Annotated in this window: 34 protein-coding genes, 1 tRNA gene and 1 pseudogene (1 of these 36 cut by a window edge); 33 read left to right on the top strand and 3 right to left on the bottom strand. The window is 38.9% G+C overall.

Going from position 1 to position 57,671, the window contains the following annotated elements:
- Positions 1–1,696, bottom strand: partial view of a DUF2723 domain-containing protein gene (locus tag Q0983_RS09630; RefSeq protein ID WP_299551983.1) — the 5' portion only. It extends 1,628 nt beyond the left edge of the window; only the first 1,696 of its 3,324 coding nucleotides appear in the window; its start codon is at positions 1,694–1,696; the stop codon falls past the left edge of the window.
- Between the two features lie 239 nt (positions 1,697–1,935).
- Here Q0983_RS09630 and Q0983_RS09625 point away from each other — a divergent pair.
- A tRNA-Gln gene (locus Q0983_RS09625) sits at positions 1,936–2,008 on the top strand.
- Between the two features lie 197 nt (positions 2,009–2,205).
- Here Q0983_RS09625 and Q0983_RS09620 read toward each other — a convergent pair.
- Positions 2,206–3,030 carry a universal stress protein gene (locus Q0983_RS09620; RefSeq protein WP_299551980.1) on the bottom strand — a complete coding sequence of 275 codons (825 nt, stop codon included), beginning with the start codon at positions 3,028–3,030 and terminating at the stop codon, positions 2,206–2,208.
- Positions 3,031–3,168: 138 nt separating this feature from the next.
- Here Q0983_RS09620 and rimP point away from each other — a divergent pair, with 138 nt between their 5' ends.
- The 3 genes from rimP to infB all read left to right on the top strand — a co-directional run bounded on the left by rimP (position 3,169) and on the right by infB (position 7,677).
- Positions 3,169–3,630: a ribosome assembly cofactor RimP gene (gene rimP, locus Q0983_RS09615; RefSeq protein WP_299551978.1), complete on the top strand. Its 462-nt coding sequence runs from the start codon at positions 3,169–3,171 to the stop codon at positions 3,628–3,630.
- A gap of 13 nt (positions 3,631–3,643) precedes the next feature.
- The gene (gene nusA / locus Q0983_RS09610; RefSeq protein ID WP_299551975.1) at positions 3,644–4,876 is read left to right on the top strand and encodes a transcription termination factor NusA; all 1,233 of its coding nucleotides are present in this window, start codon (positions 3,644–3,646) and stop codon (positions 4,874–4,876) included.
- Between the two features lie 104 nt (positions 4,877–4,980).
- Positions 4,981–7,677 carry a translation initiation factor IF-2 gene (infB, locus tag Q0983_RS09605; protein WP_299551972.1) on the top strand — a complete coding sequence of 899 codons (2,697 nt, stop codon included), beginning with the start codon at positions 4,981–4,983 and terminating at the stop codon, positions 7,675–7,677.
- An 846-nt stretch (positions 7,678–8,523) separates the two neighbouring features.
- On the opposite strand, the gene Q0983_RS09600 is transcribed toward infB, so the two are convergent.
- On the bottom strand, positions 8,524–8,925 hold the full coding sequence (locus Q0983_RS09600; RefSeq protein WP_299551969.1) for an SPOR domain-containing protein: 402 nt from the start codon (positions 8,923–8,925) through the stop codon (positions 8,524–8,526).
- 211 nt (positions 8,926–9,136) lie between these two features.
- Between Q0983_RS09600 and Q0983_RS09595 the strand changes: the two genes are divergently transcribed.
- The 29 genes and pseudogenes from Q0983_RS09595 (at position 9,137) to Q0983_RS09455 (ending at position 57,600) form a co-directional block, all read left to right on the top strand.
- Positions 9,137–10,438, top strand: coding sequence for a c-type cytochrome (locus tag Q0983_RS09595; RefSeq protein WP_299552037.1), 1,302 nt, complete (start codon positions 9,137–9,139; stop codon positions 10,436–10,438).
- 72 nt (positions 10,439–10,510) lie between these two features.
- The gene (locus tag Q0983_RS09590) at positions 10,511–13,606 is read left to right on the top strand and encodes a TAT-variant-translocated molybdopterin oxidoreductase (RefSeq protein WP_299551966.1); all 3,096 of its coding nucleotides are present in this window, start codon (positions 10,511–10,513) and stop codon (positions 13,604–13,606) included.
- Positions 13,607–13,681: 75 nt separating this feature from the next.
- Positions 13,682–15,073 (top strand): annotated as a pseudogene (gene nrfD, locus Q0983_RS09585) (NrfD/PsrC family molybdoenzyme membrane anchor subunit); the annotation flags it as partial.
- A gap of 69 nt (positions 15,074–15,142) precedes the next feature.
- Positions 15,143–15,676: a DUF3341 domain-containing protein gene (locus Q0983_RS09580; protein ID WP_299551963.1), complete on the top strand. Its 534-nt coding sequence runs from the start codon at positions 15,143–15,145 to the stop codon at positions 15,674–15,676.
- Between the two features lie 9 nt (positions 15,677–15,685).
- Positions 15,686–16,237, top strand: a complete 552-nt coding sequence (locus tag Q0983_RS09575; protein WP_299551960.1) for a cytochrome c — start codon at positions 15,686–15,688, stop codon at positions 16,235–16,237.
- A gap of 20 nt (positions 16,238–16,257) precedes the next feature.
- Positions 16,258–17,634: a quinol:cytochrome C oxidoreductase gene (locus Q0983_RS09570; RefSeq protein ID WP_299551957.1), complete on the top strand. Its 1,377-nt coding sequence runs from the start codon at positions 16,258–16,260 to the stop codon at positions 17,632–17,634.
- Between the two features lie 30 nt (positions 17,635–17,664).
- A complete protein-coding gene (locus tag Q0983_RS09565) occupies positions 17,665–18,738 on the top strand; it encodes a cytochrome c oxidase subunit II (RefSeq protein WP_299551954.1) in 1,074 nt (357 codons plus the stop codon).
- 27 nt (positions 18,739–18,765) lie between these two features.
- Positions 18,766–20,556, top strand: coding sequence for a cbb3-type cytochrome c oxidase subunit I (locus Q0983_RS09560; RefSeq protein WP_299551951.1), 1,791 nt, complete (start codon positions 18,766–18,768; stop codon positions 20,554–20,556).
- Positions 20,557–20,792: 236 nt separating this feature from the next.
- Positions 20,793–25,487 carry a gliding motility-associated C-terminal domain-containing protein gene (locus tag Q0983_RS09555; protein ID WP_299551948.1) on the top strand — a complete coding sequence of 1,565 codons (4,695 nt, stop codon included), beginning with the start codon at positions 20,793–20,795 and terminating at the stop codon, positions 25,485–25,487.
- Positions 25,488–25,513: 26 nt separating this feature from the next.
- Positions 25,514–26,470 (top strand): type IX secretion system membrane protein PorP/SprF, encoded by a 957-nt coding sequence (locus Q0983_RS09550; protein WP_299551945.1) that lies wholly within the window; start codon positions 25,514–25,516, stop codon positions 26,468–26,470.
- A gap of 18 nt (positions 26,471–26,488) precedes the next feature.
- On the top strand, positions 26,489–28,375 hold the full coding sequence (locus tag Q0983_RS09545) for an OmpA family protein (RefSeq protein WP_299551942.1): 1,887 nt from the start codon (positions 26,489–26,491) through the stop codon (positions 28,373–28,375).
- A 141-nt stretch (positions 28,376–28,516) separates the two neighbouring features.
- Complete coding sequence (locus Q0983_RS09540; protein WP_299551940.1) at positions 28,517–29,401, top strand: ABC transporter ATP-binding protein; 885 nt, start codon at positions 28,517–28,519, stop codon at positions 29,399–29,401.
- Positions 29,402–29,416: 15 nt separating this feature from the next.
- The gene (locus tag Q0983_RS09535) at positions 29,417–32,995 is read left to right on the top strand and encodes a M1 family aminopeptidase (protein WP_299551937.1); all 3,579 of its coding nucleotides are present in this window, start codon (positions 29,417–29,419) and stop codon (positions 32,993–32,995) included.
- Positions 32,996–33,087: 92 nt separating this feature from the next.
- Positions 33,088–34,110 carry a Holliday junction branch migration DNA helicase RuvB gene (gene ruvB, locus Q0983_RS09530; protein WP_299551934.1) on the top strand — a complete coding sequence of 341 codons (1,023 nt, stop codon included), beginning with the start codon at positions 33,088–33,090 and terminating at the stop codon, positions 34,108–34,110.
- 52 nt (positions 34,111–34,162) lie between these two features.
- Positions 34,163–34,474, top strand: coding sequence for a GIY-YIG nuclease family protein (locus Q0983_RS09525; RefSeq protein ID WP_299551931.1), 312 nt, complete (start codon positions 34,163–34,165; stop codon positions 34,472–34,474).
- 67 nt (positions 34,475–34,541) lie between these two features.
- Positions 34,542–35,465, top strand: a complete 924-nt coding sequence (gene queG / locus Q0983_RS09520; protein WP_299551928.1) for a tRNA epoxyqueuosine(34) reductase QueG — start codon at positions 34,542–34,544, stop codon at positions 35,463–35,465.
- A gap of 193 nt (positions 35,466–35,658) precedes the next feature.
- On the top strand, positions 35,659–37,956 hold the full coding sequence (locus tag Q0983_RS09515; protein WP_299551925.1) for an NADP-dependent malic enzyme: 2,298 nt from the start codon (positions 35,659–35,661) through the stop codon (positions 37,954–37,956).
- Between the two features lie 49 nt (positions 37,957–38,005).
- The gene (gene ruvA, locus Q0983_RS09510) at positions 38,006–38,587 is read left to right on the top strand and encodes a Holliday junction branch migration protein RuvA (protein WP_299551922.1); all 582 of its coding nucleotides are present in this window, start codon (positions 38,006–38,008) and stop codon (positions 38,585–38,587) included.
- 66 nt (positions 38,588–38,653) lie between these two features.
- Positions 38,654–45,814, top strand: a complete 7,161-nt coding sequence (gene sprA / locus Q0983_RS09505; protein WP_299551919.1) for a cell surface protein SprA — start codon at positions 38,654–38,656, stop codon at positions 45,812–45,814.
- A 332-nt stretch (positions 45,815–46,146) separates the two neighbouring features.
- Positions 46,147–46,527 carry a glycine cleavage system protein GcvH gene (gene gcvH / locus Q0983_RS09500; RefSeq protein ID WP_299551917.1) on the top strand — a complete coding sequence of 127 codons (381 nt, stop codon included), beginning with the start codon at positions 46,147–46,149 and terminating at the stop codon, positions 46,525–46,527.
- On the top strand, positions 46,520–46,897 hold the full coding sequence (locus tag Q0983_RS09495; RefSeq protein ID WP_299551914.1) for a VanZ family protein: 378 nt from the start codon (positions 46,520–46,522) through the stop codon (positions 46,895–46,897). Before gcvH ends, Q0983_RS09495 begins: the two co-directional genes overlap by 8 nt.
- Before the next feature lie 59 nt (positions 46,898–46,956).
- Positions 46,957–47,676 (top strand): energy transducer TonB, encoded by a 720-nt coding sequence (locus Q0983_RS09490; RefSeq protein WP_299551911.1) that lies wholly within the window; start codon positions 46,957–46,959, stop codon positions 47,674–47,676.
- A gap of 208 nt (positions 47,677–47,884) precedes the next feature.
- Positions 47,885–48,667, top strand: coding sequence for an energy transducer TonB (locus Q0983_RS09485; protein WP_299551908.1), 783 nt, complete (start codon positions 47,885–47,887; stop codon positions 48,665–48,667).
- A gap of 272 nt (positions 48,668–48,939) precedes the next feature.
- On the top strand, positions 48,940–51,039 hold the full coding sequence (locus Q0983_RS09480) for a gliding motility protein RemB (protein WP_299551905.1): 2,100 nt from the start codon (positions 48,940–48,942) through the stop codon (positions 51,037–51,039).
- Between the two features lie 428 nt (positions 51,040–51,467).
- The gene (locus Q0983_RS09475; RefSeq protein ID WP_299551902.1) at positions 51,468–52,001 is read left to right on the top strand and encodes a hypothetical protein; all 534 of its coding nucleotides are present in this window, start codon (positions 51,468–51,470) and stop codon (positions 51,999–52,001) included.
- 24 nt (positions 52,002–52,025) lie between these two features.
- Entirely contained in the window at positions 52,026–52,556 is a 531-nt protein-coding gene (locus Q0983_RS09470) for a hypothetical protein (RefSeq protein ID WP_299551899.1), read from the top strand.
- 89 nt (positions 52,557–52,645) lie between these two features.
- A complete protein-coding gene (locus Q0983_RS09465) occupies positions 52,646–55,894 on the top strand; it encodes a hypothetical protein (RefSeq protein ID WP_299551896.1) in 3,249 nt (1,082 codons plus the stop codon).
- A 228-nt stretch (positions 55,895–56,122) separates the two neighbouring features.
- Positions 56,123–57,016 (top strand): heme o synthase, encoded by an 894-nt coding sequence (gene cyoE, locus Q0983_RS09460; RefSeq protein ID WP_366141004.1) that lies wholly within the window; start codon positions 56,123–56,125, stop codon positions 57,014–57,016.
- Positions 57,017–57,018: 2 nt separating this feature from the next.
- Entirely contained in the window at positions 57,019–57,600 is a 582-nt protein-coding gene (locus tag Q0983_RS09455) for a heme-copper oxidase subunit III (protein WP_299551893.1), read from the top strand.
- Positions 57,601–57,671: the final 71 nt, after the last annotated feature.

Raw genomic sequence — 57,671 nt, 5'->3', positions numbered from 1 at the left:
TGTCTTTATTGAATAAAAAGAAAAAACCAATAATTCCTAAAATAAGCGGTAATAAATAATAGGTGTTTCTGGCTTTGTTGTTTTTAACATCACTGGGTAAATTTTCCTGAGAATACCCCAAATGCCATTCGTCAAGGGGTTTGATACCGCTTAACCAGTTACCGTGATTATCATACTTGCCTTGGATGTCATCCTGCCTTCCGGCAAAATTCCACATAAAATAACGCCAGTACATATAGCCTAACTGGTATTCAAATAAATAAGCCAGGTTATCACCAAAGGAAGGTTTCTCTATATCAAAATAGGAGGAGCCGTATTGCCTTAAAAAGCTGTTGTAGCCTTCATAATCCACATTTCCCTCAAAAACTTCTTTTTTAAAATTACTGACTAAGGAACGTAATTCGTTTTGCATTTGATATTCCGGTTTCAGCTTAAAATCCAGAAACCCGCAGAACATCATATAATTTTCGGCATGTTCACCGCTCCACATACGCGGTAATATGGATGCGTGTTTCGAATTGTAATTTTGCCTGGCGTTCTTATAGTCGTTTACAATAACATATTCCCCTTTAGCTTCGTCTTTTTCATATTTGGGTTTGTCATCTTTATAAGGGTTGTTTTCGTCTAAAGCAGCGTATTGGTCCGTAAATAAAGGGCCATAGAACAGGTGGGTTTCAGGGTATTGTTCCAGGTTGTAATATGCCAGAAGTTCCCGCGCACTGGAAGGATTATTTTCATTAATGACCACATTGGCATTGGCTCGTATGGGGAGCATCAACCAGGTGGAAAACCCGATAATGATAAACGTTAAACATAGAATACCTGTGTTAAGGTGTGTGTATTTCTTTTGGCGTGTATATTTTAAAGCATAAAAAATAAGTGCCACTAACACCAATGCTGCAATAATAGAACCTGAATTAAAAGGCAATCCGATTGAGTTCACAAAAAAGATCTCGGAAACACTAAATATTTTAAGTATGTTAGGCGCTAACAGTTTAAATACAAATAGTAGGACGGCTACCGAAACCACATTGGCAATAATAAAATTCTTAACGGTAATGGTTTTGTAGTTTTTAAAGTAATAGATAAGTCCAATAGCTGGGATGGTTAAAAGTCCCATAAAGTGAACCCCAAACGATAAACCAATAACAAAAGCAATTAAAATAAGCCAACGGTTGCCGCGGGGTTTATCCATATCCTGCTCCCAGCGTAACCCCAACCAAAACAGGATAGACATTATTAAAGTAGCCATGGCATATACTTCGGTCTCAACAGCATTAAACCAAAAGGAGTCAGTAAACGTAAACGCTAAACTACCTACAAGACCGCTACCAAGGATGGCCATAGCTTTGGGTTGATCGCCTTCACCATTGCCAACCAGTTTTTTAAGCAAAAGAGTTATGGTCCAGAACATAAAAAGGATAGTGAACGCACTGGCAACTGCACTCATCATATTCATCATAAAACCAACTTGCGAAGGTTCTAAAGCAAACGTAGAGAAGAAGGCACCAAACATCTGGAAAAGGGGTGCTCCGGGCGGATGCCCGACCTGTAATTTAGCAGAAGTTAAAATATATTCTCCCGCATCCCAAAAACTCACTGTAGGTTCAACCGTTAAACTATAAGTGATTAGTGCTATTAAAAAAGAGAACCAGCCTAAAAGCGTATTCCATTTTTTAAAGTTTATAGTGGTCATAAAATTCTGTGTTTATTTGCTTTGGCGAATTTAACAATAAATATGACATGAGGCCTAAGTATTTGGTTTGTCTTAACATTATTCATTTTATTGAATTACATTGATTTGTAAAAAGTAAAAATATTAAGCTAGTGATAGGTCAAACTTTTTAAATAAACGTTAAGGTTTCAGAATTATTTTTTCTAAAAATGTTTGTACAGATAAAACTTTGTACTAAATTTGCACCCTCAATTATACAATGGCCTATGGTGTAACTGGCAACACGTCTGGTTTTGGTCCAGAAGAGTCTAGGTTCGAGCCCTAGTAGGCCAACAAGTAATTTTACAATCCCGATCTTAAAAAGAGGTCGGGATTTTTTTTGGGACAAGAATTTATAATAGGGCGAGAAGTTTATGCTGAGCTTGTTGAAGTATAGGCCAACAGTAATTTTAGAAGTCCTTGCAGTAAATGTGAGGACTTTTTTTATGCCATAAATGATATATGGAAGCTTTGCTCCTTTGCGAGCTTTGTTAAATCTTAAAAGTAATAACAGGCCGCTTAGCATGATTCACCAGGTCTTCGCTAATGCTGCTATTAAAGAAATGTGAAATGCCTTGTCTGCCATGAGTACTCATACCTATCAGATCGGCTTCAATAGATTGTGAGAAATTCATAATGCCTTTCTCAATGGTTTCGTCATTATAGATATGAATGGAGCAAAAGTTTGGCGTTACGGCATCCAGAAATCCTTGAATACGTTCTTTTGCTTCAACAGTAGTGACAAATTTATTCGCGGTAACTACCATAAGCAGGTGGACTTCAGTCTCAAAAAGTTCCGCAAATTTTAAGGCTTTTAAAAAAGGGACTTTAGACTCCTCTTTAAAGTCCGACGCAAAAACAAAATGGTCTACTTTAAAAGTTTTATGCTCTTTTTTAATAACCAGGACGGGCACTTCAGAGGTTCTAACTACCTTTTCGGTGTTGCTTCCAATTAAAAGCTCCTTAAACCCACTGATGCCATGAGATCCCATAATGACCAGGTCAATGTTATATTTGTCACAAGCTTTATAGATCCCTTTAAAAACGTCATGAAAATCTACCGTTTCATGAATAACCAGATCTTTTAAATAGTCTTTGTCCAATAAGGCTTCAAACTTTTTATGGGCCAATTTCATAAAGTAAACAGCCTCGGGTAAATCATTATAAGAGCTTAATGGATCGACTTTATGCAGTGGCATTTCTAACATGTGTAGCATATAAATTTCACAGTCATAAGTTCTTGCTAACTGGGCTGCTACTTTTAGGGCGTTTTCAGACTGTTCGGAGAAATCCGTGGGGACCAATATTTTTTTCATATCAAAGGTGGGTGATGGTGGTACCTAAATTTATGAATTAATACTTTAAAAATCAATAAAAATGTATATATTTGCAGCGTTGTAAGGCAAAACTAAGGCAATGAGGGGACGGAAAGTCCCCTCTTTTTATACTGAAAAATGTTTAAAACTACGGTTGAAAATTTACTGGAGGCTGCTTTAAAAGACAGGCCGGATTTGTTTCTTATAGATTTTTCCATCCAGGGAGATAATCAGATTAAAGTAGTTATTGATGGTGATAACGGGGTTTTGGTAGAGGATTGTATCTTTATCAGCAGGGCTATAGAGCACAATCTGGACAGGGAAGCACAAGACTTTTCTTTAGATGTCATGTCTGCCGGAGCTACCTCGCCGTTGGTTCATAAGCGCCAGTATAAAAAGAACTTAAATAGAACGCTTAAAGTAAAAACGGAAGCTGAGAAAATGGAAGGCACGCTTTCAAATGCTACAGATGACGGGATTACTTTACAGTGGAAAGTTAGAGAGCCCAAACCGGTTGGCAAGGGCAAAGTAACTGTAACAAAAGAAGCGGATATCGCTTATAAAGATATTGTAGAAGCAAAAGTTATGATTAAATTTTAATTCAGTAAGAGTTATGGAAAATGTCGCGTTAATTGAATCTTTTTCAGAATTCAAAGACGATAAGCTAATTGACAGAGTTACGTTAATGGCCATTTTAGAAGATGTGTTTAGAAGCGCCTTAAAAAAGAAATATGGCGATGATGATAATTTTGATATTATTGTAAATCCGGATAAAGGGGATTTAGAGATTTGGAGAAACAGAATTGTAGTGGCTGATGGTGAGGTTGAAGATGAAAACCAGGAAATTTCATTATCTGAAGCAAGAAAGATTGAGCCGGATTTTGAAGTAGGCGAAGACGTATCGGAAGAAGTAAGGTTAGTGGATTTAGGAAGACGAGCCATTTTAGCATTGCGCCAGAACCTTATTTCTAAAATTCATGAGCATGACAATACCATCATCTACAAGCAATTTAAAGATTTAGTAGGCGAGATTTATACGGCAGAGGTACACCATATTCGTCACCGCGCAGTTATTTTATTAGATGATGAAGGTAACGAAATTGTATTGCCAAAAGATAAACAGATCCCTTCGGATTTCTTTAGAAAAGGAGACAATGTAAGAGGTGTTATAGATACGGTAGAACTTAAAGGAGCTAAACCTACTATTTTGATGTCCAGAAGCTCTCCTGTATTTTTAGAGAAATTATTTGAACAGGAAATACCGGAAGTTTTTGATGGGTTGATTACCATTAAAAACGTGGTAAGGATCCCGGGAGAAAAAGCAAAAGTAGCTGTAGATTCTTATGATGACAGAATTGATCCGGTGGGAGCTTGTGTGGGTATGAAAGGGTCAAGAATTCACGGTATCGTTCGTGAATTAGGAAACGAAAATATTGATGTAATTAATTACACAAACAATTTACAATTATATATTACCAGGGCTTTAAGTCCGGCACGAGTGACATCCATTAAAATTGATGAAGAAAACAAACGTGCCGAGGTTATTTTAAAACCGGAAGAAGTAAGTAAAGCTATTGGTAGAGGAGGTCATAATATTCGTTTGGCAGGTCAATTAACCGGTTATGAAATTGATGTGTTTAGAGAAGGTGCTGAAGAAGATGTGGAATTAAGCGAATTCTCTGATGAAATAGAAGAGTGGATCATCCAGGAATTTAAAAAGGCCGGTTTAGATACCGCTAAAAGTGTGCTGGAGCAAGATGTAGACGATTTAGTGAAACGAACTGACCTTGAAGAAGAAACAATTAACGATGTTGTTAGGATTCTGAGAGAGGAGTTTGAAGAATAATGCCTGTTTGATGCTGATTTTAAACTAAAATGTACAAGCATATTAGCTTAAAATTATGGTTGAAGTGGTATATCACATATATTTGAGTATTTTAAAGGCAATTTATGGCTGAAACAATAAGATTAAATAAAGTATTACGCGAGCTTAATATCTCTTTAGATCGTGCCGTGGAATTTTTAGATTCCAAAGGTATTGAGATTGAGAAGCGCCCGACTACAAAAATTTCTGAAGAAGTTTATGCGATTCTTTCAGATGAGTTTGAAACGGATGCCAGTAAGAAAGTAGCGTCTAAAGAAGTTAGTGAAGCAAAGCAGAAAGAGAAAGATTTGTTGCGCGAGCAGCGCGAGCGTGAACTTGAAGCAAAACAACAGGAAACAGCCAAAAAGGAAGAAGTGGTTAAAGCCACCGGAACACTTTCCGGACCTAAAACAGTTGGCAAAATAGACCTTTCGCCTAAAAAGCAGGAAGTTAAAAAAGAGGAGCCGGCCAAAAAAGAGCCGGTAAAGGAAGAAAAACCGAAAGTAGAAAAACCTGCTCCTGCAGCTAAGGTTGAAAAAAAGCCGGTAGCTAAGAAAGAAGCGCCTGAAAAGAAAGCAGAGACGCCGGAAGAAGTGGTTATTCCGGAAGAGAAGGTTAAAACACAATACCAAAAACTTACAGGGCCTAAAATTGCCGGAGATAAAATTGACTTATCTAAGTTCAATAAGCCAAAGAAAAAGAAAGAAGAGAAAAAGCCCGAGGCCAAAGAGGGCGATGCAGCTAACAAAAAGAAACGTCGCAGGATCAGTAAAGTTGGCGGGCCACAGCCAGGAAACAATAACAGAGGAGGCAGAGGAAATGATCGTTTCAAAGGAAAGCAGGGTGGTGGAAGACGTAATATTGTTAAAGAGGAACCCAGCGAGGAAGATGTAAAGAAACAAGTAAGAGAAACTCTTGAGAAACTTCAGGGTAAATCTTCTAAAGGTAAAGGTGCTAAATATCGTAGAGAAAAAAGAGAGCAGCATAGAGACCAAACCGAGAAGAGTTTAGAACAGGCAGAAGCTGAAAGTAAAATACTAAAAGTAACAGAGTTTGTTACAGCCAGTGAAGTTGCTACCATGATGGATGTTGGCGTTACCGAAATCATCTCGGCTTGTATGTCCTTAGGAATGATGGTAACTATGAATCAGCGTTTAGATGCTGAAACCCTATCCATTGTTGCTGAAGAATTTGGTTACCAGGTAGAATTTGTTACTGCCGATATTGAAGAAGCTATTGAAGTTGTTGAAGATAAAGAAGAAGACTTAACACCCAGAGCGCCTATTGTAACTGTTATGGGTCACGTAGACCATGGTAAAACGTCGTTACTGGATTACATACGTAAAGAAAATGTAATTGCTGGTGAATCAGGAGGTATTACACAGCATATTGGTGCTTACGGTGTAGCGTTGGAAGACGGTCAGAAGATAGCTTTCTTAGATACACCGGGTCACGAAGCGTTTACCGCCATGCGTGCGCGTGGTGCCCAGGTAACAGATTTGGCTATTATTGTAATTGCGGCGGATGATGATATCATGCCTCAAACCAAAGAGGCTATTTCACATGCACAAGCGGCAGGGGTGCCTATCGTATTTGCAATTAATAAGATAGATAGACCCGAAGCAAATCCAGATAAGATTAAAGAAGGCTTAGCCAATATGAACTTATTGGTTGAAGATTGGGGCGGTAAAGTACAATCGCACGATATTTCTGCTAAAAACGGTACCGGAGTGAATGAGTTACTTGAAAAGGTATTATTAGAAGCAGAGTTACTGGAGTTAAAAGCTAATGCCAAGAAACCGGCTGTAGGAACTGTTGTGGAAGCATTCCTCGATAAAGGCCGTGGTTATGTGTCAACCATTTTAGTACAGGCGGGAACATTGAAAGTTGGTGATTACGTATTGGCAGGCCAGCACAGTGGTAAGGTGAAAGCCATGCATGATGAAAGAGGTAAAGATGTAAAAGAAGCCGGGCCTTCAACACCGGTATCAATTTTAGGTTTAGACGGTGCACCACAGGCAGGCGATAAGTTCAATGTGTTTGAAGATGAGCGTGAAGCAAAATCCATTGCGACAAAACGTGCGCAGTTACAACGTGAGCAATCCGTTAGGACACAACGTCATATTACACTTGATGAGATTGGAAGACGTATTGCATTAGGCGACTTTAAAGAGCTTAACATCATTCTTAAAGGGGATGTGGATGGTTCTGTTGAAGCCTTAACCGATTCGTTCCAAAAACTATCTACTGAAGAGATTCAGGTTAACATTTTACATAAAGGGGTTGGAGCCATTACCGAAAGTGATGTGTTATTAGCTTCGGCATCTGACGCTATTATTATTGGGTTTAATGTACGTCCAATGGGGAATGCACGTCAGATAGCAGATAAGGAAGAGATCGATATTAGAACATACTCAATTATTTATGACGCTATCAACGACTTAAAAGATGCCATGGAAGGGATGTTGTCGCCGGAGTTTAAAGAAGAAGTTACCGGTACAGCAGAGATCAGGCAAACGTTCAAGATCTCTAAAGTCGGAACCATTGCAGGTTGTATGGTTACTAACGGTAAGATATTCAGAAATTCCGGAGTAAGACTTATCAGGGAAGGTGTTGTAATATTTACAGGTGAATTGGCCACGTTGAAACGCTTTAAAGACGATGTTAAGGAGGTATCAAAAGGATACGATTGCGGTATGCAGGTGAAGAATTACAACGATATTAAAGAAGGTGATATTATTGAAGCCTTCCAGGAAGTAGCCGTTAAGAAAACGTTGAAGTAATTTACATTAAATTTTGTCACCTTGAACTTGCCTGTGCTGAACCTGTTTCAGTATTTCAAGGTCTCATAAAAGTATTAATTTTAATGTTCTGAGATACTGAAACGAGTTCAGTATGACAAAAAAAGTTATATAAAAAAAGCGAACCATTTGGTTCGCTTTTTTTATATCATCTTGAGTATTGGCTTCTAAATGAGATGTGGGAGATAATTAGATTTAAACAGGTTTTACATCAAATAGTTTTACACTTCCCTTAATCCCTCCTTTACTTCGACTAAGCTCAGCACAAGGTTAGGAGGGAAACTGTTGCTTAAAAAATATAGGGTATGAGTTTCCCCTCTAGAAAGCTACCGCGTACCACATCCTTAGTAGGCCGACGTAGAACTAAGTAGCTCACTTAACCTGCGTCATAGCTCCATGCCATGCGTTCCAATCATAAATTTCTCAATTTGCCAAAATAATTGAGATAAAACCCCTCTTTCTTCCGATTTTAAGAAAATCGAAATTCATTCTCCCCTTAAAATTTAAGGTGAGAGCTAAAGAAAGGGTGGTTTGAACCGCTAAGACAATAATACCGGAATAGCCGGCTCCTCCCTTATTTTTAAGGGAGGCGGATCCTGATGGAAATCGGGATTAGGAGGGTTAAATTAATCTAAATATACCCGTGGGCACAGCTAGTTCGAGTAAGAGGGGAGTAAGGGGTGTGTTTAAATTTATAAAATCAAAGGTAACTACCTTAGCTCTGTTGATGAGTTAACGGAAAATGGAAAGCTTTTTGGGAATAAGTGTAATCACCAGTTTTCATCACAGAATGCTCGCAAGACTGGCATCAGCGAAGTCTCTCTTTCTTCACCCATTCTTCTCCTTCTTCGGTTTAAAAATAAACGCACTTGGGAATTTTCGTTTAATTCTTTTTAAAGCTCTGTCGGCTTCCAGGCGCGTTCTGAAATTACCGGCCCAAATTTTAAAATTGGGCGATTCATATTCTATCCTGGAACGCCAATCGCTAAAAGTTTCGTGGAACTCTTTTTGAGCAGCATAAGCACCGGACCGGTTGCCGTTGTAAATTTGGATTTTATATCGGTCTGAACTGTTTTCGGTTTTATTAAGTTGTTTTTTTACGTTTAATAGCCTGGTAATGTCCTGGTCCTGATTGATGTCAACCTGCCCTTGTTGCCCAAAGCTATTTGCAGTAAACATCAATAAACAAAGGGTGGTTACGATTTTAAATTTTAAACTCAAATGTTCCATTTTTAATGATTTCTACAAATGTATACGATATTAACTAAACTATGGTTCTTTTTATTATTTAGAATCTCTCTAAATTAACAATTAACAACTCTCTAACATTTCTAAAATCGACTTTAAGTATTACTTTTGCGTGAGATTTTAGAAGTATGATATTTGTCATGTTTTAATGAAAAAATCATACCAAAGATTAGAAGTTAATTTAACCAATAATATGAAACAGGTGATTCACCGCAGATTAGGCGAAAACATTCTTCGTTTTGGCCTAGTTATTTTATTAGCGTTTACAACCTCGCTTTCCGCTCAAGACGGAGACCCAGCAAAAGGAAAATCATTATTTAATACCAATTGTGCCGCTTGTCATCACTTAGATAAGAAAATGACGGGGCCTGCGTTACGTCACGTTGAACAGCGTTTAGCTGATGATAAAGGACTTGACAGGGATTGGATCTATGCCTGGATTCGAAACAGTCCGGCGATGATTAAGTCTGGTGACGCTTATGCAAATGAGGTATTCAATGAATATGGTGGTGCAGCAATGACACCGTTCCCTCAGTTATCTGATGAAGATTTAAATAATATTTTGGCCTATACTGCTCAGGAAAAACCTGCTCCGGCAACTCCGGGGCCAGAGACTGCAGGTGGAGGTCAAGCAACTACTGCTTCAGGAGGTATTTCAAACGAACTTATCTTAGGTGCTTTAGCTATCCTATTCGTGTTGTTAGCTGCCGGTCTGTATTTGGTAAACAAAACATTACGCCGTTTTGCTGCTGCCCAGGATATAGATCTACCGGAAGTAACCGATAGAAAACCACTGTGGAAAGTGTTTGTAGAAAACCAATTCTTAATGTTGGTAACGGCTATCTTCTTCTTATTGGCCAGTGCTTATTTTGCGTTTGGTTATTTCATGCAGATTGGTATAGATCAGGGATATCAACCGGTACAGCCTATTCATTTCTCACATAAGATACATGCCGGAGATAATAGTATAGATTGTAAATACTGTCACTCTTCTGCTAGAGTTAGTAAAACCTCCGGTATTCCGTCATTAAACGTTTGTATGAACTGTCATAAGACAATTTCTGAAGTCGCTCCTGAGACTCAAGCTGAAGGTGTTGCAATTGGGCAAGATTACAACGCTGAGATTCAAGAGCTTTATGTTGCCGTTGGATGGAGCGATGCAGACCAAAGATATACAGGGGAGTCTAAACCGGTAAAATGGGTTAGAATTCACAACTTACCGGACTTCGTTTACTTTAACCACGCTCAGCACGTATCTGTTGGTGGTCAGGAGTGTCAAACCTGTCACGGACCTGTAGAGGAAATGGAAGTATTATATCAACATGCGCCATTAACCATGGGTTGGTGTGTTGAGTGTCACAGAACTACTAATGTGAATGTTGCCGATAACGCTTACTACGAGAAAATTCATGAAGAATTATCCAAGAAGTACGGTGTAGAGCAATTAACAGTTGCCGAAATGGGCGGACTGGAATGTGGTAAGTGTCATTATTAATAATTAAAGTAACGGTTTTAGTTTTTAGGGAAACCATTAACTAATAACCATCAACTAATAACTAGTAAAAATATGTCATCAAACAAGAAATACTGGAAAAGTGTTGAAGAGCTAAACGATAGTTCTATTGTTGAGACGCTAAAACAAAACGAGTTTGTAGAAGAAATTCCTGTAGATGAATTTTTAGGAGATAAAGATACATTAGAGACCAGTTCTACAACACGTCGCGATTTCTTAAAATATGTTGGGTTTAGTACAGCAGCAGCTTCATTGGCAGCTTGTGAAGGGCCGGTAAAAAAATCGATTCCTTACGTAGTACAACCTGAAGAAATTATTCCCGGTGTTGCCAATTATTACGCAACAACTATTGCTGATGGATTTGATTTCGCAAGTGTTTTAGTAAAAACTCGTGAAGGTCGTCCAATTAAAATTGAAAATAATGCTTTAGCAACTACGCATGGTAGTGCCAATGCCAGAGTGAATGCTTCGGTTTTAGGATTGTATGACAGTTTAAGAATTCAAAGTCCAAAGAAAGGTGGCGCATCTGCTTCCTGGGATGATTTAGATGCTGAAGTTGTTTCAGAATTAACTAAGGCAGCCGGTTCGGGTAAAGACATTGTGTTGTTAACACAAACATTTGCCAGTCCGTCAACAAGCAAGTTGATTTCAGAATTCAAAGAAAAATATGGTAATGTACGTCATGTAGTGTATGATGCAGTGTCTGAATCTGCCGCACTGGACGCTTATCAGGCTAAATACGGAGAGCGTGGACTAGCAAATTACGATTTCTCCAAAGCCATGACTGTTGTATCGGTGGGAGCTGATTTCTTAGGCGATTGGCAAGGTGGCGGATTTGATTCGGGATATGCCAAAAACAGAATTCCGGATCATGGAAAAATGTCACGTCATATTCAGTTTGAATCTAATATGTCGTTAACCGGTGCTAACGCTGATAAACGTGTGCCATTAACACCTGGTCAACAAAAATTGGCCTTAGCTAAACTACATAGCTTGGTAGTTGGAGGCGGTTACTCCGGAGGAAGCTTACCGGAAAACGTTGAAGATGCGGTTCAAAAAGCAGCGTCTCAACTTAAAAAAGCAGGAAGCAAAGGGGTTGTGGTTACAGGTATTCAGGACGTAAATGCGCAAACCGTTGCACTTGAGATCAACGAAGCTTTAGGAAGTAAAGCGTTTGATCCAAAGACACCTATAAAAACAAGACAGGGTAACGATAAAGATGTTGCTGCTTTAGTATCTGATCTGAAAGCTGGTAACATTGGTGTGCTTATTATGAGTGGTGTAAATCCTGTTTACACCTTACCAAATGCAGCTGATTTTGCTGAAGGTTTAAAGAATACATTCTCTGTGGCTTTCTCAATGAAAGCCGATGAGACATCGTCATTAGTAACATATATAGCTGCAGCGCCTCATTATTTAGAGTCCTGGGGTGATGTGGAAATCAAAAAAGGACACTATGCCTTAACACAGCCGGCTATTCGTCCGTTGTTCAGTACAAGACAATTCCAGGAAGCTTTATTAAAGTGGACCGAAAATGAGGAGTCTTACTTAGATTATATTAAAGATAGTTGGGGAACCGGTATTTTAAGTGGCGGGTCATTCAACAAAGCGTTACACGATGGTGTATTTGTTGGAACCATTGCTACGGAAACAGAAGATACCACAGCTGACAGCACTGAGGAAGCTGAGGCTCCTGCAGGAAACGCAGCCAGTACTTTAGCAGCATCTGTAAAATCTACTGATGGTTTAGAATTGACTTTATATACTAAAGTGGGTATGGGTGATGGTCAACAAGCCAATAACCCATGGTTGCAAGAATTCCCGGATCCTATTACAAGAGCGTCCTGGGATAACTATTTAACCGTTTCAAAAGCGGATGCTGAGGCTTTAGGTTTAATAAATGAGCATGAAGCTACAGGTGCCTTAAACGGTAGTTATGCTAATATAACTGTAAACGGAACGACCATTACAGCACCGGTGATCATTCAACCGGGGCAAGCAAAAGGGTCTGTAGGTTTGTCATTTGGTTATGGTAGAACCGCAGGTCTTAAAGAAGAATTGCAAACAGGGGTGAATGCCTTTGCATTATATAATAACTTTAACAATGTCCAAAGTGTTACTGTAGAAGCCGCTTCGGGAATGCACGAATTTGCTTGTGTGCAGTTACACAATACCCTGATGGGACGTGGTGACATTCTTAAAGAAACTACTTTAGAAGTATTTAATACGAAGGATAAAAAGTATTGGAATGCTATTCCAACGGTGTCGTTAAATCACGAGCCTGTTCCTGTTGATTCTCCGGAAGTAGATCTTTGGGATGAATTTGATCGTTCTATCGGACATCACTTTAACCTGTCTATCGATTTAAATGCCTGTACGGGATGTGGCGCTTGTGTGATTGCTTGTCATGCTGAAAATAACGTTCCTGTTGTAGGTAAGGAAGAAGTACGTAGATCACGTGATATGCATTGGTTACGTATCGATAGATATTATTCTTCTGAGGAATCTTTTGCAGGCGATAATGAAAAGAAAGAGAATATTGCAGGTTTAGGAAGTTCTTTAAGCGAATTCAACGAAATGGAATCTCCGGCTGATAATCCGCAGGTGTCTTTCCAACCGGTTATGTGTCAGCATTGTAACCATGCACCTTGTGAAACGGTTTGTCCGGTAGCGGCAACATCACATGGTCGTCAGGGGCAAAACCATATGGCTTATAACCGTTGTGTAGGTACCAGATATTGTGCAAACAACTGTCCTTATAAAGTACGTCGTTTCAACTGGTTCTTATATGCCAGCAATGATGAGTTCGATTATCATATGAATGATGATTTAGGACGTATGGTATTGAATCCGGATGTGGTGGTACGTTCTCGTGGTGTGATGGAAAAATGTTCTATGTGTATCCAGATGACACAGAAGACCATTTTAGATGCTAAACGTGACGGGCGCGCTGTTAAAGACGGTGAGCTTCAAACAGCATGTTCTGCAGCATGTAGCAGTGCCGCTATGACGTTTGGAGATATCAATGATAAGGAAAGTAAAGTTGCAAAACTTAAAGAAGATAACCGTATGTATCACTTGTTAGAGCACGTGGGAACAAAACCAAACGTGATGTATCAAACCAAAGTGAGAAATACAACAGAAGCATAAACTAAGTAAAAAGTTAAATGTTAAAAGTAGAACAACTTTAAACGTTTAAACAGATAAACATTTAAACAACAAAATATGGCGTCTCATTACGAAGCACCTATTAGAAGACCTTTAGTTACAGGAGATAAATCATACCACGACGTGACTGTGGATGTAGCAAAACCTGTAGAAGGAAAAGCAAATAAACAATGGTGGATTGTTTTTGGCATTTCATTGGCCGCTTTTCTTTGGGGAATTGGATGTATCATTTATACCATATCTACGGGTATTGGAACCTGGGGTTTAAATAAAACCGTAGGTTGGGCCTGGGATATCACCAACTTTGTTTGGTGGGTAGGTATTGGTCACGCAGGAACGCTTATTTCTGCAGTACTTTTATTATTCCGTCAAAAATGGAGAATGGCCATTAACCGTTCTGCAGAGGCCATGACTATTTTCTCGGTAGTTCAGGCCGGATTATTCCCTATCATTCACATGGGACGTCCATGGTTAGGGTATTGGGTATTACCAATTCCGAACCAATTCGGATCCCTTTGGGTGAACTTTAACTCACCATTACTTTGGGACGTATTCGCCATCTCAACCTATTTGTCGGTATCATTAGTATTCTGGTGGACAGGATTATTACCTGATTTCGCAATGATCAGAGATAGAGCGGTAAAACCTTTTCAAAAGAAGATATATTCATTATTGTCTTTCGGATGGTCCGGTAGAGCTAAAGATTGGCAACGTTTTGAGGAAGTGTCTTTGGTACTTGCCGGTTTGGCAACACCATTAGTACTTTCTGTACATACTATTGTATCGTTTGACTTCGCAACGTCGGTGATCCCGGGTTGGCATACCACCATTTTCCCGCCTTACTTCGTTGCCGGTGCGGTATTCTCAGGATTCGCCATGGTAAACACACTTCTTATCATCATGCGTAAAGTGTGTAACCTGGAGGATTATATCACGGTACAGCACATCGAGTTAATGAACATCATTATCATGATTACCGGTTCTATTGTAGGTGTAGCCTATATCACGGAGTTATTCATAGCTTGGTATTCCGGTGTGGAGTATGAGCAGTATGCCTTCTTAAACAGGGCCACAGGACCTTACTGGTGGGCCTATTGGGCGATGATGACCTGTAACGTATTCTCGCCGCAGTTTATGTGGTTCAAGAAATTAAGAACCAGTATCATGTTCTCGTTCTTTATCTCTATTGTAGTAAATATAGGGATGTGGTTTGAGCGTTTTGTAATCATCGTAACCTCGTTGCACAGGGATTACTTACCATCGTCATGGACCATGTTCTCGCCAACCTTTGTTGATATAGGAATATTTATAGGAACTATAGGATTCTTCTTTGTGTTATTCCTATTGTACTCAAGAACATTCCCTGTAATTGCACAGGCTGAGGTTAAGACCATTTTAAAATCTTCTGGAGAAAAGTATAAGAAACTAAGAGAAGCTGGTGAGAGTTTAGTAGGAGCAGGAGTAGATGCCAGAACTTCAGGAGCTAGTAATAAAGAAACAAAAAACGACAAGTAGCATATGGAAGCTTCAAAAGTAATTCACGCTATTTATAACGACGATGATGTGTTAATGTCTGCTGTTAAAAAAGTAAAGGCAGAAAAACATCATATAGAAGAAATATACACACCGTTTCCGGTGCACGGCCTGGACAAAGTTATGGGATTAGAGCCAACACGTATCGCTATTACAGCATTTATGTACGGTTTGGTTGGTTTAACTGTAGCTATTACCATGATGAATTTTATCATGATTAAAGACTGGCCTCAAGATATTGGTGGTAAACCAAGTTTTAGTTACCTGGAAAACATGCCGGCGTTCGTGCCAATTATGTTTGAGTTAACGGTATTTTTTGCAGCGCATTTAATGGTGATCACATTTTATTTACGCAGTAGAATGTGGCCATTTAAAAAAGCTGAAAACCCGGATCCAAGAACCACTGATGATCATTTTTTAATGGAAATAGCAGTTCATGGAAACGAAAGTGAGTTAGAGGGCTTGCTTAAAGAAACCGGTGCTGTAGAAATTAATTTAGTAGATAAAGAAGCGCATTAATAAATTATTATGAAGAGCTTAATTAAAATATTTGCAATAGCAATCGTTTTTATAGCGGTATCATGTAAAAAAGATACGGCTCCTAACTATCAATTCTTCCCGCAGATGTATGAATCTGAAGGCTATGAAACTTATGGTGAAGCGGCCTTCCCTAACGGTATTGAAGCTCAGTTACCGGTTGAAGGAACTATTTCCAGGGGACATATTCCTTTTGATATTGAAAATACCATTGAAGGGTATGAGTTGGCTAAAGCAACTTTAACAAGTCCGTTGGATTCTACTAAAGTGGATTTAGTACAGGGTAAAGAACTTTATGATATTTACTGTGGTATTTGTCATGGTACAAAAGGTGACGGACAAGGTAATTTGGTAAAACGCGAAAAGATACTTGGTATCCCAAGTTATGATGATGCCGGTAGAGCAATCACAGCAGGAAGTATTTATCACACTATTTATTACGGGAAAAACAGTATGGGATCTTATGCTAATCAGTTGGAAGAAGAAGAGCGTTGGCAGGTGGTTTCATACGTGTTAAAGTTAAAAGCAGATTTAGAAAAGTAAGAAGATAAGATTATATAGATATGTATACATTTTCAAAAAAATTAAAGACATTTTCTATCATTCTAATGATTTTAGGGTTGTTAGGTGTTGCATATGGTTTTATTAACGCAGGCAGCTATGATACTCCGGAAAAGGTAGAAGCGCTTTTAGCTGAAGAAGCGCATCATGGCGGACATGGAGATCATGGAAACGGGCATGCCGAAGAAGCTTCTCATGATACGCATGCAGAAGCATCACATGATGCTCACGGAGCACATGGCGATGAGGCACATGCCGGCGATGCACATGCAAAACACATTGAGCATGTTCAACATCAAATTCATAACAGACCCTGGGCAGCATTATATGTTGCGGCATTTTTCTTTATGATGATCGCTTTGGGAGTTTTAGCATTTTATGCCATTCAAATTGCTTCACAGGCAGGATGGTCTCCGGTACTTTTTAGAGTCATGGAAGGTATTACTGCTTATCTTTTACCTGGTGCAGTAATTGTTCTAATTATTGCCATTGCATCCGGAACAATCGGACATTACAATTTATTTATTTGGATGGATCCGGAAGTGGTAGAACATGATAAACTAATTAAAGGTAAATCAGGATTTTTGAATCTACCATGGTTTATAGTTAGAGGCGTAATATTTATTGCTGGATGGTCATTATACCGTCATTTTTCACGTAAATTCTCAATTGCCCAAGACACTGCCGAAGACAATAAAAACTTTAAAAAGTCATTCCGTATTGCAGCTGGATTTTTAGTGTTCTTTATTTATACGGAATCCATGATGTCCTGGGATTGGATCATGAGTGTAGATCCACACTGGTTCTCAACCTTATTTGGATGGTATGTATTTGCCAGTATGTTTGTAAGTGGAATTACAGTAATAGCTTTAATTTCATTATACCTGAAATCCAGAGGGTATTTGGATTTTGTAAATGAAAATCACTTGCATGATGTGGCTAAATACATGTTTGCATTTAGTATTTTCTGGACCTACTTATGGTTCTCACAGTTCATGCTTATCTGGTATTCGAATATACCGGAAGAGGTGACTTACTTTATAGCAAGATTCAACGATTATAAATTACCATTCTTAGGTATGGTAGTCTTAAACTTTGTGTTCCCGATTTTAATGTTAATGAATGCCGATTACAAACGTGTTCCATGGTTTGTGGTGATGACCGGATTAGTAATCCTTTTAGGGCATTACATTGATATCTTTAACATGATCATGCCGGCTACGGTTGGTGACAGATGGTCTGTGGGGATTCCTGAGATAAGCTCAATTTTATTATTCGCCGGCTTATTCATTTTTGTAGTGTTTACCGCTTTAACAAAAGCACCATTACTAGTTAAAAGATATCCTTTCAAAAAGGAAAGTGAAGAATTTCATTATTAATTAAAGAATAAATAAAGACGAACAATACCAATGACTGCTTTATTAACAATTATAGTTTTAGTATTTATTTTAATTGCCATCTGGCAAATGGTCAAGATATTCGATTTGGCACAAGCTAAGAATGGCAATGATATACCTGGAGTTGCCACAGATAAAGATAATACCTTAAACGGCTATTTAATGATGGGCTTTTTAGCGTTCATCTATGTGATAACTATTATATGCTGTGTAAAATGGGGTGATTTACCATTGATGTCAAACTCGGCATCGGAACACGGGCCAACAATTGACAATCTGATGATTGTCTCTATGGTTATTATCTTTTTTGTTCAGACGGTGACTCAATTTTTATTACACTATTTCGCATTTAAATATAAAGGTGAAAAAGGAAAACAAGCACTGTTTTTTGCCGATAACAATAAGTTGGAAGCTATCTGGACTATTATTCCGGTAATTGTTTTAGCAGGTTTAATCATCTACGGATTAAATACCTGGATCAACATTATGGGCGTTGATGAGAGTGATGATCCTTTAGTAGTTGAATTATATGCGCAACAGTTTAACTGGAAAGCCCGTTATGCTGGGGCAGATAATACGTTGGGTAAAGCTAATGTTCGTTTGATTGATATAGACCGTGCCAACATTTTAGGGTTGGATGAGTCAGACCCGAATGCACAAGATGATATCATTACAACAGAGTTACACTTACCGGTGGGCAAACCGGTATTATTTAAAATGCGCTCACAAGACGTATTACACTCTGCTTACATGCCTCACTTTAGAGCTCAAATGAACTGTGTGCCTGGTATGATAACGCAGTTTGGGTTTACACCAACCAAGACTACGGCTGAAATGAGGGATACTCAGCAAATGAAGGATAAAGTTGCCAACATCAATAAAATTAGAGTTGAAAACAGTAAGAAATTAGTAGCCAAAGGTGAAGATGCTTTAGAGCGTTACGAATTTGACTATGTATTGATCTGTAATAAGATTTGTGGAAAATCACACTACAACATGCAAATGAAAATTGTAGTGGAAACACAAGAAGAATACGACGCTTGGATTAAAGAGCAAAAGGAATTCAAAAACTCTCTAATTAACTAATAAAAAAAGAAAAAACGATATAAGATTATGTCAGCACACGCAGATACTCACGCTCACGACGACCACGGACATCATCATAAAGAAACGTTTGTAACTAAATATATATTTAGTCAGGACCATAAAATGATTGCCAAGCAGTACCTGATCACCGGTACTATTATGGGTGTTATTGGAGTAATAATGTCCTTATTGTTCCGTATGCAAATTGCATGGCCGGAAGAACCTAATGTGATTTTTGAAGCGTTATTAGGAAAATGGGCACCGGATGGTGTTATGGATGCCGATATTTATTTGGCATTGGTAACCATCCACGGTACTATTATGGTATTCTTTGTATTAACAGCCGGTCTGAGTGGTACGTTCAGTAACCTTTTAATACCGTTACAGATTGGAGCACGCGATATGGCTTCAGGATTTCTGAACATGGTATCTTACTGGTTGTTCTTCCTATCCAGTGTGGTGATGGTAATATCCTTATTCGTACAGGCAGGTCCAGCAGCTGCCGGTTGGACTATCTATCCGCCGTTAAGTGCGTTACCAATGGCACAAGGTGGTTCCGGTGCCGGTATGACCTTGTGGTTAGTATCTATGGCAATCTTTATTGCATCCTCACTTTTAGGATCGTTAAACTACATTGTGACAGTAATAAACCTTAGAACAAAAGGGATGTCTATGACCAGATTACCTTTAACTATTTGGGCGTTCTTTATCACTGCTGTTATTGGGGTTATTTCGTTTCCGGTATTATTATCTGCAGCCTTATTATTAATAATGGATAGAAGTTTTGGTACATCATTCTTCTTATCAGATATATTTATTCAAGGTGAAGTATTACATTATCAGGGTGGTTCACCGGTATTATTTGAGCACCTGTTCTGGTTCTTAGGACATCCGGAGGTATATATTGTGATCTTACCGGCGATGGGCTTGGTATCCGAAATTATGGCAACCAATTCGCGTAAACCGATTTTTGGGTATCGTGCCATGATTGCTTCTATTTTAGCCATTGCATTCTTATCAACAATAGTATGGGGTCACCATATGTTCGTTTCGGGAATGAATCCGTTCTTAGGATCTGTATTTACGTTTACCACCTTATTAATTGCAATTCCATCTGCGGTGAAGGCATTCAACTGGATAACGACGATTTGGAAAGGGAACCTCCAGATGAACCCGGCCATGTTATTCTCTATCGGGTTTGTATCTACATTCATCACCGGAGGTCTAACCGGAATTATTCTTGGAGACAGTGCTTTGGATATTAACGTACACGATACTTACTTTGTAGTGGCTCACTTCCACCTGGTAATGGGTATCTCTGCTTTATATGGTATGTTTGCAGGTATTTACCACTGGTATCCGAAAATGTACGGTAGAATGCTTAATAAGAATTTAGGATATATTCATTTCTGGGTAACCGCTGTTTGTGCCTATGGCGTTTTCTTCCCAATGCACTTTATTGGTATGGCAGGTTTACCACGTAGATATTATACAAACAGTAACTTCCCGTTATTTGATGATGTGGCCAATGTAAATGTTATCATTACCATTTTTGCCTTAATTGGGGGGGCGGTTCAAATAGTATATTTATATAACTTCTTTATTAGTATCTTCTACGGAAAGAAAACAGTACAAAATCCATGGCGTTCCACTACTTTGGAGTGGACGGCTCCAATAAAGCACATTCATGGAAACTGGGAAGGCGAGATCCCTCATGTACACCGTTGGTCTTATGATTATAGTAAACCGGGACATGATGATGATTTTGTACCTCAGCACATTCCGTTAAAAGACGGCGAAGAGGAACTTCAGCATTAGGAAAGAGATTCTTATCATACATACTTAAAACTCACCTTTAAAACGGTGAGTTTTATCGTTTAAAAGCATTTTTTTTCGATAAAATGCAAAAAAAATTAAAAAATATCGTTGAAATACAAAAAAATCAGTTAAATTGCAACGTCTAATTAGATTGTAAGATTAATTCCATATTAAAGAAAGAATAATTTTCAGCCTGATTTAGAAAGCTATTAATACATGATTTTAATATTTCAAACATGATAACAAAATCCTCGCTTAGGAATGTATTTAGAAAGGCATCCTATATTTTGGTATTGCTCTGGACATCGTACGCAAGTTTCGGGCAATGTCCTACAATTACAGACCCCAACCCAACAATTTGCGACGCATCTGGTTATACCTTTTCAGATTTAAGTGCAGACTATGCCACTGATAATGGTAACGGTATTGTTTGGTATAATGCTGCTACCGGAGGTAGTCCTTTTAATCCAAATCAACTTGTTGATGAAGGCACCTACTATGCAGATGACAATTCCGGAACCTGCGGTTCAAGAGCATCTATAGTTATTGATTTTCAGGTGAACCCTTCAAATCAAAATTTGGATCAGATCTACTGTAGTAATGAAAATGCTACCATTCAAACTTATATAGATGATGTATTGCAATCAAGTATCCCACCAGGCGGATCTGTTGAGATCTATTATGATTTTAGTTTAACAAATCAAGCCAATACTACGGATGCCCTGGCCGGTGGAGCAGCCAATTATTACATCGTATTTGTTGATAATGGCAGCTGTAAAAGTCAATTGGAAATAGGTCAAATAGGAGTATTTGCGGCACCACAGGATCCTACGCCAGCCAGTAACCAGGAATTTTGTTCAGATTCAAACCCTTTGGTTGGTAATTTAGACCCTGGGACAACGGCTACAAATTATAATTGGTACGAAGATCTTGATGCTTTTGGAGAACCAATACCTCCGGCTTTATCGCCTTTAGCACCACTGGTTGACGGACAAACATATTATGTACAAATAGACGATATTTTTTGTGTTAGTAACCCGGCAGCGGTTACAGTAACCATTGATATTCCGGTTGATCCGGGAACACCGGGAACTTTAGAGTATTGTGATAGTAGTTTACCGGCCGGTGACTTTAATTTATTCGATGAACTGGGAGGTACGCCAGATACAACCGGAGCTTGGTCCGGCCCGTTAGCAACTTCAAACGGACATTTGGGAACCGTTAATATCTCAACATTAACAACACCCGGAAATTATACATTTACTTATACCGTACCCAGCACAGGAGTTTGTCCTGACGGAGTTTCAACAGTCGTTATAACAGTTCATGAAACATTATCATCAGGAATACCATCAGGATTAAACCCGGCAACCTATTGCGAGTCTCAATTACCGGGTTCCTTCGATTTATTTACACTTATAGAAAACTACGATTCCAATGGACAATGGACGCAAGGGACTTTAAGTACAGACCCGGTAGTTACAAGCCCCATAGATTTAAGTGGTTTTACAGCGGGGACTTATAATTTTACTTATACTCAAAATTTAGCACCTAACCCTTGTCCGGAAGAATCTACAACGGTTCAGGTTGTTGTGCTTTCAGATCCAAATGCAGGAAATGCTGTTAATCAAACATTTTGTGAAAATGACCTGGCAGCGAATTCACCATTCGATCTATTTAATGCCCTGGACGGGTCTCAGGACCATAATAGCGGAACCTTGACAGATGCAACGAGCACAACAGTTTCCAATCCAATAGATATAACCGGTTTTACGGTAGCAGGAAGTCCTTATACGTTTAACTATACTATTGATAACGGATCATGTTCAGATACAGAGTCGATCACTATTACTGTTGAACCGGCTCCGGAATCAGGGGCACCGGTTGCAACCTTCCCGGAATACTGTGAAGGGACAGCGCCTTCCGGTTATGATCTATTTGATTTATTAGTAGGAGAGGATCAAACAGGAACATGGCATATAGGAACAGATAATTCCGGAGCCACTATTTCAAATCCGGTAGATTTATCAGGGTATACTTCGGGAACCTATAGTTTTACTTATGATGTTGACGCTATAGGAAGTTGTGACGATGTCTTGGTTACGGTTTCAGTAACCATTAACCCATTACCCAATACAGGAACTCCAACAGCAGCTGTTTTCTGTGAAAATGATTTAGCAGCGAATTCACCGCTTGACTTATTAGGACAACTATCAGGAGAAGATGCCGGCGGCGCCTGGACAGATGATAATACAACAGGGGCTTTAACAGGAAGCAATGTTGATTTAACAGTTCTAGCCATTGGCTCGTACAGTTTTACATATAGTATCACAGATACAAACGGCTGTACAAACAGTTCAACAGTGGTAGTTACCGTTGAAGACGCACCGGAGTCCGGAAATGCCTTAGCCCCGTTTGAAGTTTGTGAAGAAAATGTAGGAACAAATTCTCCATTCGATCTGTTTACACTTTTAGATGGTACGCAAGACACCAACGGGATCTGGTATATCGGGTCGGATACTTCGGGAGCAGTTGCTACCAATCCTATTGACATTTCAGCTTTAACTGATGGAACCTATAATTATACCTATTCAGTACCGGATATTGGAAGTTGTTCAGATGTTGATGTAACCGTTCAAATTGTCGTATGGCCAAGGCCGGAAACAGGAACCCCAACACCGGCTACATTTTGTGAAAATGATTTAGTGGCAAATTCGCCTTTAGATCTATTCGGGCAGCTATCAGGAGAAGATGCCGGAGGCGCCTGGACAGATGATAATACAACAGGGGCTTTAACAGGAAGTAATGTTGATTTAACAGTATTAGCCATTGGTTCATACAGTTTTACCTATAGCATCACTGATGTTAACGGCTGTACAAACAGTTCAACAGTAGTGGTTACCGTTGAAGATGCACCGGAATCCGGAACACCAAATACGCCGGTTGCCTTTTGCTTAGGAGAAATAACACCTGCACAAACCTATGATCTGTTCGATCTGTTAACAGGAGAAGACCAATCGGGTGTTTGGAATGATGATGATGCTTCCGGAGCATTAAGTGGTAACACAGTAACACTTGACGGTTTAGCCCAGGGCACCTATAATTTTACTTATGACGTTAATGCTATTGGGTCTTGTGATGATGTTAATGTGACCGTAAGCATTATTATTAATGATACACCGGCACCAGCTGCTACATCTCCCCAGGAGTTTTGTGATACGGCAACGGTGGCTGATTTGGTGGCCACGGGGAATACAATCCAATGGTATGATGTTACAACCGGAGGTACTCCACTGGCAGACACGACTGCTTTGGTTGATGGGCAAACCTATTATGCCACGCAAACAGATGCAACAACCGGATGTGAATCATCAGCAAGGACAGCAGTAGTTGTTACAATTTATCAATCACCTGATGCCGGAAATCCGAATACAACCTCAATTCTGGCATGTAATGATAACAATAGTATAGATTTGGATACCGGTTTAGACGGTACTCAGGATACAGGCGGAACCTGGATAGATGATGACGGCACAGGAGCTTTAACAGGAAATATTTTTGATGCTACGGCTGTTTCAGCAGGAACGTATCAATTTACCTATTTAATAACAGCTTCTGCACCATGTGTTGACGATAGTACAACAATAACAGTAACTATTGATGAGCCTTTAAACGCAGGAACAAATAATACTTTAGACGTCTGTAGTAATGACGGAACCACAGATCTGTTTACACTTATTGGAAGTGCAGATACCGGAGGAACCTGGTCTCCTGCCTTAAATAGTGGTACAGGTGTTTTCGATCCTTTAATTGATGCTCCAGGAACTTATACATACACCTTAACTAATGGTTGTGGTACGTTTAGCAGTGAAGTGGATGTCACGGTAACCTTAGCACCCTTCGCAGGGTCGGATGCACCTGCAACAATTTGTATAATTGACGGCATTACAGACCTATTCCCACTTTTAGGAAGCGGCGCTCAAGGCGGAGGTATATGGTCACCCGCATTAGCCAGTGGTACGGGAGAGTTTGATCCTACGGTTGACACTGCAGGTGTTTACACCTATACAGTAGCAGCAACATCACCTTGTGCTTCAGATGCCTCAGCAAGTATTACAGTTACCATTGAGGACACACCTACACCAACAGTAACTAATGGTGCACCTCAATTCTGTTTGGCTGACAATCCAACAGTTTCAGATTTAGATGCCTTAATTAGTTCCAGCGGAACCATTACCTGGTATGAAGATGCTGCTTTAACTACGGCTGCAAATGCCACAGATACTTTAGTTGATGGGGAAGATTATTATGCAACCCAAACTAACAATTCTGGCTGCGAGTCTTCAACCAGTGTGCCGGTTACGGTAACCGTAAATGATGCTCCTACACCAACACTGGTTTCTGCAAACCAGGAACTATGTATCAATGATGGCCCTACTATTAGTGAACTAACCTCTAATATCGATTTTGATCCATCATCTTATAGCGTAGCCTGGTACGATAGTGATGTAGGTGGATCGGTCATCTCCGAAAGTAGTTCACTCGATAACGGAGCTACATATTATGCCGTTTTAATCGATTTGGTTACCGGATGTGAAAGTAATGTACGATTACCCGTAACTCCGGATTTAACATCCTGTGGTGATTTGATTATTCCGGATGGATTTTCACCCAATGGCGATGGGGTGAACGACACCTTTGATGTGGATAATCTAAACATTTTATATCCAAATTTCGCCATGGAGATCTATAACAGAAACGGGAATGTAGTTTACAAAGGAAATGCCAACACCCCTCGATTTAACGGAAGGTCTAACCAATCCGGAACATTAGGTCGTGGCGATTTACCCGTTGGTGTTTACTTCTACATATTCTATTATAACGATGGCGAACATAAACCGGAACAAGGACGCTTATACTTAAGCAGATAATTTATAACAAAGTAAAATTTAAGACAATGAAACATTTAAATATATATCATAAAATAGCTGCTTTGTTAAGTATCATAGTATTGTCCTTTCAAAGTCATGCGCAACAAGACCCGCAATTCACTCAATATATGTATAATATGAGTGTAATAAATCCTGCCTATGCTATCGCAGACGAAGGTATTTTAAACCTTGGTGGGCTTTACAGAACACAATGGGTAGGTTTAGAAGGCGCTCCGAAAACAGGAACCTTTTTTGCACACACACCGATAAATGATAAAATTGAGATGGGCATCTCTTTTACAAACGATAATATTGGTGATGTGGTAAACGAAAATAATGTATTTGCAGATTTTGCCTATGTATTGCCGGTAGGTATTGAAAGTAAAATATCCTTAGGCTTAAAAGCCGGATTCACTTTTTTCGATACGACCTTTGATGGTTTTGTGTTGCAATCCGGTAATACAACCACCGATGTGGCTTTTAATGAAAACGTGAGTAAAGCATTTCCTAATTTAGGAATCGGTGCTTTCTTTTTTACCGATACTTATTATTTAGGATTATCTGCCCCCAATATGTTAACAACAAAACATATTGAAACAGAGAATGGTGTCAGAGCCACAGGCGTTCAAAGTGTACATTATTTCCTTACGGGAGGTTATGTTTTTGATATTGACCAGAACTTAAAATTTAAACCTGCCTTTATGGCAAGAGGCGTAAGTGGTGCACCGCCGGCTCTGGATATTACAGCAAATGTTTTAATTAATGAAAAACTGGAAGCTGGTTTAGGCTACCGTTTAGGTGACGCCATTAGCGGATTGGTTAATTTTAGAATCAGCCCCGATTTACGCATTGGTTATGCCTATGATTTTACAACCTCTAATTTGGGGGATTTTAATTCAGGGTCTCATGAGATCTTCATTTTGTTTGATGTGGATTTATTCGGACTTAAAGGCGGTTATGACCGTTCACCAAGATTCTTCTAAACATTTAATAATAGGAAAATGAAAAAACAAATATACATACTTGCAAGCCTTTTATTAGTTAGCGGAATAGCTTTGGCCCAAAAAGGAAATACGAAACGAGCTAATAAGCTTTTTGAAATGCGTGCTTATACACAAGCAGCGGAATTGTACGAAACCAAAGAGCGTAACCAGGAGGTGCTTCAAAACTTAGCGGATAGTTATTACTATAATACAAGCCTTCAAAAAGCGATTAAAACCTATAGGGAGTTGTTTGTAGAATATGGCGATTCTATTGATATTGAATACCATTTTCGATATGCACAAGCCCTAAAAGGCGTTAAAAACTATAAAGAAGCAGATAAACACCTAAGCAGATATTATAATAAACCTGTAAACACGCTGGCGTTTATCAAAACCACAGAAAAAACCACGCCTCACAATTTTGAATTAAAACAAATTGAAAATGAAGGTTCGAGCAGTGACTTTGGTTTGACTTTTTATGGAAACAACAAAGTGGCTTTTGCTTCCGCAAGAAATACCGAAAATCCGTCCTATTCATGGAATGAGTTACCCTATTTAGACCTATACAGCGCTACACTTACAGATGGTAATGCGCTAAAGGATGTCGAGCCATTTTCCGATGCGATTAATACGGATTCGCATGAAAGTAATGCCGTTTTTACCAAAGATAGCAAAACCATGTACTTTAACAGGACCAATACAACGCGAAAGAAAACAGATGAAGACCGTATAGCGCATATCAAAATTTATAAAGCGGAACTGGTAGACGGACAATGGACGAATGTTACGGCATTGCCATTTACATCAAATAGTTACAGCACAGAACATCCGGCTTTAAGTAAAGATGAAAAAACACTTTATTTTGCCAGTGATATGCCTGGAACCTATGGGAGTTTTGATATTTACAAAGTAGCCATCAATGAAGATGGAACTTACGGGGAGCCGGAAAATTTAGGTGACACGGTAAACACAAAACACAGAGAACAATTTCCGTTTATAAGCGAATTTAATGTCTTGTATTTTTCGTCAATTGGCCACCAGGGGTACGGCGGTTTAGATGTATTTAGAAGCAATATGGTAAACGGCAGTTTTGATAGACCGGTTAATTTAGGACCTACCATAAACAGTCATTTAGACGACTTTGCTTATGTTATTAGAGAAAAAGATAATAGGGGTTATGTATCGTCAAACCGAACAGGATATGATAGACTATTTGGTTTTGCCAGGGAAGAAAACCCGTTGACAAAGTACCAGGTTGAGGGCATTGTACAAGACTTAAACAGTAAAGCATTATTAGCAGGATCTTTAGTAACGCTATTTGATGAATCAGACACTGTAATACAAGACACTATAGTTGGTGATGATGCGTATTATATTTTCAAAATAGAACCTAACAAAAAGTACAAAGTTCGCGGAACGCGAAAAGCCTATATTCCCCAGGATGTTGAATTCTCCACAGATAGTAAAGGGAAAGTACAACATAATATTTACCTCAGCTTAGAGTCTTTTGCCGATGCCGAAGAACGTATAAAGGAAACTGAAAAAGGCGATGTACAAGTGAAATTAGATAAGATATATTTCGATTTTGATAAGTCTCATATTCGGGAAGATGCCGCGGTTACCCTAAATGTGTTAGTAGATTTAATGAAGAAATATCCATCTATGGAAGTTGAGGTTTCAGCACATACGGATGCTCGCGGACCGGACCAATACAATTTAGACTTGTCTAAGCGCAGAGCGGCTTCCACTTTAGAGTACCTGGTAAGCCAGGGCATTGACAGAAACCGCTTAAAAAGTATCGGTTATGGCGAAATGCAACCACTTAACAAATGTGTTAAAGAAGGCATTTGCGATGATTCCGAATATGATATAAACAGACGTTGCGAGTTCACTATTTTGAATTAGTTATAGTATACCAACCAAATACCTAGTATTTATTTAAAGGTCCCTTCCAGTTTGGAAGGGACTTTTTTGTGTATATTTAAGATGTAACGAATTCTCCCAAAGGTCGTCTAATCATTGTTTTAACTAACTAAAACCACTTCAATGAATAAACTAACTATCACCAATTTATCGAAAACATACCCCAATGGCGTTAAAGCTTTAGTAGATGTAAGTATTGAAATTGAAAACGGGATATTTGGACTACTAGGCCCAAATGGTGCGGGAAAATCTTCTTTAATGCGCACCATTGCTACTTTACAGGAAGCCGATTCCGGGTCAGCAACTTTAGGAGACATAGACATCATTAACCAACCCGCAGAATTACGTAAAGTATTAGGGTACCTGCCTCAGGAATTTGGTGTGTATCCCAGAATTACCGCAAAACAACTGTTGGATCATATGGCGATATTAAAGGGTATCACCAGAAAGTCTCACCGAAAAGATATGGTCAATTACCTATTAAATAAGGTTAATTTATATGAACAGCGAAACAAAAGTGTCAAGAGTTTTTCCGGTGGGATGAAACAACGTGTTGGAATTGCACAAGCCTTAATTGGGGCCCCCAGGTTAATTATTGTGGATGAGCCTACAGCCGGATTAGACCCGAGTGAAAGGAATAGGTTTTACAACTTATTGGCAGATGTTGGTAAAGATGTTATTGTCATTCTGTCTACGCATATAGTGGATGACGTTAGAGAATTATGCACCAAAATGGCCATTATGAATTTGGGTGAAATAGTCTATCAGGGATCACCACAAAATGCTATTCAGGAATTAAACGGTAGAGTATATAGAAAATTGGTTGAACGAAAAGAATTGGAAATGTATGCCCAAAACTACAATATCATTTCCAATAAGATGTCCGGAGGAAAACCTCTGATCCATGTGTTAAGCGAGTCACATCCGGAACATGGATTTGAACCGGTAACACCTAATTTGGAGGATGTTTTCTTTTCAAGGATTAATACATCCAATAGCCTCGTTTAACCAATAATTTCCATCATGTTTAAAACATTCTTTTTTTCAGAATTAAAATATACGTTAAGGCAGCCCATGGTGTATATCTTCCTGGGTGTCATAAGTATATTAGTGTTTTTTGCGATTGTTAGCGATAATGTTAGAATAGGAGGGGCCGTTGGTAACATTTATAAAAATGCACCGTATATTATTACAATTTACGTTAATGTACTTACCATTTTTGGATTGATCATTGCCACGGCATTTTTCAATAATGCGGCCTTAAGGGATTTTAAGAACAATTTTAATGAAATAATTTTTAGTACGCCGTTAAGTAAGTTAGGGTACTTTTTTGGTAAATTTTTCGGGGCATTGATCGTGGCTACAGTGCCATTACTGGGGGTTTACGTTGGTGTTTTAGTAGGATCGGCTATGGCACCGGCTTTTGGCTGGGTGGATGCGGAACGATTTGGTGATTTTTATTTGGCAACCTTTGTAAACAATTACCTCGTATTTGTTTTGCCAAACATGTTCTTTGTTGGCGCTATTATTTATGCCATTGCCAATAAATGGCGTAGTACGGTCATTTCATTCGCCGGCACCTTAATTATCATTGTGGCCTATATCATCTCGGGAACTTTAATGTCTGATGTAGATAATGAAACCCTGGCAGCACTTACCGATATTTTTGGAAACAGAACGTACTCAATTCATACGCAGTATTACACACCAATAGAAAAGAATACGCTTAGCCCTGCGTTTGAAGGTCTGATTTTATGGAACCGGGTTATTTGGATTGCTGTTGGCGCTTTGATTTTGTTATTGGCATATTTTGGCTTCTCATTTAAAGAGAAGAACAAAAAGGTAAAAGCCCAAAAAGTTGAGACAAAAGAAAATGAAGCTGTTTTTTCATTCCCCGAACTTCAATTTCAATTCGATAAAAAAACAAATTGGCTTCAGTTTAAAAGCTTTTTTTACGTTAACTTTTTAAGTATAGTTAAAAGTGTAACATTTAAGATATTATTCATTTTTAGTGCTATTATCCTGATCTCCAACCTGGTTGGAGGGTTTGAATATTATGGCCTCCAATCCTACCCGTTAACCTACAAGCTCATAGATTTAATAAATGATGCTTCGGGGATTTTTGTAGTAATCACCCTGGTGTTTTTTAGCGGTGAATTGATTTGGCGTGACAGAGATCATAAAATCAACGAGGTAATTGATGCTACGCCGCATCAGTCCCTTATTTCGTTATCTGCCAAAGCACTGTCCTTAGTTGGAGTTACAACAATTCTACATGTATTTTTTGTGTTCTGTGGGATTATTTATCAGTTACTAAACGGTTATACCAGGATAGAATTAGATATCTATTTTCTGGATTTCATTTACTCTAACCTGATACTTTATGTTATTTGGAGTGGTGTTATGATCATGATCCAGGTGGTATCCAGCAACAAATACATTGGATATTTCATTTCAATAGCTGTTATTTTTATTTGGGAGATCGTTTTAGCCATTTTAGACATCCAAAGCAATATGGTTGAAATAGGCGCAGGGCCTTCATTGATGTATTCGGATATGAATGCATTTGGTCCGGGACTCAAAAGTGCCATGTGGTTTAATTTGTATTGGAGCCTTTTTGCCATTATTTGTTTACTGATTGCCGGAGCTCTATGGAATAGAGGCGTTGTAACTTCTTTAAAGGAAAAGATGTTAACTGCTAAAAAAGAAGTGCCAAAAAGCTATAAAATTTTAACATTGGTCTTTACTATTGCCTGGGGAGCAGTTGCAGGCTATGTGTACTATAACACACAGGTTTTAAATAGTTACAGAACATCTGAGGAGCAGGAAGTGCTTTTTGCCGACTTTGAAAAGAAATACAAGAGATACGAAAATGTAAATCACCCTAAAATAACCGATGCTAAATATTTTATAGATATTTTTCCTTACAAGAGAGATGTGTTAGTAAAATCTAAATTGCAATTGACTAACGAGACCAATGAGCCCATAGATTCCCTTCATTTTGTGATAGATGAACGCTGGGAACCGGAGATTAAAATACCGAATTCCGATTTAGTTGTAGAAGATGAAGAATTTGGATATTTAATTTATAAACTGAATACATCATTGCAGCCGGAAAGTACTATTGAGATAGAGATCAACACCCAATATATTACCAAGGGTTTTGAAAACGGTAGAGGAAGTACTGGGATTGTCAACAACGGGACGTTTCTGAATAATTTTGAAATTTTACCAAGCCTGGGTTACGATTCCAATGTTGAGTTAAGTGATAAAAACACCCGCAGAAAATATGGTTTAAAACCGAAGGACCGAATGCCGGAACTGGAAGAAAATTGTTCCGAAAGTTGTATGGCCAATTATTTGTCAGACGGGCGTTCAGATTACATAAGTGTAGAAACCGTTATTTCCACAACAAAAGACCAAATTGCCATTGCACCGGGATCGTTGCAGAAACAATGGGAAGAAAACGGCAGGAATTATTATCACTACAGATCAGATCACCCGTCACAAAACTTTTATTCCTTTATTTCGGCTAAATACGAGGTAGCAAAACGCAAATGGAACGGTATTGATATTGAAGTATATCACGATGAAAAACATCCCTGGAATGTGGATATGATGTTGGATGCTGTAGAGCGCTCTTTAAAATATTACACAGAAAATTTCGGCCCGTATTATCATAAACAATGCAGGATTGTAGAGTTTCCGCGTTATGCCTCTTTTGCACAGGCATTTCCAGGAACTATGCCATACTCGGAAGCCATTGGTTTTATAATCAACCTGGAAGATGAAAAAGACAACAATGTGGTAGATGCCGTCATTGCACATGAAATGGCACACCAATGGTGGGCACACCAGGTAGTTGGTGCCAATATGCAGGGAAGTACTTTAATGAGTGAAAGTTTTTCAGAGTATTCGGCACTGATGACCATGAAAAGCATATCAAAAACACCTATGAAGATGCGGGAGTTTCTCAAGTATGATCACGACCGCTATTTAAGAGGCAGAAGTAGTGAAGTTGATATAGAGTTGCCATTATACAAAGTAGAAAACCAAGGGCACATTCATTACGGAAAAGGAAGTGTTATTCTATATGCCCTTCAGGATTATATAGGCGAGGAAAAGGTGAATACAGCTATGCGGGAATTTCTGAATGAATACAAATACCAAGCACCGCCTTACCCAACATCGTTAGATTTCCTGAGGTATTTGGAACCACAGGTTCCGGACTCTTTAAACTACTTAATTAAAGATTGGTTTAAAGAGATCACACTATATGATAATAGAATGAAAGCAGCTAAATATACTAAACTGAGTAATGGGAAGTATCAGGTGTCTATGGATATAGAATCGTATAAGATCAAAGCGGATTCTATCGGGAATGAAACCAAAGTAGATATAAATGACTGGGTTGATATTGGCGTATTTTCAGATGCCGATGAAGAACATCTGTTGTATGAAGAACGTGTAAAAATCAATAAACCTAAAATAACTTTCACGTTTGAAGTGGATTCAATACCAAGAAAAGCCGCTATAGACCCAAGACGCCTCTTAATTGACAGGGTTTATGATGATAACATAAAAACCATATCTTCCGAATAATATCAAAAGGCCTTTCTGTTTCGGAAAGGCTTTTTCTTTATATTTGCTTGTATAGAATTTTTTGTCATTCTGAACGTAGTGAAGAATCTCTTATGAACGAAAACCTAAACCCATCCAGCGAAAACTATTCTCCTGAAGAATTAGACGTAGAAAAAAAGTTAAGGCCCTTAGCTTTTGATGATTTTACAGGTCAGGATCAGGTACTGGAAAACCTTCAGGTGTTTGTTCAGGCAGCCAATCTGCGTAGCGAAGCCTTAGACCATACCTTGTTTCATGGCCCACCGGGATTAGGAAAAACTACCCTGGCACATATTCTGGCCAATGAATTAAGTGTAGGTATAAAGGTTACATCAGGACCGGTATTAGATAAACCCGGAGACTTGGCAGGGTTACTTACTAACTTAGAAGAGCGTGATGTATTGTTTATTGATGAGATCCATCGGTTAAGTCCCATTGTGGAGGAGTATTTGTATTCTGCCATGGAGGATTATAAGATCGACATCATGATTGAGTCTGGTCCCAATGCCCGCACGGTTCAAATTAATTTAAATCCTTTTACACTTGTTGGAGCAACTACACGCTCGGGGTTATTAACCTCGCCAATGCGTGCGCGTTTTGGCATTCAAAGCAGGTTGGAATATTATAAAACCGATTTATTGACTACCATCATCCAGCGTAGTGCTTCTATTTTAGATGTGCCAATTTCCATGGAAGCAGCTATTGAAATTGCAGGACGAAGCAGGGGAACACCTCGCATTGCCAACGCCTTGTTGCGTCGTGTACGTGATTTTGCCCAAATAAAAGGGAATGGGAACATTGATATTAAAATAGCAAAATTCGCACTGGAAGCATTGAATGTTGATGCACACGGATTAGACGATATGGATAACAAAATATTATCGACCATTATAGATAAATTCAAAGGAGGCCCTGTTGGTATCACTACGATTGCCACAGCTGTCAGTGAAAGCCCTGAGACCATTGAAGAGGTTTACGAGCCTTTTTTAATCCAACAAGGCTTTATTATGCGCACACCACGCGGACGTGAAGTTACAGAATTGGCTTATAAACATTTGGGTAAAATAAAAGGCAATATTCAGGGTGGCTTGTTTTGACCTATTCCTTATGTCAGGCTGAGCGCAGTCGAAGCCCAATTATAATATCAATATGTATATCTACTACATTTATATACTCAAGTGTTCTGACGAGTCTTTTTATGTTGGAATAACCAACGATTTAAGCAAAAGGATTGAAGAACATCAGGCAGGTTATAAAAAAGACGCGTATACTTTTAAGCGAAGACCTTTATCCTTAGAGTTTTATCAGGAATTTAATGATGTACTTCAGGCAATTTATTTTGAAAAGAAAATTAAGGGTTGGACTCGAGCTAAGAAACAAGCTTTAATAAATGGTGATTACGATATGCTTAAAATACTGTCAGAATGCAGAAATGCTACACACTATAAATATAATAGCTAAATTAGCACTTCGACTGCGCTCAGTGTGACATCGTTACATATTTCAATTTTGGCTTGGTCTCATAATCATGACTTCAAAAACTAAACATACCCAACTTATCAAAACCGAAGCAAAGCGCCTCGGTTTTTTATCATGTGGTATAAGTAAAGCGGAATTTTTAGAAGCAGAAGCACCGCGATTGGAAACTTGGTTAAACCAAAACATGCATGGGGAGATGCGTTATATGGAAAACCATTTTGATAAACGATTAGATCCCACAAAACTGGTAGAAGGTTCAAAAAGTGTGATTTCCTTATTACTAAATTATTATCCTCAGGAAGAACAAAATAGTAACAGCTATAAGATTTCCAAATATGCCTTCGGAACCGATTATCATTTTGTGATAAAAGACAAATTAAAATCACTGTTACAATTTATCCGGGAAGAAATTGGCGAGGTGAACGGACGCGCCTTTGTAGACTCCGCTCCAGTGCTTGATAAAGCCTGGGCAGCAAAAAGCGGACTGGGATGGATAGGCAAGCATAGCAATTTATTAACCCAACAAGTGGGATCATTTTACTTTGTAGCTGAATTGATTGTGGATTTGGAATTAGATTATGATGCCCCAACAACCGATCATTGTGGTAGCTGTACGGCTTGTATAGAGGCTTGCCCAACACAAGCCATAGTAGAACCTTATGTAGTTGACGGCAGTAAATGTATTTCCTATTTTACCATTGAGTTAAAAGATAACATTCCTGCTGAATACAAAGGCCAATTTGACGATTGGATGTTTGGCTGTGATGTCTGCCAGGATGTATGCCCATGGAATCGGTTTTCAAAACCGCATAAGGAACCTTTGTTCAATCCACATCCGGAATTATTATCCATGTCAAAAAAAGACTGGGAAGAAATTACCGAAGAAACGTTTCGCAAAGTATTTAAGAAATCGGCCGTAAAGCGTACCAAGTTTAGCGGCTTAAAAAGGAATATTGATTTTGTAAAAGATTAGCTGTTATCGTTTTCAGGATTATTATATTTGAAGTTTGAAAGAACTTCTTTAAGTTTCTGCTTAAAGAGTTCATATAAAACTGTCATTCTCGTGTTTGTACCAAACTCTCAGACTAAGCTTGCCTGTGCAGAGCTTTGTCGAAGTATCGAAGTCTGGGTTCAGTAAAGGCGAGAATAAAAAAAGATAATCCATTATGAGCGAAGAAAGTAAAAGACGAGAAGCCCTTATATATCATGCAAAACCCAGACCCGGGAAAATCAAGGTAGTTCCAACTAAAAAATATGCCAGTCAAAGAGACTTGTCATTAGCGTATTCACCCGGAGTTGCCGCGCCATGCCTGGAAATTGAAAAAGACAAGGACCAGGCTTATCGCTATACCTCAAAAGGAAATTTAGTAGCTGTAATTTCCAATGGTACGGCAGTTTTAGGCTTGGGAAATATTGGTCCGGAAGCTTCAAAACCGGTTATGGAAGGGAAAGGCCTTTTGTTCAAGATCTTTGCCGGTATAGATGTGTTTGATATTGAGGTGGATACGGAAAATGTGGATGCCTTTATTGAAACGGTCAAGAATATCGCACCAACTTTCGGAGGGATCAACCTTGAAGATATTAAGGCTCCCGAAGCTTTTGAAATAGAAAGACGCTTAAAAGAAGAGCTGGATATTCCGGTGATGCATGATGATCAACATGGAACAGCAATTATTTCGGCGGCCGCCTTATTAAATGCTATAGAACTTACTAAGAGAAAGATTGACAAGACTAAAATTGTGATCAGTGGCGCCGGAGCAGCGGCCATTTCATGTTCCAGGCTATATCGGGCCTGTGGTGCAAAAAAGGAAAATATGGTTATGCTTGACAGTAAGGGTGTTATTAGAAAAGACCGAGAAAACCTTACCGCCGAAAAAGCCGAATTTGCCACACATAGAAAAATAGACACCCTTGAAGAAGCCATGAAGGGTGCCGATGTGTTTATCGGTTTGTCGTTGGCGAATATAGTAAGTCCGGACATGCTGTTAGCTATGGCCAAAAACCCTATTGTGTTCGCTATGGCTAATCCGGATCCGGAGATCAATTATGATCTGGCGGTTGCTACCCGAAAGGATATTATCATGGCCACCGGTAGAAGTGACCATCCTAATCAGGTGAATAATGTCCTGGGGTTTCCATTTATTTTTAGAGGCGCTTTAGATGTTAGGGCCACCAAGATCAACGAAGAAATGAAAATGGCAGCGGTTAAAGCATTGGCAAGATTAGCAAAAGAACCGGTGCCTGAACAGGTAAATATTGCTTATGGTGAAACCAGATTGACATTTGGAAAAGAGTATATCATACCAAAACCTTTTGATCCAAGATTAATAGCCGAAGTGCCGCCGGCAGTAGCAAAAGCAGCTATTGATAGCGGTGTGGCTAAAAAGTCTATTAAAGACTGGGAAAAATATAAAGATGCTTTACTTCAGCGCCTGGGTTCTGATAACAAACTGGTAAGGTTATTGCTTAACAGGGCAAGACTTAACCCAAAGCGTGTGGTGTTTGCGGAAGCAGATCAGTTAGATGTGTTAAAAGCAGCTCAAATTGCTCATGAAGAAGGTATTGCAAAACCTATTTTGCTGGGAAGAACAGAAACTATAAAGGAACTTATGGCTTCCATTGAATTTGATGCTGATATTCCTATTATTGACCCTAAAACCGAAGAAGAAAACCCAAGAAAAAACAGGTATGCCAAGGTGTATTGGGACCAACGCAGGCGTAGAGGTGTTACTTATTATTCCGCACAGCGACTCATGCGTGAGCGTAATTACTTTGCTGCTATGATGGTAGATCAGGGGGAGGCAGATGCATTAATTTCGGGATACTCACGTAGTTATCCAACCGTTGTTAAACCTATGTTAGAGCTTATTGGCATGGCGCATGGTGTGACCAGAATTGCCACCACCAACTTAATGATGACGAAACGCGGGCCATTATTTTTGAGTGATACATCTATCAATATTGATCCCACTGCGAAAGATTTGGCTAAAATTACTCAAATGACATCATCGGTTATAAAACTATTCGGGATGAATCCGGTTTTGGCTATGGTCAGTTACTCTAACTTTGGATCATCAGAACATGAAAAAGCATCAAAAGTTCGTGAGGCGGTTTCTTATTTGCATCGTCATTTTCCGGATATGGACGTTGACGGAGAACTTCAAACCGATTTCGCATTGAATGATGACATGCTTAAAGAAAAATTCCCGTTTTCTAAATTAGTAGGTAAAAAAGTAAACGCATTGATATTTCCTAATCTGGATTCGGCAAATATTACTTATAAATTGCTAAAAGAACTGCATGAAGCAGACTCTATCGGGCCTATCATGATGGGCATGCGTAAACCCGTTCACATATTGCAATTAGGTGCTAGTGTTGATGAAATTGTAAACATGACTGCTATTGCTGTAATCGATGCACAACAGAAAGAAAAATGGGAAGCAGAAAATGCCAAAAAGAAGTAATATGGTGGCAATAATTTTAGTACATTTGACGGTTAAGGAATTACAATAAATGATAACGCACATACAAGGGAGACTAACCGAAAAAAATCCAACGCATGTTGTTATTGATTGTAACGGAGTGGGCTATATGATTAACATTTCATTGCACACATTCTCTCAAATCCCGGATAACGAACATTTAAAGTTATTTACCCATCTTCAAATACGGGAAGATGCGCATACGCTTTATGGCTTTTCTTCAATGGCGGAACGAGAGATTTTCAGGTTATTAATTTCAGTAAGTGGTGTTGGGGCCAGCACAGCGCGTACCATGTTGTCATCTTTAACCCCTAAACAGGTACGTGAAGGTATCGCCAATAATGATGTGGCCTTAATTCAGTCTATCAAAGGTATCGGGGCAAAAACGGCGCAACGTGTTATTTTAGATTTGAAAGATAAGATCCTGAAGATCTATGATATTGATGAAGTTTCGGTTTCACAGGACAATACCAATAAAGATGAAGCGTTATCTGCTTTAGAAGTGCTTGGTTTTACTAAAAAACAGGCAGAACGTGTTGTGGACAAAATTGTTGTTTCACAACCAGACGCTAATGTTGAAACCATTATTAAACAGGCCTTAAAAAATTTATAATAGATTTTGAACAGAACTAACCTCAAATTTTATAAGTCAGTTAAACAATATACTTTCTTAGTTTTAGTGCTATTCTATTCAGTGTTTGCCTGGTCACAACAAACACCTCAGGATTCTGTTAAAACAGGCTTTAACAAAGGAACCATAAAGTCCCCTGATCCCAATAGTGTTGAGTCTAAATACACTTATGACCCCGTAACTAACCGATATATTTATACCGAAAAAATTGGAAGCTTCAATATTAAATATCCAATTATCTTAACACCCAAAGAGTATTACGAGCTTGTAGCAAGGGAAAACATTAAGGCCTATTACAAAGAAAAAATTGATGCTTTTGATGGTAGAAAAGGAGGCGAAGACGGGCAGAAAAATTTATTGCCGGAGTTTTATGTAAAATCCGGTTTGTTTGAAACTATTTTTGGAGGGAACACTATTGAAGTGGTTCCGCAAGGTTCCGTAGAAATGGATCTGGGAATCCTGTTTTCAAGACAGGATAACCCCTCTTTTTCGCCCAGAAACAGAAGTAACTTCACTTTTGATTTTGACCAGAGAATCAATTTGAGTTTGCAAGGGAAAGTAGGTACAAGACTTCAGGTTAACGCGAATTATGACACCCAGGCGTCTTTTGATTTTCAAAACCTTATTAAGCTGGATTTTACGCCAACCGAAGATGATATCATTCAAAAAATAGAAGTTGGTAATGTCAATATGCCATTAAACAGCGCGTTAATCACGGGAGCACAAAGTTTATTTGGTGTTAAAGCGCAGCTTCAGTTTGGAAGAACAACGGTTACCGGGGTGTTTTCGGAACAGAAATCACAGGCAAACACCGTTGTGGCACAGGGTGGAGGAACGGTGGAGGAATTTGAACTGTTCATTAGAGATTATGATGAAAACAGGCACTTTTATTTAGCCCAGTATTTTAAAGATACTTATGATAGATCCTTAAGGAATTATCCTTTTATAGATAATAAAGGGTTACAAATCACAAGAATTGAAGTTTGGATTACCAACCGAAGCAACAGAACAGAAAATGTTAGAAATATTGTAGCCATACAAGACCTGGCTGAGGCCGAGGTGTTTGGAAATCCTGTGGGGGTGCCGGGAGCTTTTCCTGATAATGGTAATAATAATTTAGACCCCACAACCATTGGCTCAGGTTCTATTCTTACGGAAGCCATAAGAGATATTTCAACAGCCCAACAAGGTTTTGGTACGCTTTCTAATGTGGCTAATGAAGGATTTGACTATGCTAAATTGGAAAACGCCAGAAAGCTGACACCACAGGAATACGATTTGAATTCACAGCTGGGGTATATTTCATTAAACCAACGTCTTAATAATGATGAGGTTTTAGCGGTAGCCTTTCAATATACGGTTGGCGGACAGGTGTACCAGGTAGGTGAGTTTGCTAATGATGGCGTTGATGCTACCAATGTTACTACTAACGGATCAGGGCAAGTGACCAATGTAGTGAATACAAGTTTGGTTTTAAAGCTTTTAAAAAGTAGCGTTACCAATGTGGATCAACCGGTTTGGGATTTGATGATGAAAAACATCTACGATACCGGGGCTTATAATTTGAGTCAGGACGATTTCAAATTGAACATTTTCTACAACGAGGCATCACCATTAAACTTTATCACACCGGTTGGCGGAAGTTTCGATTTGGATATCAACGGGAACCCGGTTACAGGAGCAACGCCTGAAGATGATTTAATAGAAAATGTGCCGTTATTGAGAGTTTTCAATTTAGATAAGTTGAATTTTAATAATGATCCCCAGGCCAAAGGAGATGGTTTTTTTGATTTTTATCCGGGAATTACCGTGATAACTGAAGGCGGAAAAATTATTTTCACCAGTGCGGAACCCTTTGGGGAATACCTGTTTAACAAATTAGGCGGCGGTAATTATGATGATAACCTGTCTTATAATGAAGATCAACAGAAGTACGTTTACGATATTCTGTATAAGCAAACCAAGACAGCTGCCTTAGAAGAAGTAGAAAAGAACAAATTCAAACTTAAGGGACGTTATAAATCGGCTGGTAATGACGGTATCCCGTTGGGAGCGTTTAATGTTCCCAGAGGATCGGTTAGAGTAACTGCCGGTGGTCGTTTGTTAGTTGAAGGTGTTGATTATACGGTAAATTATCAGTTAGGGCGTGTCCAAATTTTAGATGAAGCCCTGAAAGCGTCAAATACTCCCATTGAGGTGTCTACCGAAAACAATGCGGTTTTTGGTCAGCAAACCAGGCGCTTTACAGGCTTGAATATTGAACATAAGTTCAATGAAGATTTTGTTTTAGGGGCTACCCTTTTAAATCTGAATGAACGACCCATTACTCAAAAAGCTAATTACGGGACAGAACCTATAAACAATACCATTTTTGGAGTAAACGGAAATTATGCCACTAAAGTGCCTTTTCTAACAAGATTGGCCAATAAGTTACCAAATATTGACACGGATGCCGAGTCTAACTTGTCCATCCGTGGTGAGTTTGCCTATTTGGCTCCGGGAGCACCAAAAGGAACCGATCTTAATGGGGAGGCTACCTCATATATAGACGATTTTGAAGGCACGCAAAACGCCATAGATCTAACAGCGCAACAATCCTGGTTCTTATCCAGTAGGCCTTTGGATTTAACAAATTCACCGGGTGATGACAACGCCGGTATTCAAAACGGTTATGGTAGGGCTATGTTAAACTGGTACACTATTGACCCTATTTTTTACAGTACCAGGCGTCCGGGGGACATTTCAGATAATGACTTATCCAATTTATATACCAGTAGGGTTTTTATCAATGAATTATTTCCCGACAGGGAGTTAGTTCAAGGGCAAAATACAGTACTTTTTACTTTAGATCTGGCCTATTATCCTCAGGAAAGGGGGCCATATAATTTTGAATCTACCGCTGCTGATGGTATCATAGATAATCCGGATCAAAGTTGGGCCGGTATTACCAGGCAACTTACGTCTACAGATTTTGAGCAGCAAAATGTAGAGTACATAGATTTTTGGTTACAGGATCCGTTTCAGGAGAATCCGTCTAATCCCGGAGGTAAATTGGTGTTTAACCTGGGTAATATTTCTGAGGATGTTATAAAAGACGGTAAAAAGCTTTATGAAAACGGATTGCCTGCAGATGGTGATATTAGTTTGTTACCAACTACGTCCTGGGGAACCGTAACACCTCAAAATCAATCTTTAATTTATGCTTTTGATACCACCGGTCAGGAACGTGTCAACCAGGATGTGGGGTATGATGGGTATGATGATGCAGAAGAAGCCAGTGTTTTCGGGGCTAATTTTGGACCGGATCCGGCAAACGACAATTATTCATACTTCTTAGATACCGAAGGCGATATTTTTGAACGTTATAAAAAATATAACGGTGTAGAAGGAAATACACCGGATACCTTTACCGATACGGAAAGAGCTGCCAATACACAGCCGGATGTTGAGGATATCAACCGTGATAATACCATGAACACGATTGATAGTTATTTTGAATATGAACTGGATATTACAAGACAAAACTTACCGCAGTCAAAAGCAGATTTTGATAACATACCAAGCAGTAATCCGTTAAGGGACTTTTTAAGGGATTACAAAGAAAGGCCTCGGGCATTTCCTAATGGCGATTCTGAAAATGTGAGGTGGTATCTGTTTAGAGTTCCGGTGGTAGGTAGTCATGTTAGGGCAGTGGGTGGAATAAGTGATTTAAGATCGGTTCGTTTTGTGCGTATGTATCTTAAAGAGTTCAGCCAAACCACTGTTTTCCGTTTTGGAACACTCGATTTAGTTAGAAGTGACTGGAGGCGCTACACACAGGCACTTGACAAAAATGATCCTACACCTGATGATCCTCAGACCGATTTTGCCGTAAGTGTTATTGGAACCCTTGAGAACGAAGGAAGCTATCAAAGACCGCCGGGCATTGAACCGGAACAGTTATTCAATAATAATACCGTGGTACCGCAAAATGAGCAATCCTTAGTAGTGAATGTTTGTAATCTGGAATCAGAAGATTCTAAGGCAGTTTTTAAAAACATCAGCGTTGATATGCGGCAATTTAAACGTTTAAGAATGTTTATGCATGCCGGCGATAATGAGGGGGGTAATCTAAGCGATAATGACATAGTGGGGTTTATCAGGATCGGTAATGATTTAAACGATAACTTCTATCAGATTGAAATACCATTGCAGGTATCAACGTCAACAACCAGGGAAGGACTTTGGCCGGAAGCCAATGAAATTAATTTGCCCATAGAATTATTGGGCCGGATTAAATCCAATGGCATTTCAGACGGCACATTGACCAATGAAGACCCTACGTTTTATGATGTGGTTGGTAATGATCTGGTACCGGTAGGTGATCCGTTTTCAGGGTATGTTCCGGGGCAACACAGAATTGGTATAAAAGGAAATCCAAACTTTGGAGATGTAAGGAGCCTTATGGTGGGTGTTAAGAATGCCACCACCAGAAATGATGTATGTGCCGAGGTTTGGTTTAATGAATTACGGTTGTCCGATATGGATAACGAAGGTGGTTGGGCAGCTGTGGTAAGTATGGATACCAACATTGCCGATTTTGCCAACATTAGTGCTACAGGTAGACAAAGTACCTCGGGCTTTGGCTCCATTGAGCAAGGCCCAAGCCAACGTAGTTTGGAAGATGTTAAGCAATATGATGTGGTTACCAATGTCCAGATAGGGCAATTACTGCCAAAAAAATGGGGCATTCAAATACCGTTTAATTATGCGCAAAGCGAAGAACTTATCACACCTAAATATGACCAGTTCTACAAAGATCTGACTTTAGAATCCCGATTAGATGCCGCTAACAGTAATGAAGAACGGGAAACTATAAAGAAACAATCCGAAGATTACACAAAGCGCCAAAGTATCAACTTCATTGGAGTACGTAAAACGAGGACTACAGATAAAACACCACGTTTTTATGATGTGGAAAATTTAACTCTCAACTATTCGTATAACGAAGTGGAGCACAGGGATTTTGAGATTGAAAATTCGGTGAACAAAACGGTTCGTGTTGGTGCTAACTATGCTTTCAACTTTAATCCGGTTAAAATTGAACCTTTTAAAAAGAGCGATTCCTTATTCACCGGGAAATACTGGAAACTCTTAAAGGATTTTAATTTTAATTTGCTGCCATCAAGCTTTGCGATTAACACCGATATTAACAGGCAGTTTAACCGTCAGAAGTTTAGAGAGGTAGATCTGGGGGGAGGAAATATTGGTATTGAAGAATTATTTAGAAGAAATTACACGTTTGATTTTCAATATACCATAAATTACAATGTGACCGATGCGTTACAATTAAACTTTAATGCTGCCAATAATAATATTGTACGTAACTATTTTAAGGATAACGATTTAATTCGGGGTGAACAGGATGAAACTTTAGATGTATGGGACGGGTTGTTTGATGCTGGTGACCCTAACCGGCAAACGCAGACCTTGGGAATGACCTATCAATTACCTTTAAAGAAAATACCAACCTTAAGTTTTGTGAATGCTACCTACCAATATACCGGAACGTTCAATTGGCAAAAAGACTCGGATTTGTATGGCGAGGCGATAGGCGAAGATATTAATACCATTTCAAATTCCAACGTGCATGATATTAATGCTTCATTGGATATGAAAAAGCTTTACAAGTACATTGGACTGGTTAAAAAACCAATTAGACGTGCAAGAAGGCGAACCACCCCTACCGGTGGGCCTCCGGGAGCGGATAACAACAATAAATCCAGGCCTAAGGTTAAGAACCAGTCCGTTACTAAAATATTGAATGCCGGTGTAGATATTTTAACCAGTATCAAAAGGATGCAATTCAGGTATTCTGAGAACAACGGAACCTTTTTACCGGGGTATACCCAAACACCCGGGTTTATTGGTACGCTACGACCTACATTAGGTTTTACATTTGGGAGTCAAAGTGATATCAGGCATTTGGCAGCCAGAAAGGGATGGCTAACCGTGTTTGACGAATTTAATCAACAATATACGGCCACACATACCAAACAGTTGGATGTTTCGGCAAGCCTGGAGCCGGTAAGGGATCTAAAGATTGATGTGGTTGGAAACAGGACCTATTATGAAAATTACACCGAAAACTATCGGGTGAATGATACGGGTGGTTTGTTGGAATACCAATCCTTAACACCCAATACCTTTGGGAATTTTAATATTTCAACCATACTAATAAAAACGGCCTTTAGTAAGAGTGATGAGATAACCTCTGAAACGTTTAATGATTTTAGGGCCAACAGGTTAATAGTGGCAGAACGATTGGCGGAACAATTCTATGGTACTACTACCTACGCAAGAAATCCTGATGATGGTTTCCCGCTGGGGTTTGGAAAGAATAATCAGAAAGTACTACTGCCGGCATTTTTAGCAGCTTATTCCGGGCAGGACGCCGGTAAAGTTAGAACCGGGGCGTTTAGGGATATCCCGATCCCTAACTGGGATTTGAAGTATTCCGGTTTTATGAAATTTAACTGGTTTAAAAAGCACTTTAAACGTTTTTCATTAACCCATGGGTATCGTTCGGCGTATACCATCAATCAGTTTAATACAAACCTAAATTTAAATACCAATCCGGATGATAATGAAGCGCCGGTTCCGGGAATACCCTATAATGATCCAAATCAACCAGACGCAGGAAAAGACCAGTCCGGGAATTTCAAAAATGAACGATTGTTTGGAGGAGTTAATTTAACAGAATCTTTTAGTCCGTTGGTTCGCATTGATTTTGAAATGAAAAACTCGGTTAAGATTTTAGCCGAAGTTGCAAAAGACCGAATGTTGTCACTTAGCTTTGATAATAACCTGCTTACAGAGGTACAAGGAAATGAATACACACTCGGGTTAGGTTATAGGGTTAAAGATTTACGTATTCGCTCTAACCTGGCAGGTCCTAAAAAGCGTATTGTAAGTGATCTGGACATGAAAGCCGATATCTCTGTCAGAGATAATAAGACCATTATCAGGTATTTAGATTTGGAGAACAACCAGGTGACCTCGGGACAAACCATCTGGAGTTTAAAATATACCGCAGATTATGCCTTTAGCAAGAACTTAACAGGGATCTTTTATTTTGATTATGCCTTCTCAGAATACGCTATTTCTACGGCATTTCCGCAAACGACTATCAGGTCCGGTTTAACCCTTAGATATAATTTTGGAAACTAGTTTCTCGTGTTCAGTAGGCAGTATTCAGTCGCAGTCGCAGTTTACAGTTGAAAATTTAGCTTTGGAATTTTACAGTTAGGAGGATTTGAAACTTTGCACCTTCGCGTCTTTGCGAGAAACCTTTAGTTGCAGTTGGCAGTTTAGAGATTTAGTATTTTTTTTTTGAAACTTTGCGTCTTAGCGCCTTTGCGAGAAAAATTCAGTTGGAAGCTTTGTGAAAAATCCGTGAAATCCGTGTCAAAAAGATACAGTAATCGAAAGTCTGTTCTCGAAACTTTGAATTTATTTTTTGAATAAATACATTTGCCAAAACAATATTAATTGATTAACACATGAATATTCCATCAGAATTAAAATATACTAAAGACCACGAGTGGGTTAAAGTTGAAGGCGATGTTGCTACCATAGGGATCACGGATTTTGCGCAAAGCGAATTAGGAGACATTGTATATGTTGAGGTAGAAACGGTTGATGAGACTTTAGATGCCGAGGAAGTTTTTGGAACGGTTGAAGCCGTAAAAACAGTATCAGATCTATTCTTGCCGCTTTCTGGTGAAATAGTTGAATTTAACGAATCCCTGGAGGATGAACCTGAAAAAGTAAATTCAGACCCTTATGGTGACGGATGGATGATCAAAGTGAAATGTTCAGACCTGTCTGAAGTAGAAGGGCTTATGTCTGCAGAGGATTACAAAGCCTTAATAGGTGCTTAAAAAAGGAGTGTTTGCGGCTACTATTGGGTATACTGTATTCATAGTAGTTGTTAGTCTGGTAAGGCTTAACAATTTACCGGATATTAAAATATCTTTTGGAGATAAAGTATTCCATTTTGGTGCGTACGCCGTCTTAACCGCATTGTGGTTTTATTCATTCTTTTGGACTTTCAAATTTAAAATTGGGAAAGCCATCGTATCAGCGGCCGTGTTATCGGTTGTTTTTGGTATAATTCTTGAGGTATTACAAGGGAGTATGACCGCTTACAGAGCATTGGATGTTTATGATGCCCTGGCAAATACTTTAGGAGCATTGCTGGCATCATTGGTATTATGGGTTACAAAAAGTTTCCACGTTAAAAACTTATAAACACTTGCTTTTTTGATAAATAAATAGTTATTTTAGCAATCTTGATAAACGAATAAATTATGGAACCAAAGAAAAATTCTAAAGCAAATGTAGGACGTAACAGTTCGCTTTACTTCGCGATTGGTTTGGCATTAATGTTATTTTTAACAAATTATGCTATCAATTACAAGACTTATGACAAATCTGATATAGATATTGGTCAGTTAAATATGGATGAAGAATTGGAAGAAGAAATTCCAATTACAGAGCAGATCCAAACGCCACCGCCACCGCCACCGCCACCGGCTGCCCCTGAGGTGATTGAGATTGTGGAGGATGAAGAAGAAGTTGAAGAAACAGTAATTGAATCAACAGAGGTAGATCAGGAAACAGAGATTGTTGAAGTTGAGGAAGTAATTGTTGAAGAAGTAGAAGAGGATATTGATGTACCATTCGCGGTTATTGAAAATGTGCCGATTTTCCCTGGATGCGAAAAAGGGGATAACAATGCAAAAAGAGCCTGTATGTCTAAAAAGATATCGCAGTTTGTAAATAAGAAGTTTAATACGGAGTTGGCAAGTGACCTAGGTTTATCAGGAAGACAACGTATTAATGTAATTTTCAAAATTGATAAGACAGGTACTGTTACCGGAATCAGAGCAAGAGCGCCGCACCCCGGATTAGAAAAAGAGGCTAAAAGAGTTATTGGTTTGTTACCTAAAATGAAGCCTGGTAAACAACGTGGTAAGCCGGTAAACGTTCCTTATTCGTTACCAATTATATTCCAGGTTCAGGATTAATTTAAAAAATGATTCATTGATGTTTTTACATCAATGTTTCTATTGAAATTGTCATTCTCGCGAAAGCGGGAATCCAAACAAAAATTAAACCACTTAGCAGCGCTAAGTAACCATATAAAATCCCGTTACAAATTTTGTAACGGGATTTCTTTTTTGGTATGCTTCTTGTGATTTTATCATAATATTAACATTTAAATTATAATTAATTATGAGACATCGTAAAGAATCTCACAGGCTCATTCGGCAAAATGAGAAACCTGTGAAAAAACCGCAAAAGCATGAAGCAAATTTACAAAAAAACTCCACCCTTTATTTCCAGGTAGGACTAATTGTGTGCCTGTTGATCACCCATGGATTGTTTGAAATGAAATTTGAAACTAAGATTCCAACAGTAGCCAGCCAGTTACCTCCCGATGACCCTTACAGTATCGACATCCCGTTGATAACACCTGAAAAGCGTCCAACTGAAGAACCGGTTCAACAGAAGAAAGTTAAACAACCGAAAGACTTTATTGAAGTAGAAGATAACGAGCCTATTATTGAGCAAATCTTAGACACTCCTGATGAACCCGTGGAAGATAAAAATCCACCATTAGAGGATTTTGACTCAATAGAAGAGCCAACTGAGGAACCTATTGTTGATTTTGTTTTTATTGAAGAAGTGCCGGTTTATCCCGGATGTGAAAACAAGAAAACTAATGATGCCAGAAAAAAGTGTATGTCTGAGAAGTTGACTAAGCTGATTAGGAAAAAGTTCGATACATCACTGGGAGATGAATTAGGCTTATCCGGTAGACAAACCGTTCTAACGCAATTCACTATTGATAAACAGGGAAATGTTATCGACATTCAAACAAGAGCACCGCATCCCAGATTGAATAAAGAAGCTGAACGTGTTATTAATAAGGTGCCTAAAATGAAACCTGGGAAACAACGTGATAAACCTGTAAAAGTCAGGTATACCTTGCCTATAATTTTTGATGTCCAATAACTGGAACCAGATGATTTTAAAGCTCTAAAACCGTTATCAAATCAATTGGTAGCGGTTTTTCTCTGTTGTGTCATTCCAAATTCCTGCCTGCCGTCAGGCAAGGTATTTCGGAATCTTAATAATAGGTGATTTTATGATGAGAACCTGAAATACACTTCGAGAGCCTCAGTGTCCGATTGATGTATATGGTTTTATGTTTTTGAATAATCAAAATCGCTTCATCAAAAAAATATGCTATCTTTCAACTTTAAATCAATGCTTAATCTTTTTCCATGATAAGATTTGTTGTCCTATACCTACTTTTAGTTCAATTTATCGGGTATTCACAAGATAAATTTTTAAATGAAAAACCACCGGTTTTTCCAAATTGTGACAGTGTAGCAATAGATTCTTTACAACACTGTTTTGATAGAAACGTATTCAATCGTATTTATGATAATTTTAAAGTGCCTCAGAAGGTGCTTGATGAGCAGTATAAAGGTAGAATGGTGGTGCTGTTTGAAGTGGATAAAACAGGAGCCTTTAAAGTAATATATGTAGATGCCTTTTACAATGAATTAAAGGAAGAAGCCAGGCGCGTTTTTAAGACATTTCCTAAAATAACACCTGGGACATACAATGGAAACAGTACATTTAAGCAATACTCAATCCCCATTCAAATTCCTTTGGTTAAGCAGACACCAATCACTCAGGACCTGGCTAAGGAAAAAGAAATGGCTAAGTTTGAAACTGCTGCGCAACAAGAGTTTGACAGTGTTCGGAAAAGCTTAGTGCCGTACAGTAATAAACGATTTACAAGCGAATTGAATATCCAGTTTATTCATAGTGATTATGCCAGGTTTGACAGAGCCATGAACTTGTTGGGAACGAACAGTCACACGGCGTCTAAGCCTTTTTTATATAGCGATGTTTCGAAATATTACGATTTTGAAGCTGAGAACAAACGGTTGCAAAAAGATACCAAAACCTGGGCAGGTAAAAAGCTTTGGAATGAGCATTTGGTTCAGGTGCAGGGTAAAGATTACTGGTTTACTATTGATCCGATTTTCGATTTACAGGTTGGTAAAGATACCGATGCCGATTTCAATTCAACCTATAACAACACACGTGGATTTGTAGTTCAGGGAGGCTTAGGTAAAAAATTCAATTTTTATTCAGCAGTATTTGAAAGCCAGGGGCGTTTTGCAGATTATGTGAATAGATATGCTGAGAGTTTAAAGGCGTTTGGCCCGGATCCGGCTATAATTCCCGGCCGTGGTATAGCAAAACGTTTTAAGACTGATTCTTATGACTACCCGGTAGCCGAAGCTTACTTATCTTATTCACCAGCAAAGTTCTTAAATATTCAGTTCGGGCATGGTAAAAACTTTATCGGCGATGGCTATAGATCCCTGTTATTGAGTGATGTGACTAGTCCGCATCCGTTCTTAAAACTGAACACCAAATTCTGGAAAATAAAGTATACCAATACCTTTATGTGGATGAAAGATGTACGCGATGAAGTGGTGGAGGATAAAGCTTTTTTAACCAAATATGTAGCCAACCATTATTTGAGCTGGAATGTATCCAAACGGTTTAATTTGGGGCTGTTCGAGTCCGTACTTTGGACCAATAGTAACGACCGTGGTTTTGATATTAATTACCTGAACCCGATCATTTTTTACAGGGCCATCGAGTTTGAAACGGGACAAGGTGCAGGAAATGCGTTATTGGGAGCTTCGGCTAAATACAAGTTTAGTGATAATGTGAATGCCTATGGCCAGTTTATTCTGGATGAATTTTCATTAAGTGATATAAAAGGCGGTGATAAAAGCTGGAAAAATAAATACGGTTATCAATTGGGAGTTAAGTATTACAATGCTTTTAAAGTTGATAATTTGTTCCTGCAACTGGAATATAATCGTATAAGGCCCTACACCTATTCCCATAACACCATTGTACTTAACTATGCCCATAACAACCAGACTCTGGCGCATTTGTGGGGTGCTAATTTTAGTGAACTGGTCTTAATAGGACGTTACAGATTAGACAGATGGTTTGCCGATGCCAAATTTATTTTTGGTAATCGCGGCTTAGATTATAATGACGGGACCGATAATTTTAGTTACGGAGGTGATATTTATAGGGATTATAACGAACGTCCGTTTGATACTGGTGTAGAGATTGGTCAGGGTATCAAAACCAGGTCATTTTATGCGAATTTACAGGCCGGGTATTTAATTAATCCCGCATCCAATTTGAAACTATTCACAGATATTACGGTAAGGAATTTCAATCCCAATGCCACAACTACGTCAACCTTTGATAACAATACGGTTTGGTTCAATTTCGGCCTAAGAACGGACCTGTTTAATTGGTATTTTGATTTTTAATGAAACTCGATTTTGGGAAGTCTTGTAGACGAACCCAAAATTGTAAGTTGAATTCTTGCCTGCTGGCAAGCAGGAATCCTGATGGCTATCGGGACCTCATTTAGTTATAATGACCTTGTCATGCTGAACTAGTTTCAGCATCTCATATATAATTAGCTCATAACAATAATTAAAGAAACATGTCACGCTGAGCTTGCCTGTGCTGAGCCTTGTCGAAGCATCGAAGTGCTCTCAAACTTGGCTTCAGTACCCTAATTCTTAATACCTGATTTTCATCATAAAAAAAGTAGTTTTTCTGACGTAGTTTTACTACATTTATGATATGTAATCCTAACTGTTAAGTATTTAAGATATTTGATATAATCCTATCCTGATATCAAGTCTTAAATGTATAAGGACTCTCAACGTTAACAGTGATAAATAATGCTATGAAAATATTAAGCTTAATGGCGCTATGCACTTTTGTTTTATGTGTGTCCTGCGAAAAGGATGATGATACCCCCGTTAATCCCAAAGACCAGCTGCCACCGGCTACCCAAACCGGTGAAAATACTTTTGGTTGCCTGCTGGACGGCGAGGCCTTTTTACCCGGCCCCGGCCCCTTAACCTTGGATTGTGTGTACCAATTTGTAAATGGAGACTATTATTTTGCTTTACAGGCAAATAAAAGAGATGAACAGAATAATTCAAAATTGATTGGATGTTCAACAGAGAAATTAGAGATTGAGGAAGGGCAAATATATAAGTTAATGGAAGGAGTTGAAGGGAACGCATATGGTTCTTATTTTTTTAATCTTGAAAGATTTAGAACTTCATCATTAAACTCTGGAGAGATGTATATTTCAAAATTAGATATGGAGAAAAATATCGTTTCGGGCACCTTTTGGTATGATGTAGAAGATCAGGATGGTAATATACATCAAGTACGAGATGGACGTTTTGATATGACATTCAGTAAATAAAATAATTATGAAAATAAGATCAACATGAAAAAGACAATGCATTTACTCGTAATACTGCTGGTATTAAGTTGTTGTAACAAAAAGGATGATGACACCCCGGTTAATCCCATAGACCAGCTGCCACCGGCAACCCAAACCGGTGAAAACACCTTTGGTTGCCTGCTGGATGGCGAGGCCTTTTTACCAGGTCCCGGCCCTTTAACACTGGATTGTGTATACCAATTTGTAAGTGGGGATTATTATTTTGCTTTAAAGGCAGATAAAGAGATAAATCTCAATTTAGTTGGAGTAGGTCTTGGTACACAAAAACTACAAATTGAAGAAGGCAAAACTTATGAATTAGAGGAATTACATGATGGTAATGCAGTAGGTAGATACGCTTTCGAAATATTTACAAATTACACCTCAACTAGTCATTCTGGAGAAATGTCTATAACAAAATTAGATATGGAAAAGAATATCGTTTCGGGCACCTTCTGGTATGATATAGAGGATCAGGATGGTAATGTGCATCAAATACGTGAAGGACGTTTTGATATGACATTCAGTGAATAATCAAAAAAAGAGAACCGTTTTGCGCCAACAAAACGGTTCCTTAAAGTCAAACATAAATTAATGTCTAACCTAAAAAAGTTTTTAAAATTATGCAATCTTTTTGGAACAAACGCCTTAAGGCGTTCTTTATTTGTTGCTGCATGCTCATTTTTATGGGTATGGGCGCACAAACCGTAAGCACCGCTTACCAAACCCAGATCAACAGTACCTTTGCCGGTGTTGATAAAACTAAGATCCCCCATCAGCTCCTGGTAGATTATGCCATGGAATTTGCCGAACTTTCCGCCTATAGTGGCACTTTAACCTCTGATAACCTTACCCACAGGGGGCATTTAACGGCCATATACCATACCTTGTTAATGGCCAGGGTAAATACCAATGTTACGGGCCTGGTGAGCCCGGATACCTACAGAACCAATTGGGACAATCTAAGGCAGCCCGATAAAATTGCACTAAGCGGCCTGTATTATAAGTACAGCCAATTTAAAAGTAATGCCTACCCCAATTACATCACGGTTATAAATGATAAATTATACGATAAGTATGTTAACGGGGTTTGGCAAAACCCTTATGAAGATAAGGAGGTATTTGCCATGGCAACGCCCATATTGGTATACCAGGGCTTGAATGTAGATGTAGAACTGCCAAATACTTTATGGTATACCAACCAGGCAGGTAATGTACAAAGTATTGCCATAGATTTTGGAGATGGTAATGGCTACCAGGCGATGACCCTGGGACAGGTAAAAAGCATAAGCTATACACAATCCGGTGTATACGAATGGAAATATAAATTAACGTTGACCAACAGCCAGGTACTTTACAGCCATAGCAAGATACAGGTTGAAGGCACCTACACATCACCACCTCCTGGGGCCAAAGAGGTAAAAACAGCCAAAAGATTACCATCCGAGCCATGCTCGGGAAATATAGTGAATGGTATAGATGAGGTAGAATTTGCAGGAACACGTACCTATTTGGGGCAGGCCAACAGTGCCACCCTGGAGATTGATTATTCCGGTACAAATTGTGTGATAGATAAGCCCTTGATCGTGGTAGAAGGTTTTGATAGTGGTTTAATGGGTGTAGAGAATCCGTTGGGAGAGTCAAGGTACGCAACTTTTAGAACAGAAGCTGATTTTTTTACAGGCAATTTACCAACCCAACTTAATACGTATGATATCATATATGTGAATTGGGATGATGGCAACGATTACCTACAGCGTAACGCGGCGCTGTTAAAAGATATAATAGAGTGGGTCAACACGGAAAAAACTGGGAATACCCCTAATGTGGTTTTGGGCCAAAGTATGGGAGGCCTTATAGCCCGGTATGCCCTGGCAGATATGGAGCAAACCCCGGGAGAAGATCACGATACCAGTTTGTATATTAGCCATGATGCCCCGCACAGGGGTGCCAACATACCGTTGGGAATTCAATACTTTGCCCGCCATATGGCAGACCAGTTTGTAAGCACACCATTAGGGGATTACGAGATTGATACCGGTACGGGTAGCCCGGTATCTATTGAGGATATAAAGGATTTGTTAGATGCACCGGGAACAAAACAATTATTAGCCAATACGGTAAACAGCAATTTTGTTATAGTCACTACCGAGTTTGACTCGTGGCAAACAGACTTACAAAGTAAGGGCTATCCGCAACAAACCCGGAATGTGGCCATTAGTAATGGTAGCCATTGTGCAGATTTACAGGCATTTTCTCCGGGATACGAGTTGTTCTCTATGAATGGCAACGGTAAAACGAGTTTGCTTACCAATTTTTTAATGCAGCTTTTTAAGCCCATTACAAACCTTGGTTTTCTTTATTTAGCTATAGCATTTAATGAACCGGGGCTGCTAATTGGTGTCTTGCCCGGAAACAGTAAATTCAACCTGGATTTTAAAGCCAATGCTTTACCGGAATATGGGCAAAACGCCCAGATTTATAAAGGAAAAATAACCTTCACCAAAAAATTGTTCTGGTTTATTAATATAACAGTGAATCTTACTGACAGGAGTTATAACAACCCCGTGGGGATTTTACCCTATGATACCTATCCCGGCGGGTTTTATGATGTATTCCTGAATTTTTCAGGAACCTCTATAGATAATGTATTGGGCAATTTAAACATTAATACCAATATTGCCAATAGCTTTAATTTTATACCCAGCCCCAGTGCCCTGGACATAGGTGGGAATTTTAATATTCAGCTTTCTGAATATGAACACTTGTACAAGTATAGCGTGAATAAACTAATCGGTTTTCCATTCGATCCGCCGTTTGATAACTTTACAACCTCCTTTCCGAATAGCGGTGCAGGAAATGAGGAACATATTTCCTTCAACACCCGTAATGGTAACTGGTTAGCCGAAGAATTGGATGGCGATAGTCAGGCCAATGATTTCGATTGCATTTATGTATGTGAATCCGGTGATATAGTGGGGGCCGAAGGTATTTGCAGCGGTAGTGAAACCTATACTCTTTCCGTAGGGTCCGGTACTTATAACTGGACGGTAACCCAGGAACCGTTTTTTGGCCAGTCAGGGAATTTGGTAACCGTAAGTGGTAATGGTACCTCAAATTTGACCTTAACAAGAACAGGCCCCCTTTCAGGTACGGTAACTATTTCTATAACGCCAACTGGTATTTGTGGGACAGCACCGGCGGCCATTACGAAAACTATTTCGGTAGGAACAACACTTCCCGTAGTAGTTAGCGCCGATCCGGATCCTAATAAAATTTATGCGCAATGGGATGAATGCCTTCTCTATTTTGCCGACATTACGGGGGATCTACAATTAAATAGCAGCAACTTTGAGTTTGCATTTTCTCCCTACAACGATTTTGATTACGACGGCCCATATGGTGACGCGGTACCTACGTGGTGCATAGCACAGGCACCATTTCTTAACCTGGAGTTTTCTGCCCGGTTAAAGAATGATTGTGGCTGGGGCGACTGGTACCTGTTTACTTATTTATTACAAGGCTACGACCCCAATTATCCCGGAGGCTTCCAGTTTATGATGTCCACAGCTGCACCGGAAGCTGATTTAACTCTGGAAATAATTGAAGGCGAGTCGGCAGCTTCAGAAGAGAGTGCTAAGGCTTCGGCAACTTCAAGAAAAATAGCGTCAGCCTCTAAAGATCAGAAGTACACTGAAGACACTTATAACATAGAAGTTGTAGATGTTTACGGAAGAATAAAGTATCAGAAGAAAGGCATTCAGGATAAAAAGATCCATATTAACAAAGCACGTTGGGCTTTGGGTATTTATTATATCAAAGTCTCTAATAGTAAAGGTGAGTTTAAATCTAGAGGGATTGCCATTGAATAGATCGTAAGTTTTAATTTTAAAATAAGGCTGTTTAAAACATTTTAAAGCTGTCATTTTGAGCGCAGTCGAAAAATCTCATAACACCGATAAAGAGATGTTTAATTTCAAGGAGATTCTTCATTTTCATTCAGAATGACACGTTTTAAACAGCCTTATTTTATTTTCTTCTAACCCATTGCCAAAATGCTTTAATAGCGTATCTTTGCACTCGCAAAACAGAACAGCGCATTGGGTAGGTCAAAATCTTCAGTAACAACACCTTCGGTAATTTCAGATTTTAAGGAAATTACAAAAATGGGACTCGCCTTAAGCGTGGTGTTTTCATCGCTTGCCGGCTATTTATTGGGAGTTGACACGGTTAACTACAAAACCTTATTATTATTAGCTTTAGGTGGCTATTTTATGGTAGGAGCCTCAAACGCATACAACCAGATCATTGAAAAAGATCTGGATGCCCTGATGAATCGTACCAAAAACAGGCCCATTCCGGCAGGACGTATGTCAGTGACCACAGCCTTTATTATTGCCACTGTTTTCACCCTTTTAGGAGTCATTATTTTATACACCATCAACAAGCAAACCGCTATGTTTGGTGCCATATCTATCTTTTTATACACCTGTGTATATACACCTTTAAAAACCAAAACACCGTTAGCGGTTTTTGTAGGAGCTATTCCGGGAGCCATTCCGTTTATGTTGGGCTGGGTGGCAGCAACCGATGATTTCGGAATAGAACCGGGAACCTTATTCGCATTACAATTCTTTTGGCAATTCCCTCATTTTTGGGCTATCGGGTGGTTTTTATATGAGGACTATCAAAAAGGTGGGTTTTTTATGTTGCCTACAGGAAAACAAGACAAGGGAACCGCCGTACAAACCATTATGTATTGTATCTGGACATTAGTGGTATCCATTATACCGGTTTTTGGCTTTACAGGGGCTTTAAAGCTGTCAATTGTTGCAGCTATTTTAGTGGGCTTGTTAGGTTTGGGAATGGTGTATTATGCCTTTAGACTATTTAAAGATATGACTGAAAAAGCAGCTAAACAATTAATGTTAGCAAGTGTATCATACATTACATTGGTACAAATAGTATATGTAGTTGATAAATTTATTAGATAACTATGGATTTAACTCAGGGAACACCGGAAGAAAAGAAGGCCAGAGCCAAAAAAATGATGCTTTGGTTTGGTATCATTTCATTGATCATGTCTTTTATGGGTTGGACAAGTGCTTTTATTGTAAGCAGGTCCAGGCCGGATTGGTTAAAAGATTTCCAATTGCCTGATGCCTTTATTACCAGTACGGTCATCATCATTGTTAGTAGTTTTGCGTTTATAGCGGCAAAAAAGACTTTAAAACAAAATAACAGGCAGGGCGCCACACTTTGGTTGCTAATAACCTTTGCATTGGGTATTGCCTTTATAGTATTTCAGTTTAAAGGCTTTCAGCAAATAATAGATTTAGGTTACAATTTTACAGGGCCAACCAGTAATGTGACCATGTCCTATATTTATATAATAGCCATCGTGCATATTTTGCACGTTGTTGCCGGGTTAATTTGTTTAGCCGTAGTAATTTATAATCATTTTAAACAGAAGTATAACCCGGAAAATTTACTGGGTTTTGAGTTGGCTGCAACCTTTTGGCATTTTGTAGATGTACTGTGGATTTATCTGTTCCTATTCCTATACTTTGTCAAATAAAATATTCCCATTTTTTTTAAAAAAGTAGGGTAGTATTTTTATTTTCTTAAACTGATCTTTATCATAGTTTA

The sequence above is a fragment of the Seonamhaeicola sp. genome (genome assembly GCF_028281565.1).
Lineage (GTDB): Bacteria > Bacteroidota > Bacteroidia > Flavobacteriales > Flavobacteriaceae > Seonamhaeicola.
Note: the sequence above shows the minus strand (reverse complement) of the source record. Positions and strands in the feature narration are given on the sequence as shown.

Coding starts and splice junctions, on each gene's coding strand:
- Q0983_RS09620 (WP_299551980.1), bottom strand. CDS start 3,030: ATGAAAAAAATATTGGTCCCCACGGATTTCTCCGAACAGTCTGAAAAC.
- rimP (WP_299551978.1), top strand. CDS start 3,169: ATGTTTAAAACTACGGTTGAAAATTTACTGGAGGCTGCTTTAAAAGAC.
- nusA (WP_299551975.1), top strand. CDS start 3,644: ATGGAAAATGTCGCGTTAATTGAATCTTTTTCAGAATTCAAAGACGAT.
- infB (WP_299551972.1), top strand. CDS start 4,981: ATGGCTGAAACAATAAGATTAAATAAAGTATTACGCGAGCTTAATATC.
- Q0983_RS09600 (WP_299551969.1), bottom strand. CDS start 8,925: ATGGAACATTTGAGTTTAAAATTTAAAATCGTAACCACCCTTTGTTTA.
- Q0983_RS09595 (WP_299552037.1), top strand. CDS start 9,137: ATGAAACAGGTGATTCACCGCAGATTAGGCGAAAACATTCTTCGTTTT.
- Q0983_RS09590 (WP_299551966.1), top strand. CDS start 10,511: ATGTCATCAAACAAGAAATACTGGAAAAGTGTTGAAGAGCTAAACGAT.
- Q0983_RS09580 (WP_299551963.1), top strand. CDS start 15,143: ATGGAAGCTTCAAAAGTAATTCACGCTATTTATAACGACGATGATGTG.
- Q0983_RS09575 (WP_299551960.1), top strand. CDS start 15,686: ATGAAGAGCTTAATTAAAATATTTGCAATAGCAATCGTTTTTATAGCG.
- Q0983_RS09570 (WP_299551957.1), top strand. CDS start 16,258: ATGTATACATTTTCAAAAAAATTAAAGACATTTTCTATCATTCTAATG.
- Q0983_RS09565 (WP_299551954.1), top strand. CDS start 17,665: ATGACTGCTTTATTAACAATTATAGTTTTAGTATTTATTTTAATTGCC.
- Q0983_RS09560 (WP_299551951.1), top strand. CDS start 18,766: ATGTCAGCACACGCAGATACTCACGCTCACGACGACCACGGACATCAT.
- Q0983_RS09555 (WP_299551948.1), top strand. CDS start 20,793: ATGATAACAAAATCCTCGCTTAGGAATGTATTTAGAAAGGCATCCTAT.
- Q0983_RS09550 (WP_299551945.1), top strand. CDS start 25,514: ATGAAACATTTAAATATATATCATAAAATAGCTGCTTTGTTAAGTATC.
- Q0983_RS09545 (WP_299551942.1), top strand. CDS start 26,489: ATGAAAAAACAAATATACATACTTGCAAGCCTTTTATTAGTTAGCGGA.
- Q0983_RS09540 (WP_299551940.1), top strand. CDS start 28,517: ATGAATAAACTAACTATCACCAATTTATCGAAAACATACCCCAATGGC.
- Q0983_RS09535 (WP_299551937.1), top strand. CDS start 29,417: ATGTTTAAAACATTCTTTTTTTCAGAATTAAAATATACGTTAAGGCAG.
- ruvB (WP_299551934.1), top strand. CDS start 33,088: ATGAACGAAAACCTAAACCCATCCAGCGAAAACTATTCTCCTGAAGAA.
- Q0983_RS09525 (WP_299551931.1), top strand. CDS start 34,163: ATGTATATCTACTACATTTATATACTCAAGTGTTCTGACGAGTCTTTT.
- queG (WP_299551928.1), top strand. CDS start 34,542: ATGACTTCAAAAACTAAACATACCCAACTTATCAAAACCGAAGCAAAG.
- Q0983_RS09515 (WP_299551925.1), top strand. CDS start 35,659: ATGAGCGAAGAAAGTAAAAGACGAGAAGCCCTTATATATCATGCAAAA.
- ruvA (WP_299551922.1), top strand. CDS start 38,006: ATGATAACGCACATACAAGGGAGACTAACCGAAAAAAATCCAACGCAT.
- gcvH (WP_299551917.1), top strand. CDS start 46,147: ATGAATATTCCATCAGAATTAAAATATACTAAAGACCACGAGTGGGTT.
- Q0983_RS09490 (WP_299551911.1), top strand. CDS start 46,957: ATGGAACCAAAGAAAAATTCTAAAGCAAATGTAGGACGTAACAGTTCG.
- Q0983_RS09485 (WP_299551908.1), top strand. CDS start 47,885: ATGAGACATCGTAAAGAATCTCACAGGCTCATTCGGCAAAATGAGAAA.
- Q0983_RS09480 (WP_299551905.1), top strand. CDS start 48,940: ATGATAAGATTTGTTGTCCTATACCTACTTTTAGTTCAATTTATCGGG.
- Q0983_RS09475 (WP_299551902.1), top strand. CDS start 51,468: ATGAAAATATTAAGCTTAATGGCGCTATGCACTTTTGTTTTATGTGTG.
- Q0983_RS09470 (WP_299551899.1), top strand. CDS start 52,026: ATGAAAAAGACAATGCATTTACTCGTAATACTGCTGGTATTAAGTTGT.
- Q0983_RS09465 (WP_299551896.1), top strand. CDS start 52,646: ATGCAATCTTTTTGGAACAAACGCCTTAAGGCGTTCTTTATTTGTTGC.
- Q0983_RS09455 (WP_299551893.1), top strand. CDS start 57,019: ATGGATTTAACTCAGGGAACACCGGAAGAAAAGAAGGCCAGAGCCAAA.